Origin of the sequence: Streptomyces sp. NPDC001933, from assembly GCF_042890955.1 — a bacterium.
Lineage (GTDB): Bacteria > Actinomycetota > Actinomycetes > Streptomycetales > Streptomycetaceae > Streptomyces.
The window spans coordinates 205454-261622 of sequence record NZ_JBIASS010000014.1; the positions used below are offsets into that span (position 1 = coordinate 205454).

Annotated in this window: 53 protein-coding genes (1 of these 53 running past the window's edge); 33 read left to right on the forward strand and 20 right to left on the reverse strand. The window is 71.9% G+C overall.

Annotated features, from left to right (window positions below; genetic code table 11):
* Window positions 1-533, reverse strand: partial view of an ABC transporter ATP-binding protein gene (locus tag ACFYY7_RS30290; RefSeq protein WP_388666505.1) — the 5' portion only. The gene continues 670 nt to the left of window position 1, outside the view; only the first 533 of its 1203 coding nucleotides appear in the window; the start codon lies at window positions 531-533; its stop codon lies off the left edge, out of view.
* Window positions 534-663: 130 nt separating this feature from the next.
* Here ACFYY7_RS30290 and ACFYY7_RS30295 point away from each other — a divergent pair, with 130 nt between their 5' ends.
* From ACFYY7_RS30295 to ACFYY7_RS30310, 4 genes are all read left to right on the forward strand, one after another.
* Window positions 664-1374: an ABC transporter permease gene (locus ACFYY7_RS30295; protein WP_388666508.1), complete on the forward strand. Its 711-nt coding sequence runs from the start codon at window positions 664-666 to the stop codon at window positions 1372-1374.
* Between the two features lie 3 nt (window positions 1375-1377).
* Window positions 1378-2052, forward strand: coding sequence for an ABC transporter permease (locus tag ACFYY7_RS30300; protein ID WP_376628344.1), 675 nt, complete (start codon window positions 1378-1380; stop codon window positions 2050-2052).
* A gap of 94 nt (window positions 2053-2146) precedes the next feature.
* A complete protein-coding gene (locus tag ACFYY7_RS30305; protein ID WP_388666512.1) occupies window positions 2147-3136 on the forward strand; it encodes an ABC transporter substrate-binding protein in 990 nt (329 codons plus the stop codon).
* A 94-nt stretch (window positions 3137-3230) separates the two neighbouring features.
* Window positions 3231-4247 (forward strand): hypothetical protein, encoded by a 1017-nt coding sequence (locus tag ACFYY7_RS30310; RefSeq protein ID WP_388666515.1) that lies wholly within the window; start codon window positions 3231-3233, stop codon window positions 4245-4247.
* A gap of 37 nt (window positions 4248-4284) precedes the next feature.
* Here the strand turns inward: ACFYY7_RS30310 and ACFYY7_RS30315 are convergent, their stop codons facing one another.
* Both ACFYY7_RS30315 and ACFYY7_RS30320 read right to left on the reverse strand, forming a co-directional pair.
* Entirely contained in the window at window positions 4285-5427 is a 1143-nt protein-coding gene (locus ACFYY7_RS30315; protein ID WP_388666518.1) for an NADH-quinone oxidoreductase subunit D, read from the reverse strand.
* 104 nt (window positions 5428-5531) lie between these two features.
* Window positions 5532-6512 (reverse strand): SAM-dependent methyltransferase, encoded by a 981-nt coding sequence (locus ACFYY7_RS30320; RefSeq protein ID WP_388666521.1) that lies wholly within the window; start codon window positions 6510-6512, stop codon window positions 5532-5534.
* A 96-nt stretch (window positions 6513-6608) separates the two neighbouring features.
* On the opposite strand from ACFYY7_RS30320, the gene ACFYY7_RS30325 reads away from it, so the two are divergent.
* Window positions 6609-7811, forward strand: coding sequence for a sensor histidine kinase (locus tag ACFYY7_RS30325; RefSeq protein ID WP_388666524.1), 1203 nt, complete (start codon window positions 6609-6611; stop codon window positions 7809-7811).
* 150 nt (window positions 7812-7961) lie between these two features.
* Window positions 7962-8636 (forward strand): response regulator transcription factor, encoded by a 675-nt coding sequence (locus ACFYY7_RS30330; protein ID WP_351254564.1) that lies wholly within the window; start codon window positions 7962-7964, stop codon window positions 8634-8636.
* Between the two features lie 70 nt (window positions 8637-8706).
* On the opposite strand, the gene ACFYY7_RS30335 is transcribed toward ACFYY7_RS30330, so the two are convergent.
* Window positions 8707-9804, reverse strand: coding sequence for a DUF5937 family protein (locus tag ACFYY7_RS30335; protein ID WP_388666650.1), 1098 nt, complete (start codon window positions 9802-9804; stop codon window positions 8707-8709).
* A gap of 105 nt (window positions 9805-9909) precedes the next feature.
* Between ACFYY7_RS30335 and ACFYY7_RS30340 the strand changes: the two genes are divergently transcribed.
* The gene (locus ACFYY7_RS30340; RefSeq protein ID WP_388666527.1) at window positions 9910-10170 is read left to right on the forward strand and encodes a hypothetical protein; all 261 of its coding nucleotides are present in this window, start codon (window positions 9910-9912) and stop codon (window positions 10168-10170) included.
* On the opposite strand, the gene ACFYY7_RS30345 is transcribed toward ACFYY7_RS30340, so the two are convergent.
* On the reverse strand, window positions 10167-11393 hold the full coding sequence (locus tag ACFYY7_RS30345) for a threonine aldolase family protein (protein ID WP_388666530.1): 1227 nt from the start codon (window positions 11391-11393) through the stop codon (window positions 10167-10169). The two genes, ACFYY7_RS30340 and ACFYY7_RS30345, sit on opposite strands and share 4 nt — an antisense overlap.
* 189 nt (window positions 11394-11582) lie before the next feature.
* Between ACFYY7_RS30345 and ACFYY7_RS30350 the strand changes: the two genes are divergently transcribed.
* The 10 genes from ACFYY7_RS30350 to ACFYY7_RS30395 all read left to right on the forward strand — a co-directional run bounded on the left by ACFYY7_RS30350 (window position 11583) and on the right by ACFYY7_RS30395 (window position 19833).
* Window positions 11583-12539, forward strand: coding sequence for a Rossmann-like and DUF2520 domain-containing protein (locus ACFYY7_RS30350; RefSeq protein WP_388666533.1), 957 nt, complete (start codon window positions 11583-11585; stop codon window positions 12537-12539).
* A complete protein-coding gene (gene panC, locus ACFYY7_RS30355; protein WP_388666536.1) occupies window positions 12536-13642 on the forward strand; it encodes a pantoate--beta-alanine ligase in 1107 nt (368 codons plus the stop codon). Before ACFYY7_RS30350 ends, panC begins: the two co-directional genes overlap by 4 nt.
* Window positions 13639-15381, forward strand: a complete 1743-nt coding sequence (locus tag ACFYY7_RS30360; protein ID WP_388666539.1) for an L-aspartate oxidase — start codon at window positions 13639-13641, stop codon at window positions 15379-15381. Before panC ends, ACFYY7_RS30360 begins: the two co-directional genes overlap by 4 nt.
* Window positions 15382-15383: 2 nt before the next feature.
* Window positions 15384-16418 (forward strand): carboxylating nicotinate-nucleotide diphosphorylase, encoded by a 1035-nt coding sequence (gene nadC, locus ACFYY7_RS30365; RefSeq protein ID WP_388666541.1) that lies wholly within the window; start codon window positions 15384-15386, stop codon window positions 16416-16418.
* The gene (locus ACFYY7_RS30370; protein WP_388666543.1) at window positions 16418-17215 is read left to right on the forward strand and encodes a type III pantothenate kinase; all 798 of its coding nucleotides are present in this window, start codon (window positions 16418-16420) and stop codon (window positions 17213-17215) included. Before nadC ends, ACFYY7_RS30370 begins: the two co-directional genes overlap by 1 nt.
* 139 nt (window positions 17216-17354) lie before the next feature.
* Complete coding sequence (locus tag ACFYY7_RS30375; RefSeq protein ID WP_388666652.1) at window positions 17355-17939, forward strand: hypothetical protein; 585 nt, start codon at window positions 17355-17357, stop codon at window positions 17937-17939.
* 56 nt (window positions 17940-17995) lie between these two features.
* On the forward strand, window positions 17996-18175 hold the full coding sequence (locus tag ACFYY7_RS30380) for a hypothetical protein (RefSeq protein WP_388666546.1): 180 nt from the start codon (window positions 17996-17998) through the stop codon (window positions 18173-18175).
* Window positions 18176-18283: 108 nt separating this feature from the next.
* Complete coding sequence (locus tag ACFYY7_RS30385) at window positions 18284-18772, forward strand: BlaI/MecI/CopY family transcriptional regulator (protein ID WP_351254580.1); 489 nt, start codon at window positions 18284-18286, stop codon at window positions 18770-18772.
* A gap of 10 nt (window positions 18773-18782) precedes the next feature.
* Window positions 18783-19340, forward strand: coding sequence for an amino-acid N-acetyltransferase (locus ACFYY7_RS30390; RefSeq protein ID WP_388666549.1), 558 nt, complete (start codon window positions 18783-18785; stop codon window positions 19338-19340).
* 157 nt (window positions 19341-19497) lie between these two features.
* Window positions 19498-19833 carry an Lsr2 family protein gene (locus ACFYY7_RS30395; RefSeq protein ID WP_072487060.1) on the forward strand — a complete coding sequence of 112 codons (336 nt, stop codon included), beginning with the start codon at window positions 19498-19500 and terminating at the stop codon, window positions 19831-19833.
* Here the strand turns inward: ACFYY7_RS30395 and ACFYY7_RS30400 are convergent.
* Window positions 19812-20417, reverse strand: coding sequence for an SCO3374 family protein (locus tag ACFYY7_RS30400; protein ID WP_388666552.1), 606 nt, complete (start codon window positions 20415-20417; stop codon window positions 19812-19814). The two genes, ACFYY7_RS30395 and ACFYY7_RS30400, sit on opposite strands and share 22 nt — an antisense overlap.
* A gap of 429 nt (window positions 20418-20846) precedes the next feature.
* Here ACFYY7_RS30400 and ACFYY7_RS30405 point away from each other — a divergent pair, with 429 nt between their 5' ends.
* Window positions 20847-23375: an ATP-dependent Clp protease ATP-binding subunit gene (locus ACFYY7_RS30405; RefSeq protein WP_388666555.1), complete on the forward strand. Its 2529-nt coding sequence runs from the start codon at window positions 20847-20849 to the stop codon at window positions 23373-23375.
* Between the two features lie 89 nt (window positions 23376-23464).
* Here ACFYY7_RS30405 and ACFYY7_RS30410 read toward each other — a convergent pair whose 3' ends face one another.
* The gene (locus tag ACFYY7_RS30410; RefSeq protein WP_388666558.1) at window positions 23465-26680 is read right to left on the reverse strand and encodes an NACHT domain-containing protein; all 3216 of its coding nucleotides are present in this window, start codon (window positions 26678-26680) and stop codon (window positions 23465-23467) included.
* On the reverse strand, window positions 26677-27039 hold the full coding sequence (locus ACFYY7_RS30415; protein ID WP_388666561.1) for a trypco2 family protein: 363 nt from the start codon (window positions 27037-27039) through the stop codon (window positions 26677-26679). The genes ACFYY7_RS30410 and ACFYY7_RS30415 overlap by 4 nt, the downstream gene beginning before the upstream one ends.
* Window positions 27040-27498: 459 nt before the next feature.
* Between ACFYY7_RS30415 and ACFYY7_RS30420 the strand changes: the two genes are divergently transcribed.
* Window positions 27499-28209, forward strand: coding sequence for a M23 family metallopeptidase (locus ACFYY7_RS30420; protein ID WP_388666564.1), 711 nt, complete (start codon window positions 27499-27501; stop codon window positions 28207-28209).
* A gap of 95 nt (window positions 28210-28304) precedes the next feature.
* On the opposite strand, the gene ACFYY7_RS30425 is transcribed toward ACFYY7_RS30420, so the two are convergent.
* Entirely contained in the window at window positions 28305-28892 is a 588-nt protein-coding gene (locus ACFYY7_RS30425; RefSeq protein ID WP_383712148.1) for a TetR/AcrR family transcriptional regulator, read from the reverse strand.
* Between the two features lie 139 nt (window positions 28893-29031).
* Here ACFYY7_RS30425 and ACFYY7_RS30430 point away from each other — a divergent pair, with 139 nt between their 5' ends.
* Complete coding sequence (locus ACFYY7_RS30430; RefSeq protein ID WP_388666567.1) at window positions 29032-30603, forward strand: MDR family MFS transporter; 1572 nt, start codon at window positions 29032-29034, stop codon at window positions 30601-30603.
* Window positions 30604-30672: 69 nt separating this feature from the next.
* On the opposite strand, the gene cseC is transcribed toward ACFYY7_RS30430, so the two are convergent.
* The 6 genes from cseC to ACFYY7_RS30460 all read right to left on the reverse strand — a co-directional run bounded on the left by cseC (window position 30673) and on the right by ACFYY7_RS30460 (window position 35967).
* Complete coding sequence (cseC, locus tag ACFYY7_RS30435; RefSeq protein WP_388666570.1) at window positions 30673-32049, reverse strand: two-component system sensor histidine kinase CseC; 1377 nt, start codon at window positions 32047-32049, stop codon at window positions 30673-30675.
* Window positions 32046-32747, reverse strand: a complete 702-nt coding sequence (gene cseB / locus ACFYY7_RS30440; protein ID WP_388666573.1) for a two-component system response regulator CseB — start codon at window positions 32745-32747, stop codon at window positions 32046-32048. Before cseB ends, cseC begins: the two co-directional genes overlap by 4 nt.
* Before the next feature lie 10 nt (window positions 32748-32757).
* Window positions 32758-33495 carry a hypothetical protein gene (locus tag ACFYY7_RS30445; protein ID WP_388666576.1) on the reverse strand — a complete coding sequence of 246 codons (738 nt, stop codon included), beginning with the start codon at window positions 33493-33495 and terminating at the stop codon, window positions 32758-32760.
* A complete protein-coding gene (locus ACFYY7_RS30450) occupies window positions 33483-34085 on the reverse strand; it encodes a SigE family RNA polymerase sigma factor (RefSeq protein WP_388666579.1) in 603 nt (200 codons plus the stop codon). The genes ACFYY7_RS30445 and ACFYY7_RS30450 overlap by 13 nt, the downstream gene beginning before the upstream one ends.
* A 176-nt stretch (window positions 34086-34261) precedes the next feature.
* Window positions 34262-35164, reverse strand: a complete 903-nt coding sequence (locus ACFYY7_RS30455; RefSeq protein WP_266731933.1) for an A/G-specific adenine glycosylase — start codon at window positions 35162-35164, stop codon at window positions 34262-34264.
* A gap of 155 nt (window positions 35165-35319) precedes the next feature.
* Window positions 35320-35967 carry a phosphatase PAP2 family protein gene (locus ACFYY7_RS30460; RefSeq protein ID WP_388666584.1) on the reverse strand — a complete coding sequence of 216 codons (648 nt, stop codon included), beginning with the start codon at window positions 35965-35967 and terminating at the stop codon, window positions 35320-35322.
* 196 nt (window positions 35968-36163) lie between these two features.
* Between ACFYY7_RS30460 and ACFYY7_RS30465 the strand changes: the two genes are divergently transcribed.
* Complete coding sequence (locus ACFYY7_RS30465; RefSeq protein WP_388666587.1) at window positions 36164-36964, forward strand: hypothetical protein; 801 nt, start codon at window positions 36164-36166, stop codon at window positions 36962-36964.
* A gap of 101 nt (window positions 36965-37065) precedes the next feature.
* Here ACFYY7_RS30465 and disA read toward each other — a convergent pair whose 3' ends face one another.
* Window positions 37066-38190 (reverse strand): DNA integrity scanning diadenylate cyclase DisA, encoded by a 1125-nt coding sequence (gene disA, locus ACFYY7_RS30470; RefSeq protein ID WP_266731937.1) that lies wholly within the window; start codon window positions 38188-38190, stop codon window positions 37066-37068.
* An 80-nt stretch (window positions 38191-38270) separates the two neighbouring features.
* The gene (radA, locus tag ACFYY7_RS30475) at window positions 38271-39683 is read right to left on the reverse strand and encodes a DNA repair protein RadA (RefSeq protein ID WP_388666590.1); all 1413 of its coding nucleotides are present in this window, start codon (window positions 39681-39683) and stop codon (window positions 38271-38273) included.
* A 239-nt stretch (window positions 39684-39922) separates the two neighbouring features.
* Here radA and ACFYY7_RS30480 point away from each other — a divergent pair, with 239 nt between their 5' ends.
* The gene (locus tag ACFYY7_RS30480; protein ID WP_388666593.1) at window positions 39923-41791 is read left to right on the forward strand and encodes a hypothetical protein; all 1869 of its coding nucleotides are present in this window, start codon (window positions 39923-39925) and stop codon (window positions 41789-41791) included.
* A 141-nt stretch (window positions 41792-41932) separates the two neighbouring features.
* On the opposite strand, the gene ACFYY7_RS30485 is transcribed toward ACFYY7_RS30480, so the two are convergent.
* Window positions 41933-42793 (reverse strand): hypothetical protein, encoded by an 861-nt coding sequence (locus tag ACFYY7_RS30485; protein ID WP_388666596.1) that lies wholly within the window; start codon window positions 42791-42793, stop codon window positions 41933-41935.
* A gap of 40 nt (window positions 42794-42833) precedes the next feature.
* On the opposite strand from ACFYY7_RS30485, the gene ACFYY7_RS30490 reads away from it, so the two are divergent.
* The 4 genes from ACFYY7_RS30490 (at window position 42834) to ilvD (ending at window position 47421) form a co-directional block, all read left to right on the forward strand.
* Complete coding sequence (locus ACFYY7_RS30490; RefSeq protein WP_388666599.1) at window positions 42834-43787, forward strand: Ppx/GppA family phosphatase; 954 nt, start codon at window positions 42834-42836, stop codon at window positions 43785-43787.
* 157 nt (window positions 43788-43944) lie between these two features.
* A complete protein-coding gene (locus ACFYY7_RS30495) occupies window positions 43945-44760 on the forward strand; it encodes a sugar phosphate isomerase/epimerase family protein (RefSeq protein WP_388666655.1) in 816 nt (271 codons plus the stop codon).
* A 14-nt stretch (window positions 44761-44774) separates the two neighbouring features.
* Window positions 44775-45446: a TetR family transcriptional regulator gene (locus tag ACFYY7_RS30500; RefSeq protein WP_388666658.1), complete on the forward strand. Its 672-nt coding sequence runs from the start codon at window positions 44775-44777 to the stop codon at window positions 45444-45446.
* Between the two features lie 124 nt (window positions 45447-45570).
* On the forward strand, window positions 45571-47421 hold the full coding sequence (gene ilvD, locus ACFYY7_RS30505) for a dihydroxy-acid dehydratase (protein ID WP_388666601.1): 1851 nt from the start codon (window positions 45571-45573) through the stop codon (window positions 47419-47421).
* 40 nt (window positions 47422-47461) lie between these two features.
* On the opposite strand, the gene ACFYY7_RS30510 is transcribed toward ilvD, so the two are convergent.
* Entirely contained in the window at window positions 47462-49666 is a 2205-nt protein-coding gene (locus ACFYY7_RS30510; protein ID WP_388666603.1) for a serine/threonine-protein kinase, read from the reverse strand.
* Window positions 49667-49790: 124 nt separating this feature from the next.
* On the opposite strand from ACFYY7_RS30510, the gene ACFYY7_RS30515 reads away from it, so the two are divergent.
* From ACFYY7_RS30515 to proC, 6 genes are all read left to right on the forward strand, one after another.
* Window positions 49791-50138, forward strand: a complete 348-nt coding sequence (locus tag ACFYY7_RS30515; RefSeq protein ID WP_351254625.1) for an SH3 domain-containing protein — start codon at window positions 49791-49793, stop codon at window positions 50136-50138.
* A gap of 55 nt (window positions 50139-50193) precedes the next feature.
* Window positions 50194-50715, forward strand: a complete 522-nt coding sequence (locus tag ACFYY7_RS30520) for a hypothetical protein (protein WP_388666606.1) — start codon at window positions 50194-50196, stop codon at window positions 50713-50715.
* 129 nt (window positions 50716-50844) lie between these two features.
* Window positions 50845-51669 (forward strand): class I SAM-dependent methyltransferase, encoded by an 825-nt coding sequence (locus ACFYY7_RS30525; RefSeq protein ID WP_388666609.1) that lies wholly within the window; start codon window positions 50845-50847, stop codon window positions 51667-51669.
* 31 nt (window positions 51670-51700) lie between these two features.
* The gene (locus ACFYY7_RS30530; protein ID WP_388666611.1) at window positions 51701-52468 is read left to right on the forward strand and encodes an ABC transporter ATP-binding protein; all 768 of its coding nucleotides are present in this window, start codon (window positions 51701-51703) and stop codon (window positions 52466-52468) included.
* Window positions 52465-53259: an ABC transporter permease gene (locus ACFYY7_RS30535; RefSeq protein WP_388666614.1), complete on the forward strand. Its 795-nt coding sequence runs from the start codon at window positions 52465-52467 to the stop codon at window positions 53257-53259. The genes ACFYY7_RS30530 and ACFYY7_RS30535 overlap by 4 nt, the downstream gene beginning before the upstream one ends.
* Before the next feature lie 74 nt (window positions 53260-53333).
* Entirely contained in the window at window positions 53334-54143 is an 810-nt protein-coding gene (gene proC, locus ACFYY7_RS30540; protein ID WP_383712194.1) for a pyrroline-5-carboxylate reductase, read from the forward strand.
* 1 nt (window position 54144) lies between these two features.
* Here the strand turns inward: proC and ACFYY7_RS30545 are convergent, their stop codons facing one another.
* A complete protein-coding gene (locus ACFYY7_RS30545; protein WP_388666618.1) occupies window positions 54145-54729 on the reverse strand; it encodes a cysteine hydrolase family protein in 585 nt (194 codons plus the stop codon).
* A gap of 74 nt (window positions 54730-54803) precedes the next feature.
* On the opposite strand from ACFYY7_RS30545, the gene ACFYY7_RS30550 reads away from it, so the two are divergent.
* On the forward strand, window positions 54804-55793 hold the full coding sequence (locus ACFYY7_RS30550; protein WP_388666621.1) for a GlxA family transcriptional regulator: 990 nt from the start codon (window positions 54804-54806) through the stop codon (window positions 55791-55793).
* Window positions 55794-56169 lie beyond the last annotated feature (376 nt).

Consider the following 56169-nt stretch of genomic DNA (forward strand, 5'->3'; position numbering starts at 1 on the left):
TCGTTCTGCAGCCGTTCACGGACGACCGGGTCGACCGCGCCGAAAGGCTCGTCCATCAGCAGGACCGGCGGGTCCGCGGCAAGTGCCCTTGCCACCCCGACGCGTTGGCGCTGACCGCCGGAGAGCTGTTCCGGATAGCGGTCGCCATAAACGGAAGGATCAAGTCCGACAAGGTCGAGGAGTTCCGCCGCGCGTTCGCGTCCCTTTCCCCGTTTCCAGCCCAGGAGATGAGGAACGGTCGCGGTGTTCTCCAGGACCGTACGGTGCGGGAAGAGCCCCACCTGCTGGATCACATATCCGATACGGCGGCGCAGCCGGACGGGGTCGATGGCGGATATGTCGTCCCCGTCGAGGAATATCCGCCCCTCGGTCGGTTCGATCAGCCGGTTCACCATCTTCATGGTGGTCGTCTTGCCGCACCCCGACGGTCCGACGAGCGTGACCAGTTCACCCTCGGCGACCTCGAAGGAAAGGTCGTCGACGGCGGTGGTGCCGTCCGCGTACCGCTTGGTGACGTGCTCGAAACGGATCATGGTTCCCCATTGTGACGCGTGTTCTGTGAAGGACGTGTTGCTGAAATACAACGGCCCCCGCGATTGTCAGTGGTCGAGGATAGGGTCGCCCATACATACGTACGAGACGGTGACCGGGAGGTGGGGACGGATGGCCGCGGGACAGAACTGCCTGGTGACGAACGACTGGATCTGCGGGGCGTATCTGCGTTCCCGCAGCCAGGAGTTGACCGATGCGACGGTCCAGCACATCTGGATCACCGCGGTATCGGTGGTGATCGGACTTCTGGTGGCCTTTCCGCTGGCGCTGCTCGCGCGCCGCGGCCGCCGATTCGCCGGACCGGTGCTCGGGCTGACCACGGTGCTCTACACCGTGCCCTCGCTCGCCATGTTCTCGCTGCTGCTGCCGCTGTTCGGGCTCTCCGCCGCACTGGTGGTCACCGGCCTGGTGCTGTATTCGCTGACCATCCTCGTGCGGAACATCCTGGCGGGCCTCGAAGTCGTTCCCCAGGAGGCGAAGGAAGCCGCGAAGGGGATGGGGTACGGGCCGGTCCGGCTGCTGTGGGAGGTCGAACTGCCGCTGGCGATACCCGCGTTGATGGCGGGCGTGCGCATCGCCACGGTGTCGACGATCGCACTGACGACGGTCGGCTCGATCATCGGCAGGGGCGGCCTCGGCAACCTCATAGGCGACGCGCTCCCCAGCTTCTTCAAGGCCCAGGTGCTCACGGCCTCGGTCCTGTGCGTGCTGCTCGCGGTCGTCGCGGATCTGCTGCTGCTCGGTGTGCAGCGGCTGTTGACCCCCTGGACCCGAATACGTGCCGCGCACACGAGCGCGGACGCCGTGGCAAAGGCGGTCTGACCCATGGGAGTTCTCGGCGAGGCCTGGACCTGGCTCACCACCGGCGCGAACTGGTCGGGGGAGAGCGGGGCGGCCCACCGGCTCGGTGAGCATCTCTACGTCAGCGGCGTCGCGCTCGCCCTGGCGTGCGCGATCGCGCTGCCGGTCGCGCTCTGTCTCGGTCACATCGGGAAGGGCGGCGCGCTGGCGGTCAACCTCTCCAATGTGGGGCGGGCGGTCCCGGTCTTCGCGGTGCTGGCCCTCTTCATGGTCTCGCCGCTGCGCAACGCCGGATATGTGCCGACCGTCATCGCGCTGGTGCTGTTCGCCGTGCCGCCGCTGCTGACCAACGCCTACGTCGGGATGACGGAGGTCGACCGGTCGGTGACGGAGGCGGCGCGCGGCATGGGGATGTCCGGGCGGCAGCTCTTCGTACGGGTCGAACTGCCGCTGGCCTACCCGATGATCATGACCGGGCTGCGCTCCGCCGCGGTCCAGGTGGTCGCCACGGCGACGATCGCCGCGATGGTCGGTCAGGGCGGCCTCGGCCGGATCATCACCGCCGGGTTCAACACGTACAACACACCGCAGGTGGTCGCGGGGGCGGTGCTGGTCGCCGTGCTCGCGCTGCTCGTGGAGGCGGTGCTGGTGGGCCTGGACCGGCTGCTGTCACCGCTGCGCCGCCGCCGGACGGCCTGACGGCGCGTGACGGCCGGGCGGAGCCTCCGGCCCCCGATTCCCGGATCCCATCCCATTCGGATTTCAGACCTGTTGCTGTGGACGGAGAACAACAATGAGCAAGACCTCGCGCATGGCCGGCGCGGTCATAGGCATGGTGGCGCTGGCCGGCTCGCTCGCCGCCTGCGGCGGCGACAGCCTGGAGAAGGACAAGGACAAGGCGGGCTCGGCATCCGCCGGCGGCTCGGGCTCCGGCAAGAAGGGGTCGCTCGTCGTCGGCGCGGCCTCCTTCACCGAGTCCAAGGTGCTCGCGGAGCTGTACGCGCAGATCCTGGGCGACGCCGGATACAGCACCTCGATCACCACGGTGGCGAACCGGGAACTGTACGAGCCGTCCCTGGAGAAGGGCGAGATCGATGTCGTCCCCGAATACGCCGCGACGATCGCCGAATTCCTCAATGCCAAGGTGAACGGCGCGAAGAAGGCCGAGAAGGCGCCGGTCGCCTCCGGTGACACGGCGGCCACCGTCGCCGCGCTGGAGAAGCTCGCTGCCCCGCGCGGACTGAAGGTGCTCCCGGCCGGTGCGGCCGTCGACCAGAACGCCTTCGCGGTGACGAAGGAATTCGCCGCGAAGAACAAGCTCAAGACCCTTTCGGACCTCGGCAGGTCGAAGGTCGCGGTGAAGATCGCGGCGGGTGACGAGTGCGAGGTGCGGCCGTTCTGCGCACCCGGTCTGAAGAAGACGTACGGCATCGACGTCACCGGAATCGACCCCAAGGGAGTCGGTACGCCGCAGTCCAAGCAGGCGGTCGAGGACGGCAAGGACCAGCTGGTCCTCACCACCACCACGGACGCGGTGCTGGACAGCTACGGCCTGGTGTTCCTGGAGGACGACAAGAAGCTCCAGAACGCCGACAACGTGCTGCCGGTCCTCAATGCCGAGGACGCCGGTTCGCAGGACATTGCCGACGCGCTCGGCAAGCTCACCAAGGCGCTCACCACCGAAGATCTCGCGGAACTGAACCGCAAGGTCGACGCGGAGCGCGCAAAGCCCGCGGATGTGGCCAAGGAGTATCTGCGCTCGAAGAGCCTCATCGAGAAGTAGGAATCGGGGGGAATGGGGGCCGTCAGGTAACCGGGAGGGAACAGATTGCCGGGCGGCCCCCCAAGTGCCCCGTACACACGGTAAATTTCAGGCCATGCCACGTGGACGTCATCGCCATTCGCCACCTCTGCACAGAATCCTTCCGCCGTCGGCAGTCGTCGGAGTCTCGGTCCTCTGTGCCGGAAGCACCTGGCTGCTCGCCGAACCCCTGGTCCTGCGCGGTCTGGCGGCCGCCGCCGCAGCCGCCGCCGTGACCGGTGCGTATCTGATGCGCAGCTGGGACCGGGAGGCCGGCCGCCGGGTCGCTGAGCTGACGCGGGCTCGCGCCGGGGACGAGTGGCGGGCCGAGGAGCGGATCGCCGAGCTGGAGTCCGACCTGGAGGAGTCGCGGGAGCTGCGCACCAGGCTGGAGACGAAGCTGCGCCGCAAGCGCGTGGAGCTCGCCAACCTGCGCGGCGAGCACGCCGCGCTGCTGCGTCGGTACGCCACCGCCGAGACCGAGCGGGCCAGCGCGCTGGAGGGCCGCAGGCAGCTCGCGCTCGAAGCCGCCGCCACACCCCGGGAGCTGCCCGCCGCCCGCTCCACCCCGACGCCCGCCGCCTATCTGCGGGCCGCCCAGGCGCTGGAGGACCTCTCCCGCAACGGGGCGCTCCAGGAGGCGCGCCGCACCGCCGAGCAGGCCAGGAAGCGTGATCTCGCCGAGCGGTCCCGGGAGGCGGAGGACCAGCGGGGCAAGCACGCCGCGGCCGAGGACAGGACCGGCGCGCAGCACCTGCGCCCGCCGACGCCGCTGCCCGCGCCCCGCCCGCCCGCCGCGCTGCCCCCGGCACGCACCGCACCGGCCGCCACCGCCGTCGCCCCGTACACGGCCTCCCGCCGCCATCCGGTGCCGCAGGGCAGCTTCGACTTCTTCGGGACGCAGAAGGCGGCGCGCGCCGCGATCGAGTCCGTGCAGAACGAGGACCTCGCCGACGTGGTGGGCGAGGAGGCGCTGGCCGCGCACCGCACGGGCAAGGCCGATAAGCAGGCCGTCGGCGAGGTCATCGACCTGACCGCGCACGACGAGACCGAGCAGCTGGACGTGGTGGAGCTGCGCAGCGCGATCTCCTAGGCAGGTAGCCGACGACGGCCCCCGGGGCCGCCGTCGGCTACTTGTCGATGTCGCCGACGACGAAGAAGAGCGAGCCCAGGATCGCGACCATGTCGGCGACCAGCGTGCCCGGCAGCAGCTCGGTGAGCGCCTGGATGTTGTTGTACGAGGCGGAGCGGAGCTTCAGCCGGTACGGGGTCTTCTCGCCCTTGGACACCAGGTAGTAGCCGTTGACGCCGAGCGGGTTCTCGGTCCAGGCGTAGGTGTGGCCCTCGGGGGCCTTCAGCACCTTGGGCAGCCGCTGGTTGATCGGGCCGGGGGCCAGGCCGGCCATCCGGTCCAGGCAGGCGTCCGCGAGGTCCAGGGAGTTGTGCGTCTGCTCCAGCAGGCACTCGAAGCGGGCCAGGCAGTCGCCCTCGGTGCGGGTGACCACCTTCAGGGTGTCCTGGAGTTCGCCGTACGCGAGGTACGGCTCGTCGCGCCGCAGATCGAAGTCGACGCCCGAGGCGCGGGCGATCGGCCCGGACACCCCGTACGCGTGCACGGTCCCGGCGGACAGCACGCCCACGTCGCGGGTGCGGCCCCGGAAGATCTCGTTGCCGAGCACCAGGTCGTCGTAGACGTCCATCCGGGACCGGACCGAGGCGACGGCGTCCCGGGCCCGTCCGAGCCATCCGGCCGGGAGGTCCTCCTTGAGGCCGCCGACGCGGTTGAACATGTAGTGCATCCGGCCGCCGGAGACCTCCTCCATCACGGCCTGGAGCTCCTCGCGCTCGCGGAAGGCGTAGAACACCGGGGTGATCCCGCCGAGTTCGAGCGGGTACGAACCGAGGAACATCAGATGGTTCAGGACCCGGTTCAGCTCGGCGAGCAGGGTGCGGGTCCAGACCGCGCGCTCCGGGACCTCCATGCCGAGCATGCGCTCCACGGCCATCACGACGCCCAGCTCGTTGGAGAACGCCGAGAGCCAGTCGTGGCGGTTGGCGAGCATCACGATCTGCCGGTAGTCGCGGGCCTCGAACAGCTTCTCGGCGCCCCGGTGCATGTAGCCGATGACCGGCTCGGCGTGCTGGATGCGTTCGCCGTCCAGGACGATGCGCAGTCGGAGCACGCCGTGGGTGGAGGGGTGCTGCGGGCCGATGTTGAGCACCATGTCGGTGCTCTCCGCCGCGCCGCCGATGCCGACCGTCGTCTCCGTCATGCGGCCAGTATCGCGCGAACGCACCAGGGCCCCGCCCCGGACCCCGCCCCCGGCCGCCCGGTGGCCGTGCCCGGACCCCGTACCCGGTCGCCCGGCGGCCGGTCTCAGCCCCTTCGCTGCATCAGCCAGCCGAAGTCGCCGAGGCCGCCGCGGGCCGTCAGCTCCGCCGCCTCGCCCGCCGAGGCGAGCGCCCTCACGTAGCCGGCCGGGTCGGTCGACGCCAGGGCCAGGGGTGGGCGTTCGCCGCCGACGCCGAGGCGGTGCAGCGCCTCGCGCTGGCTCAGCAGCTCGGGCGGCGCACCGGCGAAGGACCCGGCCGCCGCGCAGGAGTCCAGCGCCACGTGCGAGGTGAGGTCGCAGCTGCCGTCCGGCACCGGCCGGACCTCGCGGCCTCCCCGGAAGCCGGTCAGGGTGCCGAACGGGGGCCGCGCTTCGCGCACATGGGCGTAGTCCACCGCCACGGCGAGCCCCCCGGCCAGCGTGGCCACCGCCCGCGCCCAGGCCTCGTCGCGGGGGCGGCCGATCTCCGCGCGGCCGCCAGGACCGGCCGACGGCCACCAGCGGCGCAGCCACTCGGCGTCCGCCCCGGTCACCGGCTCGCCCAGCCGTTCCGTACCGTCCCGGTCCCGGACCAGGACGTACCGGTCGACGCCGTCCGCGTCGGTCTCGGCGATATCGGTCGGGACGTTGTCCAGCCACTCGTTGGCGAACAGCAGGCCGTACGTGCGCGGCGGCGGTTCGGCGCACCACTCGATCCGGGCGTCCAGACCGGGCGGACGGGCGGCGAGCTCCACGGCGTACGCCCGTACGGCCAGGCCGTCGCCGCCCGCGGCCGGCAGCGCCGCCAGCACCCCCGTCAGCAGCTCGCCCCGGCCGGCGCCCACGTCCACCAGGTCGACCGATCCGGTGCCCAGCTCCCGGGCCGTTTCGACCAGCAGCCGGGCGACGGCGGCGGCGAAGAGCGGGGACGCGTGGACAGAGGTACGGAAGTGGCCCGCCGGCCCTTCGGGGCTCCGGTAGAACCCCCCGTCCCCGTACAAAGCGGTCTCTGCCGCCACCTGCCACCCACGCCACTCATCCGTCACCTGTCCAAGTCTCCACCTTGGGGAGTACGGTCCCTGGAGCCGGATCGGCCCTTCGGCTGACCCGGGCGACCCTCGCCTGTCCCTACGCTGGGTTACGTGCAGCGCCTCTACGACTTCATCCGCAGACACCCGACGGGCGTCGACTGCTTCTGGGCCGTCGTCCTCCTCGGGCTCTTCGGCATGTCCACGGTGGGTGCCCCGAGCGTCGGAGCGGGGCACGTCGCCGCCGTTCCGATCGCCCTCGGCCTCTGCGTCGTCGTCGCGCTGCGCCGGCGCGCACCGGAGAAGATGCTGCTGCTCGCCATCGCGATGGGCGTGGCGCAACTGGTCACCGGGGTCGGACCCAGTGTCGCGAACTTCGCCATGCTGGTGATCGTCTTCACCGTGGCCACCGTCGGGGAGCGCTGGGCGTCCCGGCTCGCGCTGGTCTGCAGCCTGGGCGCGGCGGGTCTGTCCACGCTGCGATGGCCGCAGGAGGCACCGCAGGGCGGCTGGGCCCAGCAGACCTTCGTCGTCATCGTGCTGACCGTGCCGTTCGTGCTGGCCTGGGTGCTCGGCGACTCGATGCGGACCAGGCGCGCCTACTTCAATCAGCTGGAGGAGCGCGCCGCCCGGCTGGAGCGGGAGCGCGAGGCGCAGTCGAAGGTGGCGGTGGCGGCCGAGCGGGCCCGGATCGCACGTGAACTCCACGACGTCGTCGCGCACAACGTGTCGGTGATGGTGGTGCAGGCCGACGGTGCGGCGTACGTCATGGACGCCGCCCCCGACCAGGCCAAGCAGGCCCTGGAGACCATCTCCAGCACCGGCAGGCAGGCGCTCGCCGAGATGCGGCGGCTGCTCGGGGTGCTGCGGACGGGCGACGCGCAGGAGAGCGGGGAGTACGTCCCGCAGCCGGACGTGGACCAGATCGAGGACCTGATCGACCAGGTCAGGCAGGCCGGCCTGGCCGTCGACTTCAAGATCGAGGGCACCCCGCGCCCGCTGCCCAGCGGGGTCGAGCTGACCGCGTACCGCATCGTGCAGGAGGCCCTGACCAACACCCGCAAGCACGGCGGCCCGGACGCGGGGGCCAGCGTGCGTCTGGTCTACTTCGACGACGGGCTCGGACTGCTGATCGAGGACGACGGGCGGGGCGCGGCGCACGAACTGTACGAGGACGGCGGCGCCGACGGCGCGGGCCACGGAATGATCGGGATGCGTGAGCGGGTCGGCATGGTCGGCGGCACGCTGGACGCCGGGCCGCGGCCCGGCGGCGGCTTCCGGATCAGCGCGCTGCTGCCGCTCAAGCCGGCCCACTAGGGTCTTTCGTTTGGATCAGGCCGGATCAGCCCGCGAGCCCGGCATGATCCAAACGAAAGACCCTGGGACCCCCGGGCGTCGGAGCCGACGCCGCACCGGACAGACGCCGTATCGGGCAGACGTCGTACCAGACAGGAGACAGGACACCTCATGGCCATCCGCGTGATGCTCGTCGACGACCAGATGCTGCTGCGCACCGGCTTCCGGATGGTGCTCGCCGCCCAGCCGGACATGGAGGTCGTGGCCGAGGCGGGCGACGGCGCGGAGGCGATCGAGAACCTCCGCTCCACCGCCGTCGACGTGGTGCTGATGGACGTACGGATGCCGAGGCTGGACGGGGTCGAGGCCACCCGGCGCATCTGCGCGCAGCCGGACGCGCCCAAGGTGCTGATCCTGACGACGTTCGACCTCGACGAGTACGCCTTCTCCGGGCTGAAGGCCGGGGCCAGCGGCTTCATGCTCAAGGACGTGCCGCCCGGCGAGCTGCTCGCCGCCATCCGCTCCGTGCACAGCGGTGACGCGGTCGTCGCCCCGTCCACCACCCGCCGGCTGCTCGACCGCTTCTCCCCGATGCTGCCGAGCGGCAACAGTGAACCGCAGCACAAGGACATCGCCCGGCTCACCGAACGCGAACGCGAGGTGATGCTGCTGGTCGCCCAGGGCCTGTCGAACGGTGAGATCGCGGCGCGCCTGGTGCTCTCCGAGGCGACCGTGAAGACGCACGTGGGCCGCATCCTCACCAAGCTGAGCCTGCGCGACCGGGTGCAGGTCGTGGTCCTCGCGTACGAGACGGGGCTGGTCCGGGCCGGCGGCGGGTCGGTCTGACCCGGGCCGCGCCCGGGGCGGCCCGGCGGCGGGTCGGTCCAACCCCTGGCCGGGGCGGCCCGGCGGCGGGTCAGCGCAGGATGCCTTCCAGGAAGTCGCTGCCGAGCCGTGCCACCGAGGTCAGGTCCAGCTGGTGCAGCACGTACCGGCCGCGCCGCCGGGTGATGACCAGGCCCGCCTTCTTCAGCACCGCGAGATGCCGGGAGACCTCGGGCGCGGTGATGCCGTGCGTGTCGGCGAGCTGGCCCGTGGTGTGCGCGGAGCGGGCGAGATGGCGGCAGAGCCGCATCCGCATCGGGTGGGCCAGCGCCTCCATGCGCAGCTGGAGCAGTTCCACGGAGGCGGGGGAGGGCAGCTCGGGCTGGTGCACCGGGTAGTGGATCACCGGGCGCCAGCCCGGCGCGTGCAGCAGGTTGAGGTGGGGCCAGCCGAAGGTGGACGGGATGAGCGTCAGCCCGCCGACGGCGCTGGTGCGGCCCTCGCTGAGCTTGTCGGCGCTGATCCTGGTCCCGGCCTCGTCGACGCTCAGCGCCGTGGACACCGCGGCCATCGCCTCGCCGAGCCCCTTGCGCCGCAGCACGTCGTTCTTGTGCCGGGCGTCGGCGGCCAGCTGGACCTGGACCCGGCGCCAGGTGTCCGCGAAGAACGCCCGGTCGCAGTCCTCGAACAGGCGCCGCACCCAGGCCCGCACCGGGGCCGGATCGGCCAGCAGCCGCTGGGCGAACTCCACCTGCCGGGGGCCGCGCGCCGCCGCCATGTCCAGGGTGCGGGCGCGCATCGTCGGATCGGTGAGCGGGGAGGGCGCGCCGCGTCCGTACAGGCTGGTGCAGGTGAACTCCAGGGCGGCGGCGGCGAACCGCTCGTCGTCGAGCCGGTCGAGGATGTCGAGGTCCTCGGCGAGGTTCGCGCCCGTCCTGCCGTCGCCGCCGCGGACTCCGGCGAAGGCCATGAAGACGTCGGAGAACGTGTGGCGCCACAGGAAGTCGGCCTCGTGCAGCCGGTCGGCGAGGTCCGGCTCCAGTGCGCTGGCGGTCGCCGTCGCCCAGCCGTGCAGGCCCGGGTGGTGCCCCGGCTCGGAGAGGGCGTGCAGGGCCAGCCCCAGCTCGGCGAGGGGGGAGGTCTCGAAGACGATGCGGTCGGGCGCCAGCCCGGCGATGTCGATGTGCACGCTCACCCCTCCATAGTGCGGGGTGCCCGCGGGAGGCATCGCGTCATTTGACGGTGGCAGTCAATCGGCGGGCGGGCGGCGCCGGGACCGGCCCACTCTGAGGCCATGGACGCCATTCAGCAGCACATGATCGACAGCTATCGCGCGGCCCAGCAGGGAGAAGTGCCGCCGCCGCTGCCGGGCCGGCACGACTGGGGAGTGGTGCGCGAGGCCCGCGACCGGCGCCGCTTCGAAGCGGTGATCGCGGGCCGCCCGGCGCGCGGCCGCCGGCGGGCCGCGCTGCGGGCGCTGCTCGCCCGGAGCCGGGGAACCGGCGGTTGCGGCGCTTCCGGCCGTTCCTCCGCCGGCCCGGCGGGATCCCGCTAGACCAGCCGCTCCACGAACTCCCGCACAGCCTCCCGTACGTCGTCAGCGGTCCACTCCAGCCCCTCGCGGCCCACCGTCACCTCGGTGAACGACAGTCCGGGCGGTCCGGCGGCCGCCGGGTACCACTTGCGGAAGAGGGACACGCCCGTCTCCTCCGCCTGCCGCACCGCCGCCTCGGTCAGCGCGTCGGCCCCGTACGGCAGCCACACTTGGAACTGGTGCGTGTGCGGCGGTTCCGGATGCACCCGGAACCACGGGGTGCCGGCCGCCGAGAAGCCCTCGGCCAGCGCCCCCGCCACCACCTTCGCCTGCGCCACGTACGAAGCCAGCTCCGGCAGCTCCTGATCGAGGCCGATCAGGGCCGCGAGCGCCGCCGGGAACTGCTGGAAGACCTGCCCGCCGTACCGGTGGCGCCAGGTGCGGGCCTCCTCGATCAGCGAGGCCGGACCGGCCAGCGCGGCCCCGGAGATTCCGCCCAGGGTCTTGTAGAACGACACGTACACGCTGTCCGCGAGCGCCGCGATCTCCGGCAGCTCCCGCCCGAAGTGGGGGGCGCACTCCCAGAGCCGCGCGCCGTCGATGTGCACCACCGCGTCGCGTTCCCGCGCGGCCGCCACCACGTCCTCCAGCTCCTCCCACGTCGGCAGGACGAAACCGGCGTCGCGCAACGGCAGCTCCAGCATCAACGTGCCGAACGGCTCGTCGAAGTCGCGGATCTCCTGCGCCGTGGGCAGCCTGGGTGCGGACGTCGGGTGGACGGTACGCAGCCCGCTCACCGCCTCCAGCGCGCCGCGCTCGTGCACCTCGGGATGGGCGAGCGGGTGCAGCGCCACCGTGGGGTTGCCGGTCCGCCCGGCCCAGCACCGCAGCGCGACCTGCTGCGCCATCGTCCCGGTCGGGAAGAACGCCGCGGCCTCCGTGCCCAGCAGGTCCGCGATCCGTTCCTCCAGCTCGGCGACGACGCCGTCGCCGTAGATGTCCGCGGGGCGGTCGAGATCGGTGACGGACCCGGCCCCGGACGCCAGCGCGGCCAGCCGCTCCCCGAGCGAGAGGTTCATGGGCGGCCGGATCAGGACCCGTTCGGCCGCGGCCCAGGCGTTGATCCTGCGCAGCCGCTGCGCGTCCTCCCGGGATTCCTCTCGCGGGTCCTCCTGCGCCTCCGGTCGCGACCGCGTGCCCGTGTCCGCCATGCGCAGCTCGTCCGTGTCTGCTGTCTCTGTCATGGGACGATCATCACGCAGCGCGCGGCCCGGACCCGCACGATTTACGGGTGCCCCCGGCCCGGGGTCGCACACCCCGCCCGGACTTTCCCACAGGCTGTGGACAGCCCGGAGCCCGGACGAAACGCTGGCGTAGCATGCAGAGAAATCGTCCGGTACCCCCCGCGGACTGGAACGGAAGGCCATCGCCGCGTGAATGCAACAGCCCCCAATGACCCCCTCGAAGCCAGGGACCGCCCCGCCCGCCTCACGGTCGGCGTCGTGGGCGCGGGCCGTGTCGGCCCCGCTCTGGCCGCGTCGCTCCAGCTCGCCGGGCACCGGCCGGTCGCCGTGTCCGGCGTCTCCGACGCCTCCGTGCGCAGGGCGGCCGCACTGCTGCCCGACGTACCGCTGGTGCCGCCCGCCGAGGTCCTCGCGCGCGCCGAGCTGGTGCTGCTGACCGTCCCCGACGACGCCCTGCCCGGCCTGGTCGAGGGCCTCGCCGAGACCGGCGCGGTGCGGCCGGGACAGCTGATCGTCCACACCTCGGGGCGGTACGGGACCGCCGTCCTGGACCCGGCGCTGCGGGCCGGCGCCCTGCCGCTCGCGCTGCACCCGGCGATGACGTTCACCGGCACCACCGTCGACGTCCAGCGGCTGGCCGGCTGCTCCTTCGGCGTGACCGCCCCCGAGGAGCTGCGGCTCGCGGCCGAGGCACTGGTCATCGAGATGGGCGGCGAGCCCGAATGGATCGCGGAGGAGTCCCGCCCGCTCTACCACGCGGCGCTCGCCCTCGGCGCGAACCACCTGGTCACCCTGGTCGCCCAGTCGATGGAGCTGCTGCGCACGGCCGGGGTCACCGCCCCCGCCCGGATGCTCGGCCCCCTCCTCGGCGCCGCACTCGACAACGCCCTGCGCTCCGGCGACGCCGCGCTGACCGGCCCGGTGGCCCGCGGCGACGCCGGTACGGTCGCCGCGCACATCGGCGAGCTGCGCAGGCACGCCCCGCAGGCCGTGGCCGGATACGTGGCGATGGCCCGCGCCACCGCCGACCGCGCGCTCGCCCACGGCATGCTCAAGCCGGAGCTGGCCGAGGACCTCCTCGGGGTCCTGGCCGACGGCACCGGGCCCGGCACCACGGACGGCACCGGATCACAGGAGCCCCGATGACCGACACGACCGGCACGCCCGGCACCCCCCGCCCCACCGCGCCGAGGACGCCCACCGCGCCCAGGAAGCCCGCCGAGCCGCAGACACCCGCCGCAGCCCAGCCCGCGGCCACCCTGCTCCGTACCGCGGCCGAGCTCGGCGCGTTCGCCCCGCTCAAGGGCGTGCGGGCCGTCGTCATGACCATGGGCGCCCTGCACGAGGGCCACGCCACCCTGGTCCGCGCCGCACGCGCGGCGGCGGGCCCCGACGGCCAGGTGGTCGTCACCGTCTTCGTCAACCCGCTCCAGTTCGGCGAGGCCGCCGACCTGGACCGCTACCCCCGCACCCTCGACGCCGACCTCGCCGTGGCGGGCGCCGCCGGGGCGGACGCGGTCTTCGCGCCGTCCGTCGAGGAGGTCTATCCCGGCGGCGAGCCGCAGGTCCGGATCTCCGCGGGGCCGATGGGCGAGCGGCTCGAAGGGGCCTCGCGCCCCGGACACTTCGACGGCATGCTCACCGTCGTCGCCAAACTCCTCCACCTCACCCGCCCCGATGTCGCGTTCTTCGGGCAGAAGGACGCCCAGCAGCTGGCGCTGATCCGCCGCATGGTGCGCGATCTGAACTTCCCCGTGGAGATCGCCGGCGTGGAGACGGTCCGCGAGCCGGACGGCCTCGCGCTCTCCAGCCGCAACCGCTTCCTGGACGCGGAGGAACGGCACACCGCCCTCGCCCTGTCCCGGGCCCTGTTCGCCGCCCGCGACCGGCTCGCCGCCCAGCAGGCGCTGCACGCCCGCGCCCAGACCACCTCGGCCACCACCGGCCGGGCCGCCGCGCTCACCGCGCTCGGCGAGGCCCGCGCCGCCGCCGACACCCAGGCGGTGGCCCTGGCCCGCCCGGTCGACGGCCCCTCCGCGGTACGGGCGGCCGCACTCCTGATCCTCGACGACGCGGCGGCCGCGCAGCCCCCGCTCGCCCTGGACTACCTGGCGCTCGTGGACCCGGCCGACTTCACCGAGATCCCCGACGACCGCACCACCGGTGAGGCGATCCTCGCCGTCGCCGCTCGGGTCGGCAGGACCCGGCTCATCGACAACATCCCGCTGACCTTCGGAGCCACCACGTGACCGGAATACGGCTGACCGCCCCCGCCCCCGGCTGGTCCCTCGACGCCGACGTCGTGGTGGTCGGCTCCGGCGTGGCCGGTCTCACCACCGCGCTGCGCTGCGCGGCCGCGGGCCTCGCCACCGTCGTCGTCACCAAGGCCCGCCTGGACGACGGCTCCACCCGCTGGGCGCAGGGCGGCATCGCGGCCGCCCTCGGCGAGGGCGACACCCCCGAGCAGCACCTGGACGACACCCTGGTCGCGGGCGTCGGCCTGTGCGACGAGGCGGCGGTCCGGATGCTGGTCACCGAGGGCCCGGACGCGGTGCGCCGGCTGATCGGGACCGGCGCCCACTTCGACACCACGGAGAGCGGCGACATCGCGCTGACCCGTGAGGGCGGCCACCACCGCCGCCGCATCGCCCACGCGGGCGGCGACGCCACGGGCGCCGAGATCTCCCGCACCCTGGTCGAGGCGGTCCGCGAGGCCGCCCTGCACACCGTGGAGAACGCGCTCGTACTGGACCTCCTCACCGACGCCGAAGGCCGTACCGCGGGCGTCACGCTGCACGTCATGGGCGAGGGCCAGCACGACGGCGTCGGAGCGGTCCGCGCCCCCGCGGTGGTCCTCGCCACCGGCGGCATGGGCCAGGTCTTCTCCGCCACCACCAACCCTGCGGTCTCCACCGCCGACGGCGTGGCGCTGGCGCTGCGGGCCGGCGCCGAGGTCTCCGACCTGGAGTTCGTCCAGTTCCACCCGACGGTCCTTTTTCTCGGCGCCGGCTCCGAGGGCCAGCAGCCGCTGGTCTCGGAGGCGGTACGGGGCGAGGGCGCCCATCTCGTCGACGCGTCCGGCACCCGCTTCATGCTCGGACAGCACGAGCTGGCGGAGCTGGCCCCGCGCGACATCGTCGCCAAGGCCATCACCCGCCGGATGGAGCTGCTCGGCGCCGAGCACATGTATCTCGACGCCCGCCACTTCGGCGCCGAGATGTGGGAGCAGCGCTTCCCGACGATCCTGGCGGCCTGCCGCGCCCACGGCATCGACCCGGTCACCGAACCGATCCCGGTCGCCCCCGCCGCGCACTACGCCTCCGGCGGCATCCGCACCGACCTGCGGGGACGTACCACGGTGCCCGGCCTGTACGCCTGCGGCGAGGTCGCCTGCACCGGCGTGCACGGCGCGAACCGGCTGGCGTCCAACTCCCTCCTGGAGGGCCTCGTCTTCGCCGAGCGCATCGCGGCGGACATCGTCGAGGAGAGGCCCGGCGCGGGCGCCCCGGAGACCGGCGAAGGCCATGCGCCCTCCCCGCTGATCGCCCCGGAGGCCCGGTCCACGATCCAGCGCATCATGACCCGGGGCGCCGGAGTGCTGCGCTCCGCCGAGAGCCTGGCTGCCGCCGCCGACGAGCTGGAGGCCCTCCACGACAGCGCCGCCCTGGCCGTGGAGGCGGACGAGCCCAAGGTCGCGGTGCCCGGCGTCGAGGCGTGGGAGGTCACCAACCTGCTGCTCGTCTCGCGCGTCCTGGTCGCCGCCGCCCGGCAGCGCGAGGAGACCCGCGGCTGCCACTGGCGCGAGGACCGGCCCGATCGCGACGACGAGAACTGGCGCCGCCACCTCGTCGTCCGGCTCACGCCGGAGCGCGTCCCGGTCCTCCGTCGGACGGAGACCGAGGCATTCGGGCCCGTACGCCCCGCGCAGGGACCAGACTGCGCAGCAGCATCCCCCACCCACCCCGCCGATGTCACCGAGGAGCCGTAACCGTGAGCACGCCCGAAGAGAATCCGCGCCCCACACCCGTGGACGTACCGCTGGTCCGGATCGGGGCGCCCGCACCGTCCGCGGGCGGCTGCGGGGACGGCTGCGGCTGCGGAGGTGACGAGTTCGACGCGCTGGAGTGCGGCCTCGACCCCGCCCTCGCCCAGCTCCTCGCCGACGCGGGCCTGGACCCGGTCCAGGTCGAGGATGTCGCGCACGTCGCCATCGAGGAGGACCTGGACGGCGGGGTGGACGTCACCACCGTCGCGACCGTCGCCGAGGACGCCGTGGCCACCGGTGACTTCACCGCCCGTGAGGCGGGCGTAGTGGCCGGTCTGCGCATCGCCGAGGCCGTCCTGTCCATCGTCTGCACGGAAGAGTTCGCGGTCGAGCGCCACGTCGAGGACGGCGACCGGGTCGCCCCCGGCCAGAAGCTGCTGACCGTCACCACCCGCACCCGCGACCTGCTCACCGGCGAGCGCAGCGCGCTCAACCTGCTGTGCCGGCTCTCCGGCATCGCGACCGCCACCCGCGCCTGGGCCGATGTCCTCGAAGGCACCAAGGCCAAGGTCCGCGACACCCGCAAGACCACCCCGGGCCTGCGCGCCATGGAGAAGTACGCGGTGCGCTGCGGCGGCGGCGTCAACCACCGGATGTCGCTGTCGGACGCGGCGCTGGTCAAGGACAACCACGTCATCGCGGCGGGCGGCGTGGCCGAGGCATTCAAGCGGGTACGGGACGAGTTCCCGGACGTACCGATCGAGGTCGAGGTCGACACCCTCCAGCAGGTCCGCGAGGTGCTCGACGCGGGCGCCGACCTGATCCTGCTGGACAACTTCACCCCGCTCCAGACGGCCGAGGCGGTCGCCCTGACCGGCGGCCGCGCGGTCCTGGAGTCCTCCGGCCGGCTCACCCTGGACACCGCCCGCGCCTACGCCGAGGCGGGAGTCGACTACCTGGCCGTCGGCGCGCTCACCCACTCCTCGCCGATCCTCGACATCGGCCTGGACTTCCGCGACACCGACGGGGCCGACGTCTGATGCTGCTCACCATCGACGTCGGCAACACCCACACCGTCCTCGGCCTGTTCGACGGCGATGAGATCGTCGAGCACTGGCGGATCTCCACCGACTCCCGCCGCACCGCCGACGAGCTCGCCGTGCTGCTCCAGGGCCTGATGGGCATGCACCCGCTGCTCGGCATGGAACTGGGCGACGGCATCGAGGGCATCGCGATCTGCTCCACGGTCCCGGCCGTCCTGCACGAGCTGCGCGAGGTGACCCGCCGCTACTACGGCGACGTCCCCGCCGTACTCGTCGAGCCGGGCATCAAGACCGGCGTGCCGATCCTGATGGACAACCCGAAGGAGGTCGGCACGGACCGCATCATCAACGCGGCCGCCGCCGCCGAGCTGTACGGCGGTCCGGCGATCGTCGTCGACTTCGGCACGGCCACCACCTTCGACGCGGTCTCAGCCCGGGGCGAGTACACCGGCGGTGTCATTTCCCCCGGCATCGAGATCTCCGTCGAGGCGCTCGGCGTCAAGGGCGCCCAGCTCCGCAAGATCGAGCTGGCCAGGCCGCGCAGCGTGATCGGCAAGAACACGGTCGAGGCGATGCAGTCGGGCATCATCTACGGCTTCGCCGGCCAGGTCGACGGCGTCGTGGCGCGGATGAAGAAGGAGCTGGCGGCCGACCCGGAGGACGTCACCGTCATCGCGACGGGTGGCCTTGCGCCGATGGTGTTGGGCGAGTCCTCCGTCATCGACGAGCACGAGCCCTGGCTCACCCTCATCGGCCTGCGCCTGGTGTACGAGCGGAACGTGTCCCGGATGTAGCGGATACCGGCCGTACCTGCGGGAACGGCTCGCGGTGGCGGTGCGCCGCCGCCGCGCCGCCGACGGCCAGCTAAGCCGATATTGTCCATTTAGCACGTATTGTCGCGTTATGCCCACGCCATACGGATCACGCGGCGGCATGGCGTTCAGCGCGGACGAGCTGCGGGTGCTCCGACGTGCCCTCGCCATCGCCCTCCACCCCATGCCCCTGCCGGACGAGGACGTCCAGGACTGTCTGCGGCTGGCCGGTGCCGTGGACGAGGCGGTCGGCGAGGCGGGACGGCTGCGCACGTTCCTCCTCGCCGATCTCGTCCGCTACCGCAACGCCCTCCCCGGCTCCGTCAGCGGCTACCTGGAGCTGCTCCAGGACGCCCTGGCGGGCGGATACGACCCCGGCCCCGACGACCTCGCCGCGCTGCGCGCCCTGCGCCACAGGCCGGTGGCCGCGGCGCTCCTGGAGCGCTGCCAGGTGCTCGCGGAGCGGTCGGTACGGGCCCGCCTCGCTGGACGCGCCGTGTCGGCGAAGGCCCCCGCGCCGCGCAGCCGGCTCCTCGCCCTGCCCGGCGGCCGGGCCGCCGCCGACGCGGAACCCGAACGGCCCAAGGCCCCGGCGGAACCCGCCCGGCCCACCCGGCCGGCCGGGCGCCCCGCGCCGAAGCCCTCGGAGGTCTTCCCGCCCCGCCGCCGTCCGGTCCCGCCGCCGCAGCAACGCGCCGCGGGATAGGGCCTCTCGGGAGGGGCGGCGCGGAAGCCCGTACCGGCCTCGTTACTCTGGACGGCATGGACTACGTATCCGCGCTCCTGCCCCCCGTGGTGATGGCCGCCTTCTTCATCGGCCTCGTCGTGACGATCGTCAAGAGTCAGGGCGGTCCCAACAAGACCAAGGAGGACGCGGCCGTGGACCTGGCGATCGGCCGCGCCGAGTCCGTCCAGCAGGCTCCGCGGGCCGACGGCGTCTGACCCCGCCACCCCGCAGCACACGAAGGGCGCACGACTCCGCTGGAGTCGTGCGCCCTTTGTCGCGCCAATAAACCGGTCATTTCAGGCATCTGGCACTAAAGTGACATTGTGCCCCGCCAATTGGGAGATCTGGAAGACGCCGTGATGACACGGGTCTGGCAATGGAACCGTCCGGTAACCGTGCGGGAAGTCCTTGAGGACCTTCAGCGGGAACGCTCCATCGCCTACACCACCGTCATGACGGTAATGGACAATCTCCATCAGAAGGGCTGGGTGCGCAGGGAAGTCGACGGCCGCGCATATAGATATACGGCGGTCTCCACCCGCGCCGCCTACTCGGCCGCACTGATGAACGAAGCATGGTCTCGCAGCGACAACCCCGCGGCCGCTCTTGTCGCCTTCTTCGGCATGATGTCCGCCGAGCAGCGCGAAGCGCTCAAGGATGCGATGCGGATCGTACAGCCCACCCTCTCCGGAACCCCCGAGCCGCAGTCCGGCGAACCCGCCGGCGAACGGGCCGAAGCGGCGGCCGGTGAAGAGGCCGGCGAAGCGGCAGGAGATCCGGCCGATGGGGCGGGCCCGGAGGCCGGGCGATAGCGTCGGGGGTATGTCCTCAGAGCTTCCGCAAGCCGATTCCCGTACCGAACCGCCAGCCATAAATACGGCCATCACAGTCCGACGCGCCAGGACCAGCGATGTGGCATCGGTCCGCCGTCTCCTCGACGGGTACGTACGTGAAGGCATCCTGCTCGACAAAGCGACCGTCACGCTTTACGAGGACATCCAGGAGTTCTGGATCGCGGAACGCGACGAGGACGCCCGGGTCATCGGCTGCGGCGCACTGCACGTGATGTGGGAAGACCTCGCCGAAGTGCGTACTCTCGCCGTCGACCACAGCATCAGGGGCGGCGGAGTCGGCCATCAAGTGCTGGACAAGTTGCTGCAGACCGCCCGATGGCTGGGTGTGCGACGGGTTTTCTGCCTCACCTTCGAAGTCGACTTCTTCGCGAAGCACGGCTTCGTGGAGATCGGAGAGACACCGGTCGACGGAGATGTCTACAGCGAGCTGCTGCGTTCCTATGACGAGGGTGTGGCAGAGTTCCTGGGTCTCGAACGAGTGAAGCCGAACACCTTGGGCAACAGCCGGATGCTTCTGCATCTGTGAGCGCCATCTGCTACCGCCACAAGAAGCCGGAACCCTATGTCCGAATCGCGCACGTTTCCCGTCTTCCCGCGATCCTGAACCTCTCCCGGGGGTTTGTGTTTTCCGGGGAAAAGCGGTTTCCTTTCCGCGTACTGCATTTTCGATGAAAGGGAATCCAGTGGCACAGAAGGTTCAGGTCCTTCTTGTCGATGACCTCGACGGCGGCGAGGCGGACGAGACGGTCACGTTCGCTCTCGATGGCAAGACGTACGAGATTGACCTCACGACGAGCAACGCGGACAAGCTCCGTGGTCTTCTTGAGCCGTACACCAAGGGTGGCCGGCGTACGGGTGGCCGCGCGGCGTCCGGCCGTGGCAAGGGCCGCGCCGTTACGGGCGGCAACAAGGACACCGCCGAGATCCGTAAGTGGGCCCGCGAGAACGGCCACAATGTGAATGACCGTGGCCGTGTGCCCGCGGAGATCCGCGAAGCCTACGAGAAGGCCAACGGCTGAGCTGTCGACCCACCCGTCGACGGCCCCGTTCGGGCACGCATCAACCGGGCCCGGTGGCATTCCGTCGCCACCGCGTCCACCAGCCGTACGAGATCGGGAGCACCCCCACCCCTGCTCCCGAGGCCGGTGAGGGCCGGGAGATCCGACCCTTCCTCGTGCCGTAGCCCGGGGGGCCGCAGCCATGCAGCGGTCCCCGGCCGGCCCGCCATCCGCCCCGGCGGTACCGGCGCGGTGATCCGGCCGCCCGCGCCGATGGCGGTCAGTGAGAGGGCGACGCCTCCCCACTCCAGCCAGTCGAGCAGTCCGGGCAGCTCGTCCGCGCTCCCCACCGCGACCAGCAGGCTCATCCGCGCACCCGACAGCGCCACGGGCCCGGTGCGGTCCAGCCGCCGCAGCGCCGCGTGACCGGCGGCCGCGGGAACCTGGAGCACGTCGAACCGCAGCCCGGTCAGCAGCCGCACCGGTGCGGTGCCCGCCGTCGCCCAGCCGAGCTCGCGTTCGTACCACTGCGCCCAGCGGGCGCAGTCGCCGCTCTTCCGCTTGCCGGTGACCGATGGCGCGGGAGGCGGGACGGTGATGGCCATGCCCGGAAGAACGGCCCGGACGCCCCCGGGGTTACGCAGAGTCCGCGAGCGGATGCGCAATGTGTCCAGGATGGGGGCGTAGGGGCGTATTCGCGAGCGCCAATATGTTCGCCCGTAGCGGAGGGAACCGGCGCGCGCCGCATGGACTGTCTGTAATTGCGGGTAAGACATCCCTAGTGGGGAGGGGCGACACGCAGGTTCGGGCGTCTCACGTTCGCCGTCGGCGTACTGGCGAAAGGGGTATCTGCCTGGCCTGCGGGAACATCGTCTCGCACCATCGGGTTGGAGAAGTTGTCAGCGTTCGGGGCAGGAGGCCAAGGACGGTGTCGGCAGTTGGAATGAGCGGTCCCCGCTTGCGGGACTAAGCTGCGGAAGGACAGGGAGGGGACCGACCCCTTACTGCCTGACCGCTCTGAGGAGCGATTAACGATGTTCGAGAGGTTCACCGACCGCGCGCGGCGGGTTGTCGTCCTGGCTCAGGAAGAAGCCCGGATGCTCAACCACAACTACATCGGCACCGAGCACATCCTCCTGGGCCTTATCCACGAGGGTGAGGGTGTCGCCGCTAAGGCCCTGGAGAGCCTCGGGATTTCGCTCGAGGCGGTCCGCCAGCAGGTGGAGGAGATCATCGGCCAGGGCCAGCAGGCCCCGTCCGGGCACATCCCCTTCACGCCCCGGGCCAAGAAGGTCCTGGAGCTGTCGCTCCGCGAGGCCCTTCAGCTCGGCCACAACTACATCGGCACCGAGCACATCCTGCTCGGCCTGATCCGCGAGGGCGAGGGCGTCGCCGCCCAGGTCCTCGTGAAGCTCGGCGCCGACCTGAACCGGGTGCGGCAGCAGGTCATCCAGCTGCTCTCCGGTTACTCGGGCAGCAAGGAGGCGGCGACGGCGGGTGGCCCCGCGGAAGGCACGCCCTCCACGTCCCTGGTGCTCGACCAGTTCGGCCGGAATCTCACCCAGGCCGCTCGCGAATCCAAGCTCGACCCGGTCATCGGGCGCGAGAAGGAGATCGAGCGGGTCATGCAGGTGCTTTCCCGCCGTACCAAGAACAACCCGGTTCTCATCGGCGAGCCCGGCGTCGGCAAGACGGCGGTCGTCGAGGGACTGGCGCAGGCCATCGTCAAGGGCGAGGTGCCCGAGACCCTCAAGGACAAGCACCTCTACACCCTGGACCTCGGCGCGCTCGTCGCCGGCTCCCGCTACCGCGGTGACTTCGAGGAGCGCCTGAAGAAGGTCCTCAAGGAGATCCGCACCCGCGGCGACATCATCCTGTTCATCGACGAGCTCCACACCCTCGTGGGTGCGGGTGCCGCCGAGGGCGCGATCGACGCCGCCAGCATCCTCAAGCCGATGCTGGCCCGCGGTGAGCTCCAGACCATCGGTGCCACGACGCTCGACGAGTACCGCAAGCACCTGGAGAAGGACGCCGCGCTGGAGCGCCGCTTCCAGCCCATCCAGGTCGCGGAGCCGTCGCTGCCGCACACCATCGAGATCCTCAAGGGTCTGCGCGACCGCTACGAGGCCCACCACCGCGTCTCCATCACGGACGAGGCGCTGGTCCAGGCCGCGACGCTGGCCGACCGGTACATCTCGGACCGCTTCCTGCCGGACAAGGCGATCGACCTGATCGACGAGGCCGGATCCCGGATGCGCATCCGCCGGATGACCGCGCCGCCGGACCTCCGCGAGTTCGACGAGAAGATCGCGGGCGTCCGCCGCGACAAGGAGTCCGCGATCGACTCGCAGGACTTCGAGAAGGCCGCGTCCCTGCGCGACAAGGAGAAGCAGCTCCTCGCCGCGAAGACCAAGCGCGAGAAGGAGTGGAAGGCCGGCGACATGGACGTCGTGGCCGAGGTCGACGGCGAGCTCATCGCCGAGGTCCTGGCCACCGCGACCGGCATCCCGGTCTTCAAGCTGACGGAGGAGGAGTCCTCCCGCCTGCTGCGCATGGAGGACGAGCTCCACAAGCGCGTCATCGGGCAGAAGGACGCCATCAAGGCCCTCTCGCAGGCGATCCGCCGTACGCGAGCCGGTCTGAAGGACCCGAAGCGCCCCGGTGGCTCGTTCATCTTCGCCGGCCCGTCCGGTGTCGGTAAGACGGAGCTCTCCAAGACGCTCGCCGAATTCCTCTTCGGCGACGAGGACGCGCTGATTTCCCTCGACATGTCGGAGTTCAGCGAGAAGCACACGGTTTCCCGTCTCTTCGGTTCTCCCCCCGGTTACGTGGGTTACGAAGAGGGCGGTCAGCTCACCGAGAAGGTGCGCCGCAAGCCGTTCTCCGTCGTCCTCTTCGACGAGGTCGAGAAGGCCCACCCCGATATCTTCAATTCCCTGCTCCAGATTCTGGAAGACGGTCGCCTGACCGACTCCCAGGGCCGGGTCGTGGACTTCAAGAACACGGTCATCATCATGACGACCAACCTCGGGACGCGGGACATCTCGAAGGGCTTCAACCTGGGCTTCGCCGCCCAGGGCGACGTCAAGACCGGCTACGAGCGGATGAAGAACAAGGTCAACGAGGAGCTCAAGCAGCACTTCCGGCCCGAGTTCCTCAACCGTGTCGACGACACGGTCGTCTTCCACCAGCTCACCGAGGAAGACATCATCCAGATCGTCGACCTCATGATCGCCAAGGTGGACGAGCGCCTGAAGGACCGCGACATGGGCATCGAGCTCAGCTCGGAAGCCAAGTCGCTCCTGGCGAAGAAGGGCTACGACCCCGTGATGGGCGCCCGGCCGCTGCGCCGGACGATCCAGCGCGAGATCGAGGACATCCTCTCCGAGAAGATCCTCTTCGGTGAGCTGCGCCCCGGTCACATCGTGGTCGTCGGCACCGAGGGCGAGGGTGAGGAGAAGGCCTTCACCTTCCGCGGCGAGGAGAAGTCGGCACTGCCCGACGTCCCCCCGATCGAGCAGGCGGCAGGCGGCGCGGGCCCGAACATGTCGAAGGACGTGTGAGGACGCCCCCGAGCGCCTGAGCAGAGAAGTAGAAGGGGCTGCCCCGGAACCGTGCGAAACGGTCCGGGGCAGCCCCTTTCGGCGTGCGGTCAGCGGCTTACGTCGAGGCCCTCGCCGCCCCTGATCGCCGCGTGACCCGTGACGGTCACCCGGCACTCGGGCATCGCCTGCAACGGGGACAGGTCGACGTGCCTGGCATGCAGGGGCGGAGTGAGCACCAGCCACTCCAGCGCGGGGAAGACCCGGGGGATCGTTTCGAGCCCGAGCGCGTCGGCGCCGGGGCGGAGTAGCAGATCCCTGACGGAAGGAACGGGCTGTTCGTCGCCGAACTCCGTCAGGGACGCCAGGATCAGGGCGACATGGGTTACCTGTGGCGCCCTCCGGAGAGCGGCGAGCAGTGGCCGGACCGGGGTGAGGGTTTCCAGTTCGAGCTGCTGCAGGCGCGTCCAGCCGTCGAGCGAGTCGATCTCCAGCGAGCCCGTCCCGTCGATGGCCAGTGAGCGCAGTTCGGGGTGGGTGGGCAACAGGGTCAGCCGCTCGGCCGTCACGTGGCTGAGCCGCAGGCGGCTCAGTTCCCTCGAAGCCGTGGCGGCCAGCGCGTTGTGGGGGATGTGGTTCATGTCCAGCGCGACCATCTTCAGCGCATGGAGTCCGGTGAGCGGGCCGAGGTCCCGTACGGCCGGACAGATGGTCAGGGACAGGGTCTTGAGTCGCTCGGCGCAGTCCGCCAGGAACGACAGGTCCGTCATGCAGGGGTTCTGCCGGAAGATCAGATCGTTCCAGGGCCTGTCGCGCAGAGCGGCGTGGAGTTCGGCCGAGCCGAAGCACCCGATGATCTGCAGGTCCGCGGCGGCCGGCAGGTGGCGCAGCGCTGCCAGCTTCTCCGGGGAGTCGATGTTCAGTGTGTGGTGATCCAGCTGGGCGAGGACCTGCCGGGCGTACTTCTCCACCGGGTACCTGTCCCAGTCCACCCTGAACAGGTAGCTGAGCTCAGGGTGTGCGAGTGCCCAGCGGCGGGCGTGCGGTACGGCCTCCGCCCCGCCGATCTCGTTGATCAGATCGACGCAGGGGCGGGCCTGCTCCTTGGTGGGCGCGTGGGCCGGGTCGGGCAGGAACTCCAGAGCGGCCGGACCGAGGTGGGCGAGCAGCCGTACGTCCTTGTCGTTCCTCGGCGGGAACAGCGCCCCGACGGCCGAGCGGACCCTGTCCCGTGTCGTCTCGTCCAGCCAGGTCGCGTGCTGTGCGCAGAGCGCGGCCAGGACGACGATCTCGTTGCGGGTGACGGTGTCGCCGGGGCCGGGCTGTGCGTCCAGCAGTCCATTGACCAGTACGGGGTGTTCGCGGCGCCCGCAGTGGCCGGCCGACAGCCGGATGACGTCGTACCAGTTCTGTGTGCCCGCCCGGCCGAGCAGTTCGTTCAGCTGGTCGCCCTCGACGAACTCCTTCGCGGCGAGGAAGTCCTGGAAGGTGCGGTGGGCGAACTGGTAGACGTCGTCGGTACGTTCCTGGAGGACGCCGCTGCGGTTCAGCAGATGGGTCAGGATCTCCTCGGCCGAGCCTTGGGCGCGCAGCCGTTCCATGCCCGGCAGGGCGCGTTCCAGCTGGTGCAGTGCCGCTGAGCGGTGGAGCTCCGACTGGCCGCCCCGCACCAGCCAGATCGCGATGCGCTGGAGCAGCTGGGCCTGCTCCTCCACGCTCATCGTGATGCCCTCGGGGGCCTCGATCCTGCGCTGCTTGTCGCGGTCGCCGAGCAGCATGGTGAGGGCCGAGTCGTACAGGCTCCAGCGGGTCTCCGGCAGGATGCCCTGGCGGCGGCGGTGCAGGGCGCAGATCACCGCGCAGAGCAGCGGCGTACGGGCCAGGTTGCGCAGGGTCCGGTTCTGGGCGAACTGCTGGATCAGGTCCCTTTCCAGCATGCCGAGCGTCTCGTGGTCGTCGTCGTCCAGCCGGGCGGCCCGGTGCCAGGCGGCGACGAAGGCCTCGATGTCCCCGTCCCGCATCGGCAGCAGCCACAGCTCCTCGAAGTCCTGGGACCTCAGCCAGCCCGGCTCGACGGCCAGCGGGCGCACCGTGGCCACGCAGCGGATGTCCGGGTACCGGTCCAGGAGGCGGGACAGCCACTCGTGGGCCTGCTCGCGGTCGTCGCGCGGGACCTCGTCCAGGCCGTCGACCAGCAGCAGCGCACGGCCGGACTCCAGGACCCGGCCGACCCAGCCCTCGGGGGCCGCGTCGATCACTAGCCGGGCCGCGTCCGGCAGCTGGGCGGGGGCGGGGAACGTACCGCCCTGGGCGCGCAGGGTGCGCAGCGGCACGACGAACGGGACCAGGCCGTTGAGCGGGGCCAGCTGCGGGCCCAGCGTGCCGGCCGAGGCGTGGGCGGCCAGCCACCACAGCAGCGTGGTCTTGCCGGCGCCCGCGTCGCCGCGCAGCAGGACCCGGGGGCGGTCGGGGAGCAGTGCGTCGATCCGCTGCGGCGGTGGACCCGCTTCCCCGGCGTTCTGCTGGGCCTCCAGGCTCAGGTACGCGGTGTCCAGGTCCCATTCGGAGTCGCGCCGGCCCAGCTCGTCGAGGCCGAAGATCTTCGTGCGGCGGTACGCGGCCCCGAGCGCCGCCGCGTACTCCTCCTCGTACCGCGCGTCCCTGGGGAAGCGGCCATGGACCCGCTCGTGGCGCAGCGCCGTGGCGGTCTGCCGGTAGACCAGTTCGAACGGGTGCGAGCGGATGAGCGGGGCGAGCGGTACGCACTCCACGCGCCGGCCGCCGCGCTGCCGGGGGATCTGCCGGGCGATGCCGATGAGGACGTTCCCGGCGAAGACCGGGCCGCCTGACATGCCGCGCAGTGACGGGGGCCCCGAGTCGTCGCCGGGAGGCGGTGGGCCGTCCAGCTCGCAGACCAGCAGCCCGCGCAGCTGTCCGGCCACCGGCAGGGCGGTGGCCGTGTACTGGTCGGTCTCCAGATGCCCCTCGGGGCCGTACCGCTGGATGTCGGGGAAGCCGGTGATCTCGCATCCGGGGACCGCGTGCTCGGAGTGGAGGATGCCGAGCCGCACGGGAGCGACGGGGACGATCGGGGTGTGGGCCAGCAGGAGGGCGGCGTCGAGGTCGTGGTCGATCCAGGCGATCGTCGCGGTGGCGTGGTCCGCCCGCTCCGGGTGGGCGATGGTGGCCTGGCTGCCGCCCTTGACCACATGGGCGCAGGTCAGCACGAGCCGGTGGGTGAGCAGGACGCCGCTGCCCTGGACGGATCCGGCGCCGAGGACGACGACCGTGCGTGCCGCGGGTGCGGTGGGCGGCGCAGTGCTCACGGCTGTGCCGTTCCGCCGCCGAAGTGTGCCGTGCTGCCCCGGTCGTCGTTGCCGATCTGCCAGGGCCCGCCGGTCGTGGCGTCGCGCGGTTTCAGGGTGAACGCGACCTTGTGGGTGCGGCCGGTCGCACGGGAGGCGTCGGCGCCCGCCTCGACCACCCAGGCCTTGACCTTGCTCCCGCCCTTGATCTCCTTGCGGAGTTCGAGGGCGAACTCCATCTGGATGTCGCCGACCTCGAAGGCCACGGGGCGGCCGGTGGCGCGGCCCGCGGCGTCGATGAGCTGGTTGCGGATCGACTCGACGGCATCGGCGAGCTCGATGCCGTCCATGTCGCTGGTGTCTGCGGCGTCGCTGGCCATGGCATGTCCCCCGGAGTCGGCCCATCGTCGTCGTATCAGCCTAGTCAGCGCGCAGGCCGAAGGTCCCGAAACGGACAGCCTTCGGGCCCACCGGCGGTGACAAGGCGCACAGCCCGTTCCGGGCCTACTAGGGGCGGTAGGAGGGGGCGCCGTGATCGCTGCGGGGACCTTCGGCCCTGTGGTGGAGGGGGCGTTCGGGGCCGGATGAACGGAGGCCCGAATCGCTGCGATCTGTCCGTTTAGGGCGGTTTGGAACTGGGGTTAAACCTGTCCGGAACCAGAGTTTTGGCGGGTTCGGGTGCGTCTCGTTTCAAACCTGCGGCGGTGAATTCCCGGGGCGTCGGCTACGGCTTTTGTTCGTAGATGGGGTGTTTGAGCAATTGCCGGGGTGCGGGTTACCAAGGAATGGCCAGCCCGGCCGGAGCGCCGGGTCCAGTCATCTCCGGAGGTTCTCCGCTTATGTCGAAGCGCGTTTCGTTCCAGCACTCCCGCCGCCCGTCCGTGTCCCGTGTCCGTGGCGCCGTGGTGGCAGCCGGCCTGGGGACGTCGATGGTTCTCGGTGTGGGCGCTGCGTTCGCGGCCGGCTCGGCGGGTGCCCCGGACTCCGTGAAGCTGATCGACAGCGGCACGGCCGAATCGGTCGCCGAGCAGGCTGCCGTACAGGGCAAGGTCGCCGAGCAGGTCGCTGCCAAGAAGGCGGCGGCGGTCAAGAAGGCCGCCGCGGCGAAGAAGGCCGCGCTGAAGAAGGCGCACGGCTGGGAGACCCCGGTCGGCCGCTACGAGCTGAGCGCGAGCTTCGGCAACGACGGCAGCCGCTGGGCCCACAAGCACTCCGGCCAGGACTTCGCCGTGCCGATCGGCACCAAGGTCGAGGCCGCGCACAGCGGCACCGTCGTGAAGGCCGGCCCCAACGGCGGCGGCGACGGTCCCGCGTACGGCAACGCCGTCGTGATCAAGCACGCCAACGGTACGTACTCGCAGTACGCCCACCTGTCGCAGATCCAGGTGCGGATCGGCGAGGCCGTGAAGACGGGCGAGACCATCGCGCTCTCCGGCAACACCGGCAACTCCAGCGGCCCGCACCTGCACTTCGAGATCCGGCACACCGCCGACTACGGCTCCGCGGTCAACCCGGTCGGCTTCCTGCACAAGCAGGGCGTCACGGTCTGACCCGACCGCGACGGTTACGACCGGGGCAACAGGGACCGGGTCGGCGGCGACCCGGACGGGTTGCGACCGGGACGGTTACGACCGCGACGGTACCGCTACTCCGCGGTCTCCCCCTGGCCGTGTGCCCGGGTGATCAGTTCGAAGGCGACTTCGAGGACGGCCTTGCGCTTCTCCTCGGGGTCGCCTTCGAGGTCCTTGAGGGCGAACATGCCCGCGTGCGTCGCGAAGAGCGCGGTGAAGCAGCGCACCTGGTCGGTCAGCGGGGCGCCGGGTTCCTGGAGCAGATCGACCAGGGCGACGACGCGCTCCTTGATGGTCACCCCGATGCTCAGGTCCCTCACGGCCGCCTGGTTCTCCTGCATGAAGCGGAACAGCGGGGCGGCGGCGGTCAGGGCCTCGCTGTAGCGGCGCAGGAGCTCCTTCTTCGTCTCCAGCGTGCGCGGCTGCTCCTTGCCCCAGGCGAGCAGCTCCTCGACCGGGCGGTTGAGGTCCTCGAAGATGCTGACCAGGATGTCTTCCTTGGTCTTGAAGTGGTAGTACAGCGCGGCCTTGGTGACGTCCAGGCGCTCGGAGATCTCGCGGAGTGAGGTCTTCTCGTAGCCCTGTTCGGCGAAGAGCTCCAGAGCGACGTCCTGAATGCGCTGGCGCGTGTTGCCACGGCGCTGCTGCGGCGTGCTCCCCATGAAGCTCTCCTTTGCTGGAAACTTACTTGACGCCCGGCTAGTTGGGGGTCTACTTTCCCCAGTGTAGTTACTAGCCGGGCGGCAAGTAAGTGCCTGGCTCGCGCAAGGGACCAACAGGGGATCAGGGGAGTGGGGACCAATGTCCGATCTGAAGAAGGCGGCCGGCGGGAAGGCGGCCGTCGCCGACCGTCCGGCCGGGATACCGCAGACGCAGCAGCGCAGCGTCCGGGTGGTGATGCTCGCCCTGATGATCACGATGCTGCTGGCCATGCTGGACAACCTGATCGTCGGTACGGCCATGCCGACCATCGTCGGTGACCTCGGCGGTCTGGAGCATCTGTCCTGGGTCGTCACCGCGTACACCCTGGCCACCGCGGCCTCCACCCCCATCTGGGGCAAGCTCGGCGACATGTACGGGCGCAAGGGCATCTTCCTCACGTCCATCGTGATCTTCCTGATCGGCTCGGTGCTGAGCGGAATGGCCCAGGACATGGGCCAGCTGATCGGCTTCCGGGCGGTCCAGGGGCTCGGCGCGGGCGGCCTGATGGTCGGCGTCATGGCGATCATCGGCGACCTGGTCCCGCCCCGCGAGCGCGGCAAGTACCAGGGGATGATGGCCGGTGTCATGGCCATCGCCATGATCGGCGGACCGCTGGTCGGCGGCACCATCACCGACCACCTCGGCTGGCGCTGGAGCTTCTACATCAACCTGCCGCTGGGTGCGGTCGCCCTCGCCATGGTTACCGTCGTGCTGCACCTGCCGAAGAAGGAGGGCGCACGGGCCAGGGTCGACTACCTCGGCGCGGGGCTGCTGACCCTCGGCATCACCGCGATCGTGCTGGTGACCACCTGGGGCGGTACGGAGTACGACTGGGACTCCGCCGTAATCATGGAGCTCTCCGCGATCGGTGTCGCCTCGCTCGTCGGCTTCCTCTTCGTCGAGACGAAGGCAGCAGAACCGATCATTCCGCTGCATATCTTCCGCAACCGCAACTTCACCCTGATGTCCGTGGTCGGCTTCATGTCGGGCTTCGTGATGTTCGGCGCGGTGCTCTTCCTGCCCCTGTACCAGCAGTCCGTCCAGGGCGCCTCGGCGACCAACTCGGGTCTGCTGCTCCTGCCGATGCTGCTGTCGATGATGGTCGTCTCGCTGGTCGCGGGCCGGGTCACCACCAGCACCGGCAAGTACAAGGTCTTCCCCGTGGTGGGCTCCGTACTGATGGTGACCGGTCTGTTCCTGCTCTCGCAGATGGACGTCGACACCACGCGGTTCACCTCCGGCCTCTACATGGCGGTGCTCGGCGCGGGCATGGGCTTCCTGATGCAGATCACGATGCTCGTCGCGCAGAACAGCGTCGAGATGAAGGACATGGGCGTCGCCTCCTCCGCGACGACCCTCTTCCGTACGCTCGGCAGCTCCTTCGGCGTCGCGATCATGGGCGCGCTGTTCACCGGCCGGGTGCAGGACGAGATGGTCGCCCGCGGCGGCGGGGCGGCCACATCGAAGTCCGCGCAGCTGGACGCGGCGAGCCTGGCGAAGCTGCCGGAGGCGGCGCGCGAGGCGTACCAGTTCGCGGTGTCGTCCGGTACGCACATCGCGTTCCTGGTGGGCGCCGTGGTCGCGCTGGCCGCCCTGTTCGCCTCGGTCTTCGTCAAGGAGGTGCCGCTGCGCGGGGCGGGCCCGGCCACCAAGCAGGCCGAGGCCGTCTGATCCTGAGCGGTGCACGAAGGAGGCTCCCGGGGCGCGCCCCGGGAGCCTCCTTCGTATCCGGAACAGAGCTCAGCCGCCGGACTCCGCGCCCCGCGCGGTCCGCGCCGCCCCGCCGTCCGGGCCGCGCTGCTCGGACAGCGGGAGGAGCGGGAAGCTGCCGGTGTCGGTCGGCGCGTGCTCGGGCAGCCACAGCACCGCGATCGCCCCGCCCGTGCCCTGCGCCGCCCCTTCCGGCGCCGCGTTGCGGAAGGTCAGCCGGGCACCGAGGACCCGCGCCTGACCGGCGGCGATGGTCAGCCCCAGCCCGTGCCCGCGTCCTGCCCGGTCACTGCTTCCGGTACGGAACCGGCTCGGCCCCTCCCGCAACAGCGCCGCAGGGAAGCCGGAACCGTGGTCGCGGATCCGCACCACCCGGCCCTCGACCGTGACCTCCACCGGAGTGGAGCCGTGCTTGGCGGCGTTGCCCAGCAGATTGCCGAGGATGCGCTCCAGCCGGCGCGGATCGGTGTTGACCCGGGACTCGTGGACGACCCGCACCCGCACATCCGGGTCCAGCAACGCGATCCGCCGGCTGACGAACTCGCCCAGCGCGATCTCCTGGAGCTCGGCCCGCTCCGAGGCACTGTCCAGCCGGGCCACCTCCAGCACGTCCTCGACGAGCGTGCGCATCGCCTGCGCCCGGTCCCGTACCAGCTCGGTGGGGCGGCCCGGCGGCAGCAGCTCGGCCGCCGTCAGCAGACCGGTCACCGGCGTACGCAGCTCGTGCGCGATGTCCGCGGTGACCCGGCGCTCCGCCTCGATCCGCGCGTTCAACGCGTCCGTCAGCGCGTCCACCGCACCGGCCAGCTCATCGGTCTCGTCCCGGACGACACCGCCCACGGCCTCCCTGACCCGCACCTCCGTATTGCCCTGCGCCACCCGGCCCGCCGCGGCCGCCGCCTTGCGCAGCCGGCGCGACAGCTGGCCGCCGATCAGCACGCCCAGCGCACAGCCGCCGAACACCACCGAGACCGAGCCGATGATCAGCGCCCGGTCGAGATCGCGCATGATCGTGGAGTTGCGGCCCGCGAACCGGGTGTGCAGCGAGAGCACGTCGCCCTTGCCGACCGGCACCGCCGCCCACACATCGGGTACCCCCTTCGCGGACACCTCGACATGGGTGGCGCGCCGGTTCCGGCCGGTCTCCGCGCGCAGGCTGCGCGGCATCGTCGGGTCGTTGAGCTTGGCGCCGAACCGGGGGTCGGCCTTCTTCGTCTTCGTCGCCTCGTACAGCAGCTGCGCGTACGTCAGCCGCTCCAGCTGGACCTCGCGGGCGTTCTCCAGCATCGAGACCTGGGCGGCGTTGTGGACGACGAAGCTGAGCGCGACCGCGGTCAGCGCGCCGACCGCCGCGATCGCGATGCTGATCTTCCAGCGGACTCCCGTCCGCAGGGCGGGCCGCTTCATGGCCTGAGTTTGTAGCCGAAGCCGCGGACCGTCTCGATCCGGTCCTGGCCGATCTTGGTGCGCAGTCGCTGCACATGGACATCCACGACCCGGGTGTCACCGCCCCATCCGTAGTCCCAGACCCGCTCCAGGAGCTTGTCGCGGGAGAGCACCGTGCCGGGCGCCGCGGAGAACTCCAGCAGCAGCCGCATCTCGGTCGGGGTCAGTGCCACCTGCTCGCCGGCGCGGTGGACCGCCATGCCCTCCGTGTCGACCTCCAGATCGCCGAAGACCAGCACCCCGCCGACGGCCTGTGGCTCCGGCTCCCCGATCGTCTGCCCGCCCGTGGCATGGCCGAAGCGGCGCAGCACGGCACGGATCCGGGCGACCAGGACCGCCCCGTCGAAGGGCTTGGTGACGTAGTCGTCCGCGCCGGCCTCCAGGCCGAGCACCACGTCGATCGAGTCCGCACGGGCCGACAGCATGATCACGGGCACCGTCGACTCGTCGCGGATCCGGCGGCAGAGGCTGACCCCGTCGAGCCCCGGCACCATCACGTCGAGCAGGGCGATGTCGGGGCGGTCGGCCCGGAACGCCTCCAGGCCCGACAGGCCGTCGGGCATGGCGGTGACCGCGAAGCCGTCGCGCTCCAGCGCCAGCTGGGTGGCTTCGCGGATGACGTCGTCGTCCTCGACGAACAGGACGTGGGTCTCGGCCATCGGAATGCTCTCAGTTCCCCGGCGGCTCGGCGTCCGGAGCCGGAAGGACCGCCCCGCCGCTGCCGACGGCTCGGTTGAAGTCGTTGTGCACCCGGTCGTGCTCGCTGAACCGGTTGCCCGCCCAGCGGTAGGTGATCACTTCCTCGCCGGAGGGGTACGCGACCGAGTCCCTCTTCTCGTACACCTGGGTCGTCACCACCAGGTCCCCGCGGTCGATCGTGCCGTAAACGGCGGGCTGCTCGATGGCGAACACGTTCTCGTACGAGCCGTTGCCCTGCCGGCGGTACACATAGGTGCCGACGCCCACCGAATCGGCGCAGGTCATCACGTTCACCACGACATCGGCGGCCGGGCCGCCGGTCATGGTGCCGTACGAGGTGTCCACCGGGTACTCGGAGCCGGTGCAGGGCTTCAGGTCCGTCCGGACCCGCTCGCTGACCTCGGGGTCGTGCTTGAGTAGCGACACCGGGTCGATCCGCGTGGCGGGCCTCGCGGAGGATGACGGCTCGCCGCTGGGCGTGACCTGGGCGACGGGCTGGGTGCCGGCCGGTCCCTCGTCCCGGGTGCCGGTACCGCCGGTCGAGCAGCTGACGGTGAGCAGCCCGAAGGCGGCGAGGCCGACCAGGGTCGTGGCGCTCGCCGCCCAGCCGGTCAGGATCCGGCCACGCCGGACAGTGGCCTCGCGGCCACCGCCGTCTCTTCCACCGTCACGGTCGTCGCCGTCGCCGCTGGCTGTCAGGCCGCGCAACGCTCCCGCCCCCGTTCGTCCATATGCCTGCCTGCACGCGCCCGAGCACGGCCGGCCGCCGGGCGCCGCTGCTCGGCGAGCACGGTCTCCCGGCCCGCCGCCTCACGGCTCTCCAGCTCCTGGCGCAGCCGTGCCAGCGCACGGTGCAGCGTGCTCTTCACCGTACCGGCCGACATACCGAGCGCGGCGGCCGTCTCCTCCGTACTCATCTGCTCCCAGTGTCGCAGCACGACGACGCTGCGCTGCTTGGGAGCCAGCACGCCCAGCACGTCCATCAGCAGGGCGCGGTCGGCGCGCTGCTCGGTGCCGTCCTCGACACTCGCGTCGGGCAGCTGCTCGGTGGGAACCTCGTCCAGCTTGCGCGCCCGCCACCACTCGGTACGGGTGTTGATCATGACGCGGCGCAGGTAGGCGTCGGCCAGCGACTTGTCAGCGATGCCGTCCCAGCGGCCGTACGTACGGGCCAGGGCGGTCTGGAGCAGGTCCTGCGCATCCACAGGGTCGGGTACCAGCCGTCGCGCGCTGCGCAGCAGCGCGTCGTGCCGAGTGCGTACGTAGTCCTCGAATTCGAGCACCTCGCCGTGCGCCATTCCAACCGCCTCCGTCCCCGTGGATCCCCGTGGTTCCGCCGTCAGCCATCGTTCGGTCGGGCTGACGGAGAAGACGCTACGGAGCGGTTGTCACGGGGTTGTGCGGAGCAGCCATACACCGACGCACGGCTGTCCATCGGTTGTGTAACAGCGGGGGAGCGGGGCGGGTACGGAACTCAGCTCAGCGGCAGCCGGTACTGCCCGCCGGCCAGCGGTTCGACCAGGCCGTCGGCGACCAGGCCGTCCAGTGCGCGGGCGCGCTGCACCGGTTCGTCCCACACCGCGTCCAGCGCAGACTGCGGCACCGGTGTCATGGCGTCGCGCAACACGGCGAGCAGCCGTCCGCGCACCTGCCGGTCGGTGCCGGCATAGGTCTGGCCGCGGCGCGGGGGCCCCTGGTGGGCGGGCTTTCCGGCCAGCAGCCAGGCGCACTGCCCGGAGATCGGGCACCGGTTGCAGTCCTCGTTCTTGGCGGTGCAGACGAGGGCGCCGAGTTCCATCGTCGCGGCGGCCCAGCGGGCCGCCCGCTCGTCCTCGTCGGGCAGGAGCGCGCGGGCGAGCTTGCGCTCGGCGGCGGTGGTCGCGTTCGGCGGGTACTGGATCCCGGTCGCGGCGCGGGCGAACACCCGGCGGACGTTGGTGTCGAGCACGGCGTGACGCTGCCCGTACGCGAACGAGGCCACGGCCGCCGCGGTGTACTCGCCGATGCCGGGCAGGGCGAGCAGCTGACCGTGCTCGCTCGGTACGTCGCCGCCGTGCCGTTCCGTTATGGCCTGCGCGGCGCCGTGCAGGCGGAGCGCCCGGCGGGGGTAGCCGAGCCGGCCCCAGGCGCGGACCGCCTCGCCGGGCGGTTCGGCGGCCAGGTCGGCGGGGCGGGGCCAGCGGGCCAGCCACTGCTCGTAGACCGGGAGGACCCGGCTCACGGGGGTCTGCTGCAGCATGAACTCGCTCACCATCACACCCCAGGCGCCCGCTTCGGGGCGGCGCCAGGGCAGATCGCGGGCGTGCTGGTCGAACCACCCGATGACGGGAGAGTGGAGGGAGGCGGGGGGCGTCTGTGTCGCAGTCATGGCAGTCATCGCACCGTCGATCCTGGCACGGAAGGACGGACGACGGTTCAGCGCACGGTGGTGTCGCGCCTCGTGAGGGCCCTTGGGGTGATAATGCCACCCGTCCGCGCGCCGGGGGTCCGGCAACCGGCCCAAGGGGGCCCGGCCGGGTCCCGCCAGGTCCGTCAGTGCCGCTTGGCCCGGTGCCGGGAGCGGCCGGCCGGCACTGCTCCGGGCCCCGAGGCCCAGGCCGCCATCGGCGCCCCGCTGCTCCGTACCGTCCCGGCGAGCGACTGCACCGGGCGGCGCAGCACGGCGACCACCAGGGCCGAGACGGCGGCGCCCAGCAGCAGCCCGACCGCCACGTCATGCGGGTAGTGCACGCCGACGAAGACCCGGGAGAAGGCCATCAGCAGGGCCATCGGCACGGTGAGCCAGGCCAGCCGGGGGCGGGCGATCGCCAGGGCGATCGCCGCCGCGCCGGCGATCGCGGAGTGGTTGCTGGGGAAGGACCAGTCGCCCGGCGGCGGGCAGCTCACCAGCGAGGCCGCCGCACCGGCGACCGCCCTGCACGGGCGCTCCTCGTCCACCACCGACTTGAGTACCTCGCTGACCACATAGCCGAAGGCGGTCGCGACGGGCGCGAGCACCGCCAGTGCCAGGGCGCCGTCGTCCCGGCGCCGGGCACGCCACCACCCGGTGATGAACAGGACACCGAAGAGCAGGAGCCCGAGCTCCGTCCATATCTCGGCCAGATGCTGCACCCATGACGGCATGTCATGTGCGAAGTCGGTGATGTCCCGGTAGAGCGGCGCGGTGACTGAACTATCCATGTGACAGAGGGTAGTCAATGAAACCGGGTGTTCATCCGGGCGTTCCCCGGAAGTCGACTCGGCGGCCAACTCGGCGGCCAACTCGGCGGCACTGCGGGGCCTGAACGGGCCGTCCGTGATGATGATCCGTAAAACTTGCGGACCGGGGCGGCGGGTGGGGCGGGAGTCGGCGCCGATCTCTCGTACAGTTTGCGCCGTGGGATCTTTGCGTAATCCGATCGGTCCGCTTCCCTCCACCATCTACTGGCGACGGAGGGCCGTAGCGGCGACGCTCGTTGCGCTGCTCGCGCTGCTGATCGTGTGGGTCGTCACCTCGGGCGGGGACGAGAAGACCAAGGACGACTCCCGGCCCGCCGGTTCGGGCCCCGCGCAGGAGATCACGCCGGGACCCGACGGCTCGGGCCCGGCCATCAGCCAACAGCCCGGCGGGCGCGACGAGTCGGACGACTCGGGCGGATCCGGCTCGGACGACGGCGGTACGGACACGGGCTCCGGCGGCGGTTCGGGCGACGCCGGTACGGAGGCGGGCGCCGGGACCGGTGGCGCGAGCGGCAGCGGTACGACGGGTCAGCAGGTCCCGGCCTCCTCCTCGCTCCCCGACTGCACCCCCGCGGCACTCCGGTTGAGCCTGAGCACCGAACTCAGCTACAGCCCCGGCGAGAAGCCGAAGTTCAAACTGGTCGTCACGAACAACTCGGCCACCACCTGCAAGGCCGACCTCGGACCGAAGAGCGCGGTGCTCACCATCACCGAGGCGGGCGGCGACGACAACCAGGTGTGGTCGTCCAAAGACTGCCCGCGCGACGCGGCCGTGCTGCTGCTGAAGGTCCCGGCGGGCGAGACCGTCGTCCACACCGTGGAGTGGGACCGCGGGAAGAGCTCCCCGCAGTGCGCGACGCCGCCAGCGGGGACGGCCGGGCCCGGTACGTATCTGGTCGAGGCGAAGTCGCCGGGCGAGCCGGTGCAGCGCGCCTCGTTCGTCCTCGCGAAGGACTGAGACCGACAGGGGCGCACCGACCCGGAGAACGCGGCGGGGCCCGGTTTCCCGGGCCCCGATCGTCCTGCGCCTGCTGCTGTGCCGGGTCTGCGCTACCGGCTCTACACGTACCGTTCGAGGATCGACGACTCGGCCAGCCGGGACAGGCCCTCGCGCACGCTGCGCGCCCGCGCCTCGCCGACGCCGTCCACCGTCTGGAGATCGTCCACGCTGGCGGCGAGCAGCTTCTGCAGACCGCCGAAGTGCTCCACCAGCCGGTCGATGATCGCCCCGGGCAGCCGGGGAACCTTCGCCAGCAGCCGGAAGCCGCGCGGCGAGACCGCCGAATCCAGCGTCTCGGGTGAGCCGCTGTAGCCCAGGGCCCGCGCCACGACCGCGAGTTCGAGCAGCTCGGTGTGGGAGAGCGCGTCGAGCTCCGTCAGCGCCTCGGCGACCGTGCGGGACCGCTTCGCGGTCGGCTCCGGCACATAGTCGCGCACGACCAGCTCGCGCTCCGGCTCGACGCCCGCGATCAACTCGTCGAGCTGGAGCGAGAGGAGCCGGCCGTCGGTGCCGAGCTCGACCACGTACTCCGCGATCTCGGTCGCGATCCGGCGGACCATCTCCAGCCGCTGCGCGACGGCCGTCACGTCCCGGACCGTCACCAGGTCCTCGATCTCCAGCGCGGAGAGCGTGCCCGCGACCTCGTCGAGCCGGAGCTTGTACCGCTCCAGGGTGGCGAGGGCCTGATTGGCGCGGGAGAGGATCGCGGCGGACTCCTCCAGGACCCGGCGCTCCCCGTCCACGTAGAGCGCGATCAGGCGCATCGACTGCGAGACCGAGACGACCGGGAAATTGCACTGCTTGGAGACCCGGTCCGCCGTGCGGTGGCGGGTGCCGGTCTCCTCGGTGGGGATGGAGGCGTCCGGCACCAGCTGCACGCCGGCACGCAGGATCTTGGTCATGTCCTTGTCGAGGATCAGCGCGCCGTCGAGCTTGGCCAGCTCGCGCAGGCGCGTCGCGGTGAACTCCACGTCCAGCACGAATCCGCCGGTGCACATCGACTCGACGGTCTTGTCCATGCCGAGCACGATCAGTCCGCCGGTGTTGCCGCGGAGGATGCGCTCCAGTCCGTCCCGCAGCGCCATTCCGGGCGCCACGGCGCTCAGCGAGGCGCGCATGAGCGCCTCATTACCGGTGCCTTGGCCGGACTTTCCGGGCGATGCTGCCCGGTCGTTGGCTGCCACTGCACTCCTCCGGTCACAGGTTTGCGGTGCCCTTACGTCCCTCGTACCGTTCGTACGGACGGGCGAGACCAGGGCAAAGTCTACCGGCGTGCGCTCTCCTCCTGGGGGGCCTGTGCGCGAGACCGGCGCGGGAGGACTCTCAGCGCGTCGCCCATGTTGGCGACTTCTGTGACCTTCATACCGGCCGGGACCTTGCCCGGGTCGGTCGGGACCAGCGCGTGCGTGAAGCCCAGCCGGTACGCCTCGGCCAGCCTGCGCTGGACCCCGGTGACCCTTCTGACCTCGCCCGCGAGGCCCACCTCGCCGATCGCCACCAGGTTCTTCGGCAGCGGGGTGTCGCTCGCGGCACTGGCCAGCGCCAGCGCGACCGCGAGGTCCGCGGCGGGCTCGGAGAGCTTCACACCGCCGACCGTCGCGCTGTAGATGTCCCGCTTGCCCAGCGAGCTGATCCGGCCGCGCTGCTCCAGGACCGCGAGCATCATCGACACCCGGGACGTCTCCAGGCCGGAGGTGGTGCGCCGGGGCGAAGGGATCTGGGAATCGACCGTCAGCGCCTGCACTTCGGCGACGAGCGGCCGCTTGCCCTCCAGGGTGACGGTCAGGCAGGTGCCTGGCACGGGCTCGTCGCGCCGGGTGAGGAACAGGCCGGAGGGGTCGGCGAGGCCGGTGATGCCCTCGTCGTGCAGCTCGAAGCAGCCCACCTCGTCGGTCGCGCCGTACCTGTTCTTGACGCCCCGTACGAGCCGCAGGCGGGCGTGGCGGTCGCCCTCGAAGGACAGCACCACGTCGACGAGGTGCTCCAGCAGCCTGGGCCCCGCGATCGCCCCCTCCTTGGTGACATGGCCGACCAGGAGCGTCGACATGCCGCGCTCCTTGGAGGCCCGGATGAGGGCCCCGGCGACCTCCCGGACCTGCGCCATGCCTCCCGGCGCCCCGTCGATCTCCGGCGAGGCGACGGTCTGCACGGAGTCGAGGATGAGGAGCGAGGGCTTGACGGCGTCGAGATGGCCGAGGACCGCGGACAGGTCGGTCTCGGCGGCCAGGTACAGATGGTCGTTGATCGCCCGGATCCGGTCGGCGCGCAGCCGCACCTGGCTCGCGGACTCCTCGGCGGTGACGTAGAGCGTGCGGTGCTCGTCGCTCGCGGCCTTGGCGGCGACGTCCAGCAGCAGCGTCGACTTGCCGACGCCCGGCTCGCCCGCGACGAGCACCACGGCACCCGGCACGAGACCGCCGCCGAGCACCCGGTCCAGCTCGCCGACGCCGGTGGACCGGGCGGTGGCCTGCCGGCTGTCGACCTGGCCGATGGGGAGCGCGGCGGTGCTGACCCGGCCGGCCGCGGTGGTCCGCACGGCGGGGGCGCCGCCGAACTCCTCGACCGTCCCCCACGCCTGGCATTCGGGGCAGCGGCCGAGCCACTTGGCGGTCGTCCAGCCGCATTCGGAGCAGCGGTAGGACGGCCGGTCCTTCGCGGTTTTCGTACGGGCAGCCATGGCGCAACCGTATAGGTGGGGTACGACAATGCCGCCCGGCACGGTCCGGAGGCCGACGCGCGCCCGCTCCCGGGGCGCGGTGGCTCCGGCGGAATGCCGTGGTGCTTCCGGCGGAATGTCGCGGTGCTTCCGGCGAATTAGGTAATTCCTGTCCCCTTTTGAGGGATACGTTCACCCGTAAGGATTAAAAGTGCTGAAGGGGAGCGAAAGGTGTGCGCTGTGCTGCCTACGGTCGCAAGGTGACGAGCAGCGGTCTGGAGCCCCCCACGCACACCACCGGCGCACACCGGGCGCGACGCGGTGCGCCCCGCCTCCCGGCGCACACTTCGCCGCGCCGGCCGCCCGCCCGGTACGAACCGCATCTCGACGGCCTGTTCACCTACTGCCTCTCCGTGCTCTGCGACCACGACGCCGCCACCGAGGCGCTCGGCGGTGTGCTCGCGATCGCGGAACGGCAGGACGGCCGGTGCCCGGCGGGCGAGGAGGAACGTAAATCCTGGCTGTACGCGCTGGCCAGATGGATGTGCCTGCGCAAGCTCGCCGAGCAGAAACAGGGCCGCCAGGCGCACGGCCACAAGGCGGGGAAGCAGCCGCGCAGGCTCTCCTCGAAGCAGGAGACGAAGCGGGCGGGCGGCCCTCCGGGCAAGCAGCCGTCGGGCGGATCGGTGCCCCAGGGGGCGCGCGCCGGACGCCGCACGCCCCCGACCGTCGCCGCGAAGGCTCCGGCCACCGCCGCGTCCACGCCGGGCGGCGCCCCCGCAGGCCCCGCCCGCGCCCCCGAGACCGAGGCCGCCGCCGAGGCGCACCGCCGCGAGCTCGCCCAGCTGGCCTGGCCCGAGGCCGCGGGCACCACCCCCGAGCAGCGCGAGGCGCTCGAACTCGCGGTGCGCCACCACCTCCCCCCACGCGCCGTCGCCTCCGTCCTGGGTCTCGAACCGGCGACCGCCCGTGAGCTGCTGGCCGCCGCAGCCTGCGAGGTGGAGCGCACCCGCGCCGCCCTCGCCGTCGTCGAGACCGCCAACTGCCCCACCGTCGCCCGGCTCACCGGCGAACACCGCGTCCTGCTCTCCGCCGCCCTGCGCCGCGAACTCGTCCGCCACGTCGACGACTGCCCCCGCTGCCGCAGGGCCGCCGAACGGGCCGGCGCGAAAGGCCCCTGGCCCGGCGCCGCGGTCACCGCGGCCGCCGCGCTGCCGGTCGTCGAGGCGCCCCGGCCATCGGCGTACGTCGCGATGGTCCACGCCCAGCGCAACCGCTCCGGCGGCCCGCGCTTCGACCGGACGGGCTTCCCCATGGACCCGAAGGACCACGCCGCGCGCCGCGACCGGCTGCGGGCCAGGGTCGTGACGACGACGGTGGTGGCGACGGTCGTCGCCGCCCCCGTGATCGCGCTCTGGACCGCCTACCGGGGCGCGCCGCAGACCGGCGAGGGCCACGAGGGCTCCTCGGTCACCGCCACCGAGAGCGATGTCCGGCCGGAGCTCGACGGCACCGCGGACGGCCACTACGAGAACGCGGGCAACGCCCGCCCCCAGCCCGGCGCCCGCTTCGCCGACGGCCGTGCCCCGGACGTCTCGGCGGAGGTGATCAGCACGGGTCCGGGCCGGGGCGGCGCCGGCGGGCTCACCGTCGAGGCCCGCTCGTCCGGCGGCACGACCCTGATCCGGCTGACCGCGTCGGGCGGCGCGCCGGTCGCCTGGTCGGCCCGCCCGGACGCGTCCTGGGTGCGGCTGAGCCGCTACTCGGGCACCCTCGCCGCGGGCGAGAGCATCACGCTCCACGTCCTGGTGGACCACCGGCGGGAACCGGCCGGCCCGTGGAGCGTGCGCATCGCCCTCGCCCCGTCGGGCTCGGCGGTGGTGATCCGGGGGCGCGGGGTACCGCCGCTCACGCCCGGCGGCCCGGGGCGCCCGGTCCCCGCCGATCCGTCCGCCACCACCGGGCCGTCGGCTCCGCCCACGTCCTCGCCGGATCCCACGCCGTCGACCGACCCGACGCCCGGCCCGAGCGATCCCACGCCCACCCCGACGGACCCGGGCCCGCCCGACCCGTCACCGGACCCGACGCCCACCGACGGGCCGGGACCGAGCACGACTCCGACGGGCTGAGGGGGCAGGCCGACTCGAAGGGCCGATCCGACGGGCTGAGGGGGCAGGCCGACTCGACAGGCCGATCCGGCGGACCGATCCGGCCGGACCGATCCGGCGGGCCGAGGGGCAGACCGTACGGGCCCACCCACCCCCGTGCGGTCACGCAGGATCGGCCGGAGGGACCGGATCCGCGGGGTGCGGTGCCATCGGCAGCAGCGCGGACAGCCGCTCCTCGCACAGTTCGACGAGCCGCTCGTACGCCTTCTCGCCCATCATCTCGGTGAGCTCGGGCCGGTACGAGACGTACACCGGCTCCCCGGCCCCGTGCGCCGAGGTCGCCGAGGTGCACCACCAGTGCAGATCGTGGCCGCCGGGACCCCAGCCCCTGCGGTCGTACTCGCCGATCGACACCTGGAGCACCCGGGTGTCGTCGGGCCGGTCGATCCAGTCGTACGTGCGCCGGACGGGCAGCTGCCAGCAGACGTCCGGCTTGGTCTCCAGGGGCTCCTTGCCCTCCCGCAGCGCCAGGATGTGCAGGGCGCAGCCCGCACCCGCCGCGAATCCGGGCCGGTTCTGGAAGATGCACGAGCCCTTCCAGCGCCGGGTCTGGCGTTCCCCGTCGTCGTCGAGCTGGACCCAGCCCGTCTCCGTACCGACGTCGTGGAACTGCCACAGCTCGGGGGTCAGCCGCTCCACGTGGCCCGCCACCCGCTTCTCGTCGTCCTCGTCCGAGAAGTGCGCGCCCAGCGTGCAGCACCCGTCGTCCGCACGGCCCGCCTGGATGCCCTGGCAGCCGCTGCCGAAGATGCACGTCCACCTGGAGGTCAGCCAGGTCAGGTCGCAGCGGAAGATCTGTTCGTCGTCCCCCGGGTCCGGGAATTCGACCCAGGCGCGCGCGAAATCGATCCCCGTCTCGTCGTCGGACCGGACCGGTCCGTTCACTTCCTGCTGCTGCGCCTCCTGCTCGGTTCTCTGCTTCTTCGTGTTTTTGCCCGGCTTCGCCTTTTTCGTCTTTGGCACGCGCCAAGAGTAAGTCTGTCGCCCCGGTAGCGTTCCTGCCATGAGACTCGGAGTCCTCGACGTGGGTTCGAACACGGTGCATCTGCTGGTGGTGGACGCGCACCCCGGCGCACGCCCGCTGCCCGCGCATTCGCACAAGGCGGAGCTGCGCCTGGCCGAACTGCTCGACGAGGACGGGGCGATCGGCCCCGAAGGTGTGGACCGGCTCGTGGCGACGGTCTCCGACGCGCTCCAGGCCGCCGAGGACAAGGGGTGCGAGGACGTCCTGCCGTTCGCCACGTCCGCGGTGCGGGAGGCGAGCAACGCCGATCAGGTGCTGGCCCGGGTGCGCGAGGAGACCGGCGTCGACCTCGCCGTCCTCAGCGGCGCGGAGGAGGCCCGGCTCACCTTTCTCGCCGCGCGCCGCTGGTACGGCTGGTCGGCCGGGCGGCTGCTGGTCCTGGACATCGGGGGAGGTTCGCTGGAGATCGCGTACGGCATCGACGAGGAGCCGGACGCCGCGGTCTCGCTGCCGCTCGGGGCCGGCCGGCTCACCGCCGGGTGGCTGCCGGGCGATCCGCCGGACCCGGCTGAGGTGAAGACGCTGCGCCGCCATGTCCGGGCCAGGATCGCCCGGAGCGTCGGGGAGTTCACCCGCCTCGGCCGCCCGGACCATGTCGTGGCCACGTCCAAGACCTTCAAGCAGCTCGCCAGGATCGCCGGCGCCGCACGCTCCACCGAAGGCCTGTACGTGCAGCGCACCCTCACCCGCAAATCTCTGGAGGAGTGGGTGCCGAAGCTGGCGGCGATGACGGCCGAGCAGCGCGTCGGCCTGCCCGGCGTCTCCGAGGGCCGGGCCGCGCAGCTGCTCGCCGGGGCGCTGGTCGCGGAGGGCGCCATGGACCTGTTCGGGGTCGAGGAGCTGGAGATCTGCCCCTGGGCGCTGCGCGAGGGCGTCATCCTGCGCCGCCTGGACCACCTGCCGACGGAGGAGCCGGACGCCCTGGGCGGCTGAGCGCGCCCTGCTGGGCTTGCCGGTGTCGCGGGCGGCTGAGCGCGCCCGGCCGGGCGTCGCCGGGCGGCCGGAAACCGGCCATGGCCCTGCTCACTTTCCGCCGGGAACTCTCGGCGGGGCGTACCACTGCCCGTACGCTGTCCCAGTGGCAGAACCAGTGGTGCGCATCCCGGATGCGAAGGTCGCCCTGTCGACGGCTTCCGTCTACCCGGAGTCGACGGCGACGGCCTTCGAGATCGCCGCGCGCCTCGGTTACGACGGTGTCGAGGTCATGGTGTGGACCGACCCCGTCAGCCAGGACATCGAGGCCCTGCGGCGGCTCTCCGACTACCACCAGGTGCCGATCCTCGCCGTCCACGCGCCCTGTCTGCTGATCACCCAGCGCGTCTGGTCCACCGATCCGTGGGTGAAGCTCCAGCGGGCCCGCGCCGCGGCGGAGAAGCTCGGGGCGACGACCGTGGTCGTCCATCCGCCGTTCCGTTGGCAGCGCAATTACGCGCGTGACTTCGTCACCGGGATCTGGCGCATGGCGGACGAGACCGATGTGCGGTTCGCCGTGGAGAACATGTACCCCTGGCGGTACCGGGACCGCGAGATGCTCGCGTACGCCCCCGACTGGGACGTCACCAACGACGACTACCGCCACTTCACAGTGGACCTCTCGCACACTGCGACGGCCCGCACGGACGGCATGGCGATGGTCGACCGGATGGGCGACCGGCTCGCCCACATCCACCTCGCCGACGGCAAGGGCTCCAACAAGGACGAGCACCTGGTGCCCGGCCGCGGCGACCAGCCCTGTGCCGAACTCCTGGAGCACCTGGCCCGCACCGGCTTCGACGGCCATGTCGTCATCGAGGTCAACACCCGCCGGGCCATGTCCACCGCCGAACGCGAGGCCGATCTGGCGGAGGCGCTGGCCTTCACCCGGCTCCACCTGGCGTCGTCCCCGACCCGGGCACCGCGCCAGTGACGGGCGACACCCCCGTGGACCCCGCCGACTCCACCGACTCCACGGACGGCGCCGACGACGGCCCCACGGACCCCACCGGCCCCACACCCCCCAAGCGCCGCGGCCGCCCCTCCCGTACCGCCGAGACCACCGGCCCCGACGCGCGCACCCGCATCCTGGAGGCGGCCCGCAACGAATTCGCGGAGCGCGGCTACGACAAGACGTCGGTCCGGGGCATCGCCAAGGCGGCGGGCGTCGACTCCGCCCTGGTCCACCACTACTTCGGCACGAAGGACGAGGTCTTCGCGGCCGCCATCGAGCTGTCCTTCGAGCCGGCCCTGGAGATCCCGGCCGTCCTCGGCGAAGGCACGGACGGGCTGGGGGAGCGGCTGGCCCGCTACTTCATCGCCGTGTGGGAGAACCCGGCGTCCAGGGCCCCGCTGCTGGCCATCATGCGATCCGCCCTGACCCATGAGGCGGCCGCGAAGGTCCTGCGGGGATTCGTGCTGCGCCGGCTCCTGGAACGGGTCGCGGAGGCACTGGACGTACCGGACGCCACGTTCCGCGCGGAGCTGGCGGCCTCGCAGATGCTCGGGATCGTGATGCTCCGCTATGTGATCCGGGCGGAACCGCTGGCTTCGGCCGACCCCGAGGAGATCATCGCGATGGTCGCCCCGACGCTCCAGCGCTATCTGACGGAGTCCTGAACCCGCACGGGCACCCCGCCCACTCACCGAGCACTTCGTCCCGCATTTCGGACACTGTGTCCAGATCTTGGAGCCGGAGGCGTACGCTCGTAGGCAGTCTTAAACGTCGAAGGAGCGAGAGACGATGCCCCAGCTGAGGTCCCGCACTGTCACCCACGGCCGCAACATGGCGGGCGCCCGCGCCCTTATGCGGGCCTCGGGCGTAGCGAGCGAGGACATCGGCAAGCCGATCATCGCGGTCGCCAACTCCTTCACCGAGTTCGTCCCCGGCCACACCCACCTGGCCCCGGTCGGCCGGATCGTCTCCGACGCCATCAAGGCCGCGGGCGCCGTGCCCCGCGAGTTCAACACCATCGCCGTCGACGACGGCATCGCGATGGGCCACGGCGGGATGCTCTACAGCCTCCCCTCCCGCGACCTGATCGCCGACTCCGTCGAGTACATGGCCGAGGCGCACTGCGCGGACGCGCTGATCTGCATCTCCAACTGCGACAAGATCACCCCCGGCATGCTGATGGCCGCGATGCGCCTCAACATCCCGACGGTCTTCGTCTCCGGCGGCCCGATGGAGGCCGGCAAGGCCACCCTGGTCGACGGCACGGTCCGCAAGCTCGACCTGGTCAACGCGATCAGTGACGCCGTCGACGAGAGCATCTCGGACGAGGACATCCTCCGTATCGAGGAGAACGCCTGTCCCACCTGCGGCAGCTGTTCCGGCATGTTCACCGCCAACTCGATGAACTGCCTGACCGAGGCCCTCGGCCTCTCCCTCCCCGGCAACGGCTCCGTCCTCGCCACGCACACCGCCCGCAAGGCGCTGTACGAGGAGGCTGGCCGCACGGTCGTCGAGATCACCAGGCGCTACTACGAGCAGGACGACGCGACGGTCCTGCCCCGCTCCATCGGCACCCGCGCCGCGTTCGACAACGCGATGGCGCTGGACATCGCGATGGGCGGCTCCACCAACACGATCCTGCACCTGCTCGCCGCGGCGCAGGAGGCCGAGCTGTCCTACGACCTCGCCGACATCGACGCGGTCTCGCGCCGCGTCCCCTGCCTGTCGAAGGTCGCCCCCAACGTGGCCCCCGGCGGCACGTACTACATGGAGGACGTCCACCGGGCCGGCGGCATCCCCGCCCTCCTCGGCGAGCTGCACCGCGCCGGCCTGCTCGACGAGGACGTGCACTCGGTCCACTCCGACTCCCTCGCCCAGTGGCTGAAGGACTGGGACATCCGCGGCGGCTCCCCGTCCCCGGAGGCCGTCGAGCTCTGGCACGCGGCCCCCGGATGCGTCCGTTCCGCGACCGCCTTCTCGCAGTCGGAGCGCTGGGAGACCCTCGACCTGGACGCGGCCGGCGGCTGCATCCGCGACCTGGCGCACGCCTACTCCAAGGACGGCGGCCTCGCGGTCCTCAAGGGGAACCTCGCCGAGGACGGCTGTGTCGTGAAGACGGCGGGCGTCGACGAGTCGATCTGGACCTTCGAGGGCCCGGCGGTCGTCTGCGAGTCGCAGGACGAGGCCGTCGACAAGATCCTCCGCAAGGAGATCAAGGAGGGCGACGTCGTCGTCATCCGTTACGAGGGTCCGCGCGGCGGCCCCGGCATGCAGGAGATGCTCTACCCGACCTCCTTCCTCAAGGGCCGCGGCCTCGGCAAGAGCTGCGCCCTGGTGACCGACGGCCGCTTCTCCGGCGGTACGTCGGGCCTGTCCATCGGCCACGCGTCGCCGGAGGCCGCGTCGGGCGGCACGATCGCGCTGGTCGAGGACGGCGACCGGATCAGGATCGACATCCCGAACCGTTCGATCGAGCTCCTCGTCCCCGAGGCCGAGCTGGCCACCCGCCGCGAGGCGCTGAACGGCGTGTACGCGCCGAAGAACCGCGAGCGCAAGGTCTCGGCCGCGCTGCGCGCCTACGCGGCGATGGCGACGAGCGCGGACCGGGGCGCGGTGCGCGACGTGTCCAAGCTGGGCTGACCGGCCCGCCGGCCGACGGACCACCGGACCCCGCCCGCTCTCACCAGCGGGCGGGGTCCTGCCCGTCCACGGCGAACACGGACCCGTCGGGCGCGGTCCCGAAGACGGTCCGCCCGGCGGCGACCGGGGCGGGCAGCGCCGAGGAGTACGTGAGCCTGCCGTTCCGCAGCCGTGGGCCCGTCTGGCCCAGCAGCTTCCCGTGCTCGGTGTCCACGGCCAGCAGCCGTCCGTCCGCCGCCGAGAAGTACAGCCGGTCCCCGGCTGCGAGGACGGGAGCGGAGGTCCGCCCGGCACCGGTCTCCAGCTGCCAGCGCACCGTCTTTCCGCCCTCGGCCGGGCGGGTGTCGACGGCGACCAGCGTCCCGCCGTGCGCCAGCAGGTAGGCGGTGTCCCCGCCCAGTACGACCTCCGGCTCGTTCATCCGGAACGGCAGCGCCATCCGTACGGCGTTGTGCGCCCCCGGTTCGTAGCGGACGAGCCCGACGGTCTGGGCGTCCCCGTTCATGGCCGTCATGACGAGAGCACCGTCCGAGGTCCCCACCGGGGTCAGCATCCCGTCCAGCCGCCGCTGCCACGACGTGCGCCCCGTCGCGGCGTGGACGGCGGAGACCAGCGTGGTCGATCCGTAGGCCGAGTGCTCGAACGCGTAGGCCAGCCCGGTGCGGGCGTCGTACAGCGCGTAGTCCGGGCGCTGGTGCCCGGCGAGCCGATGCCGCCAGAGGGACACCCCGGTCGCGGAGTCGAGCGCCTCGGTGGTGCCGTCCTCGGCGACCAGCAGCAGCGCGTCACCCGCGTCGAAGGGGGTGCCCAGGTACGGGGAGAGCTCCGCGGCCCAGACCTGTTCGCCCTTGGCGGGGTCGTACGCCCGGAGCTTCCCGCCCGGTACCGCCGTGTGCACCAGACCGCCGGAGACCGACACCACGCCGACCGCCGGCGCGTCGGCCTCGGCGCCGCGCGACCACAGCACCCGGCCGTCCGCGGGATCCAGCCGGGAGACACCGATGCCGTCCGCCGCGCAGTACAGCGCGGGCGGACCGGACGCCTCCGCCCCGGCGCCGTCCGCCGGGGAACAGGCTGGGGTCGCCTTGCCGGTGGTCCGCAGGGCCGTCCGCCACGGGGCGAGCTCCTGCGCCGAGTCCTTCGTCCCGCCCGTACCGCCCGACTCACCGGCCCCGCCGGAATCGACGCCCGTGCCGACGGCCCACACCCCGCCGGCCCCCATGACCAGCAGCGCCGCGGTGGCCGCCAGCCACCGCCGCTTGCCGCTTCCGGCAGCCGCCTTACTGCCCCGCGCCGCCGAGCCCTCGCCCACGTGCGTGTCCGCTTCCGCGCCGGAAGAGGCGTCGGCCCCGGTCTGCGGTACGGGCGCCGGACCGGTGACCGGCCGCCGCTGCGACGGTATGAACGCGGCGGCCTCGTACGAGGGCGGACGCAGCGTCGTCATGATCTCGTCCGGGGTGGGCCGCCCGGCGGGGTCCTTCGTCAGGCACTGCCCGATCAGCGGGGCCAGGTCCGCCGGCACCCCCGCCAGATCGGCCTCGTCGTGCACCACCTGGTAGGCCACGATGTACGGGCTGTCCGAGTCGAAGGGCCCCCGGCCGGTCGCCGCGTGGACGAGCACGGCCCCCAGGGCGAACACATCGGCGGCGGGCCCGACCTCACGCGGTCGCTGGAACTGCTCGGGCGCCATGTAGGGCGGCGAGCCGATCAGCTTGCCCGTCTCGGTGCGCAGATCGCTGTCGTACGGGCGGGAGATCCCGAAGTCGATGACCTTGGGCCCGGAGTCGGAGAGCAGTACGTTGCTCGGCTTCAGGTCACGGTGGATGACACCGGCCCGGTGGATGTCCCGCAGCGCCTCGGCGAGCCCGGCCGTCAGTCTGCGCAGCCCGGCCGGGGCCATCGGCCCGTTCCGCTTCACCTGGTCGGCGAGCGTGGGGCCGGGCACGTACAGGGTGGCCATCCAGGGCCGTGCGGCGTCCGGATCGGCATCGACGACCGGCGCGGTGAAGGCGCCGCTGACCCGCCGGGCCGCCCCGACCTCCTGCCGGAAACGCGCCCTGAACTCCGGGTTCGCCGCGTACTGCTCGTGCACCACCTTGACGGCGAGCTGCAGTCCGGAGGCGGAGCGGGCCAGGTGCACGACCCCCATGCCGCCCGCGCCGAGACGTGCCTCAAGACGGTACTGCCCGGCGTACTCCGGATGCTCCGCTTCCGGATTGGCGCCGGTACCTCGCAGCGGCGGCATCGCCCACCCCCGTGTGTTCGTCCGCAAGCGCGACGCACGGAGCCTAGTCGATGGTGCGTGCGATCCGGACGGGGCTTAGTAGCCTGCGCGTCGTACACACCGACTCTCAACGGGGGAGGGCCTCATGGCCATGGACGAGCACACCGACATCACGACCGCCGCCACCACCGACGCCGCGGCCGACGTCACCGAGGACGTGGCGGCGCTCGCCGGTTCCGACGACGTCACCAGGTACCCGATCGCGCCCGGCTACCGCGTCAACGTCCGCACCGGACCGGGCACCCAGTACGGGATCGTCAGGACCCTCCCGTACGGGATGAAGGTCCCGGTCTACTGCCAGAAGCCGGGGGAGCGGGTCACCGGCCCGTACGGCACCTCGAACCTCTGGGACAACATCGCCAACGGCCAGTTCGTGGCGGACGCCTACGTCCACACGGGCAGCGACGGCTACATCGCACCGCGCTGCGACTGAACGGGGCGGTGCCCGGCGCGTCCGGGGCCGCGACCGCCCGGGGATAATCGGCTTCGTGAGCGAGAACAGCGAAGCCCCCGGCTCCAGCACGCCCGGCCCGCAGCCCGAGCCCCTGCGCTTCTTCGGTACGACCTGGGTCGACCACGGCGGGGGCTACGGGCTGCGACGCGTCGGGGCGGCGGTCGGCTCGCTGGCCGCCGCGGTCGCCGCCTGCTTCGTGCTCCGGTTCGCCTACCAGGGGCTCGAGATCGCCGACGTCGGCAGCTTCGTCGGCATCCTGGTCGTGCTGATGTTCGCCATCTGCAGCGCCATCGCCTTCCGCAAGACCTGGGAAGGGTTCAGCCGCCGCCCCGCCGACCCGGCGCGCGAGGCCAATCTGCGCGGTCTCAAGACGATCGGCTTCGTCGGCTCGCTGATCGCGTACTTCCTCCGTACCTTCCGCGAGGCGCCGGGCGAGCAGCTGCACCGCACGGAGTACGAGACGGCCCTGGCCCGTTATGAGAAGCGCCGCACGGCCCGCACCGGGAACCCGGCGGCCCGCAAGAACACCAAGGGCAAGCGCCCCAAGCGCAAGTAGGCACCCCGGCTCCGCCCCGATGGCGCGTGAGCCCGCGCCCGCTCGCCGGCCCGGTGCGTGAGCCCGCGCCCGCTCGCCGGCCCGGTGAAAAAACCGGCGCACGCCCCCGGTGCGAGCCACGATGAACCCATGGTTCCCGCCGATTCCCACCGCCCCGCACCCGCATCCGCCCCCACCTCCTCACCGCCGGCCACCCCGGCCCCGCCCCGCGCGCTCTCCTTCGACCGGGCCGCCGCCCAGTACGCCGCGGCCCGCCCCGGCTACCCGCCCACGCTCTTCGACGCGGTCGAGGAACTGGCCCACCGCCCCCTGCAGGGCGCCCGCACCGTCGACATCGGCGCCGGCACGGGCATCTCCACCCGGCTCCTCCACGAACGCGGCGCCCGGGTCACCGCCGTCGAACCGGGCGCCGGCATGGCGGCGGAGCTCCACCGCTCGCTCCCGCACCTGCCGGTCGTACGCGGCGACGGCAACCGCCTCCCCCTCGCCACCGCATCGGCCGACCTGATCACGTACGCCCAGTCCTGGCACTGGACGGACCCGGCCCTCGCCGCCCCCGAGGCGTTGCGCGTCCTTCGCCCCGGCGGCGCCCTCGCCCTCTGGTGGAACGTCTCCGACCACTCCGTCCCGTGGATCGCCGAGCAGGACGCCCGGCTGCGCCGCTTCTTCGGCGCCGGCGACTCCGCCCACGGTTCGGCCGTCCGCTCCCGCGACCTGCCGTCCGGGCTCGACTTCGCGCACCGCCGGCTGCCCTGGACCCGGCGGGTGCCCCTCGACACCCACCTCGCCAACCTCGGCAGCCACTCCGCCTTCCTCGTCCTCGGCGCGGACCCCACGCGACGCTTCCTCACCGAGGAGGGCGCCCGGCTCGCGGAACTCTTCCCGGACGGCACGGTCGAGGAGAGCTACGCGGTCGACCTGAGCGTGGCCGTCGTCCCCGGCACCACCTCTTGACGGGCAGACACCCCGGGACCATATTCATCACATGATGAATAACCGGGGTGCCGCCATCGAGGCCCACGGCCTCACGGTCGTACGAGGCGACCGCACGGTCCTGCGCTCCATCGACTTCACCGTCGAACCCGGCAGGATCACCGGCCTCCTCGGCCCCTCCGGCTGCGGGAAATCGACCCTGATGCGGTCCGTCGTGGGCACCCAGGCCAAGGTCACCGGCACTCTCGACGTGCTCGGCAGCCCCGCGGGCCACCCCGCGCTCCGCCCGCGCATCGGATACGTCACCCAGGACCCGTCCGTCTACACCGACCTGACCGTCCGGCAGAACCTGGACTACTTCGCGGCGATCCTCCTGCCAGGCCGCCGACAGCGCGACGCCCGCCGCGCCGCCGTCACCCGCGCCATCACCGAGGTCGACCTGACCAGCCACGCCGACGCCCTCGCCGGCACCCTCTCCGGCGGCCAGCTCGCCCGCGCCTCCCTCGCCGTGGCCCTGCTCGGCACCCCGGAACTCCTGGTCCTCGACGAACCCACCGTGGGCCTGGACCCCGTACTCCGCCGCGACCTGTGGAACCTCTTCCACCGCCTCGCCGCCGACCGCGGCACCACGCTCCTCGTCTCCTCGCACGTCATGGACGAGGCCGAACGCTGCCACCGCCTGCTCCTCATGCGCGAGGGCGAGATCCTCGCCGACGGCACCCCCGAGGCGCTGCGCACCGCCGCCCGCGCGGACACCGTCGAAGCGGCGTTCCTCCACCTGGTCGACCAGGCCGCCACCCGTCAGGAGCCCGCCCGATGAGCACGACACCGACACCGCCCCCGGCACCGCCCCCGGCGACCGGCACCCCGCTCCTGAGCCCGGCCCGCACCCTGGCCACCGCCGCCCGGGTCCTGCGCCAGCTGAGCCACGACGCCCGCACCGTCGCCCTGCTGCTCCTGGTTCCGGTCGTGCTGATCAGCCTGCTCCGGTACGTGTTCGACGGCAGCCCCCGCACCTTCGACGCCATCGGCGCCTCGCTCCTCGGCATCTTCCCGCTGATCACGATGTTCCTGGTGACCTCGATCGCCACCCTGCGCGAACGCACCTCGGGCACCCTCGAACGCCTCCTCGCGATGCCGCTCGGCAAGGGCGACCTGATCGCCGGCTACGCCCTCGCGTTCGGCGCCGTGGCGATCGTCCAGTCGCTCCTGGCCACCGCGGTCTCGGTCTGGGCGCTGGGCCTGGACGTCACCGGCTCGCCGTGGCTGCTGCTCCTGGTCGCCCTGCTCGACGCGCTGCTCGGCACGGCACTGGGCCTGTTCGTCTCCGCCTTCGCCGCTTCCGAGTTCCAGGCCGTCCAGTTCATGCCCGCCGTGATCTTCCCGCAGCTCCTGCTCTGCGGACTGTTCATCGCCCGCGACCGGATGGCCCCCTTCCTCGAAGCGATCTCGAACGTGCTGCCCATGTCGTACGCGGTCGACGGCATGAACCAGGTCCTCGGCCACACCGACATCACCGGCGACTTCGTCCGCGACGTACTGGTCGTGGCGGGCTGCGCCCTCCTCGTCCTCGCCCTCGGCGCCGCCACCCTCCGTCGCCGCACCGCCTGACGGGCCGGTGCGAGGATGACGGACACGAGCACCGAGCACCGAGATCCGTCAGCACAGCCCGGAGGGTGAACCACATGACCCAGACAGTCGCAGTACTCGGCACCGGCAAGATCGGCGAGGCCCTGCTCAGCGGCATGATCCGGGCGGGCTGGCGCCCGGCGAACCTGCTGGTCACCACGCGCCGCTCCGAGCGCGCCGAGGAACTCCACAACCGCTACGGCGTCGACTCCGTCAGCAACGCCGAGGCCGCCAAGCGCGCCGACATCCTCATCCTCGCGGTCAAGCCCCAGGACATGGGCCGGCTCCTCGACGAGCTCTCCGGGCACATCACCCCCGACCGCCTGGTCATCAGCGCCGCCGCGGGCATCACGACCGCCTTCATCGAGGACCGCCTCGCCGCGGGCACCCCGGTCGTGCGCGTCATGCCGAACACCCCCGTCCTCGTCGACGAGGGCATGTCCGTCATCTCGGCCGGCAGCCACGCCACCACCGACCACCTCGCCGCAGCGGAGGCGATCTTCGGCGGCGTCGGCAAGACCCTCCGCGTCCCCGAGTCCCAGCAGGACGCGGCAACCGCCCTGTCCGGATCGGGCCCCGCGTACTTCTACTTCCTCGTCGAGGCGATGACCGACGCCGGCATCCTGCTCGGCCTGCCCCGCGCCCAGGCCCACGACCTGATCGTCCAGGCCGCCATCGGCGCCGCCGTGATGCTCCGCGACAGCGGCGAACACCCCGTCAAGCTGCGCGAAGCCGTCACCAGCCCGGCCGGCACCACCATCAGCGCCATCCGCGAACTGGAGAACCACGGCGTGCGGGCCGCCCTCATCGCCGCCCTCGAAGCCGCCCGCGACCGCAGCCGCGAACTCGCCTCCGGCAACGGCTGACCTACACCGCGGCAGCGATCAGCTCCGCGCTGCGCACCACCTTCGCGAAGCCACCGCCGTGCAACGACACGGCGGTGGCCCGCGCCAGCTGGTCCGCGCTCTGCGTCCACCCCCACGGCCCGGTCAGATCGAAGGTGTGCGTCGCGTCCAGCGGTACGAACACCTCGTACCCGAGGTTCCCGCCCATCCGCGCCGTGGTCTCGACGCACATGTTGGTCTGGATCCCGACCACCACGAGCTGCCGGATCCCGCTCCGCTCCAGCCACTCGGCGAGATCGGGCGTCCCGTAGAAGGCGGAGTTCACGCTCTTCGTCAGCAACAGCTCGGGCCCACCGCCCTTCCCGCGCCGCTCCTCCACGTACCCCTTGAAGTCGTTCCCCGGCTGCCCCACCCGCAACGGCGAGTCCGGCTTGGGCGAGTCATGCCGTACGAACACCACCGGCCGCCCGCTCGACTGCCAGGCATCGATCAGCCCCGCGATGTTCCGGTCCGCCTCCGGGTTGTTCCGAGGCCCCCAGTACGACTCCTCCTCGAAGCCGTTCTGTACGTCAATCACGATCAGTGCCGCGTTCTCTGCGATCTCCATGCGAACGATCCTGCCGCCCGGCACCGCCCTGCCCCAGAGGGCAGAAAGCCATCGACCGATGGTTTACTGCCACGATGGCGCCCCCCTCCGAACCCACCCGCATCGCGCTCGTCTCCTTCCCCGGCGTACGCGCCTTCGACGTCTCGGTCATCACGGAGGTCTGGGGCGTCGACCGCACCGACCGCGGCGTCCCGCCCTTCGAGCTGCGCCGCACCGCCGCCGAACCGGCCCCCATCGCTCTGCGCGGCGGTCTCTCCCTCACCCCGGACCGCACCCTCGCCTGGCTCGCCCGCGCCGACCTGATCGTCGTCCCCGGCCTCGACGACCACCTGATCCCGGCCCCCGCCCCGGTCCTGGAGGCCCTCCGCCGCGCCCACGCCCGGGCCACCCCGATCGCGTCCCTGTGCGGCGGCGCCTTCCCGCTCGCCCAGGCCGGCCTCCTGGACGGCCGCCGAGTGGTCACCCACTGGCACCTCACCGACAACCTCCGCGCCACCTACCCCCATGTGAAGGTGACCCAGGACGCCCTCTTCCTCCACGACGACAACATCTGGACGTCAGCGGGCACCGCGGCCGGCATCGACCTCTGCCTCCAACTCGTACGCACGATGCACGGGGCCGAGATCGCGGCCACGATCGCCCGTTCGATGGTCACGGCCCCGTTCCGCACCGGCACCCAGGCCCAGTTCATCGAGCACCCCACCCCCCGCGCCGACCGCGACGCCGACACCCTCGCCGCAGTACGCGCCTTCGCCCTGGCCCATCTGGCGGAACCGCACACGGTCGCTTCCCTCGCCACCCGCGCCGGAATGTCCCCCCGCTCCTTCGCCCGCCGCTTCCAGGCCACCACCGGCACGACCCCGCTGCGCTGGCTGATCACCCAGCGCATCGCCGCAGCCCAGAAGCTCCTGGAACGCACCGACCTCCCCCTCCCCGAGGTGGCCCGCCGCACCGGCTTCGGCAGCGAGATCACCATGCGCCAGCACTTCGCCACCCACGTATCCACCAGCCCCCGCGACTACCGCCTGGCCTTCCACCGGCAACCGGACCCAGCCCGGGGTTGACACGCCCTGCCCGCATCCGTAGTGTGCTCCGAGTTGTCCGACGTGAGCGCCGACTCCGGTCGGTCCCCGGACAGCCATCCCGCAGTAACCACATCTGACCAGCGACATCCGTCGCCGGACTTTCTGTGCGCATTTGCGGAATGAGGAATCCACGTTCGAAGGAGCGTGACCCCCGATTAGCGTCGGGGCCCAGGATTCCGCTAAAGTCTCACTCGTCGGAACGGCCCAACGGCCGGGAAGACAAACCCCGCTGACTGGGAATCAGGCCCGAAAGGATCTGGTAGAGTCGGACTCGCCGGAAAGGGAAACGCGAAAGCGAAGAACTGGAAAGCGAAAAGCAGGATCCCGCTTCGACCGGGAATCGGACACGAAAGAG

Bases quoted from the DNA above. Each gene is read 5' to 3' on its own strand.
- ACFYY7_RS30295 (WP_388666508.1), top strand. From the start codon at position 664: ATGGCCGCGGGACAGAACTGCCTGGTGACGAACGACTGGATCTGCGGG.
- ACFYY7_RS30300 (WP_376628344.1), top strand. From the start codon at position 1,378: ATGGGAGTTCTCGGCGAGGCCTGGACCTGGCTCACCACCGGCGCGAAC.
- ACFYY7_RS30305 (WP_388666512.1), top strand. From the start codon at position 2,147: ATGAGCAAGACCTCGCGCATGGCCGGCGCGGTCATAGGCATGGTGGCG.
- ACFYY7_RS30310 (WP_388666515.1), top strand. From the start codon at position 3,231: ATGCCACGTGGACGTCATCGCCATTCGCCACCTCTGCACAGAATCCTT.
- ACFYY7_RS30315 (WP_388666518.1), bottom strand. From the start codon at position 5,427: ATGACGGAGACGACGGTCGGCATCGGCGGCGCGGCGGAGAGCACCGAC.
- ACFYY7_RS30330 (WP_351254564.1), top strand. From the start codon at position 7,962: ATGGCCATCCGCGTGATGCTCGTCGACGACCAGATGCTGCTGCGCACC.
- ACFYY7_RS30340 (WP_388666527.1), top strand. From the start codon at position 9,910: ATGGACGCCATTCAGCAGCACATGATCGACAGCTATCGCGCGGCCCAG.
- ACFYY7_RS30345 (WP_388666530.1), bottom strand. From the start codon at position 11,393: ATGACAGAGACAGCAGACACGGACGAGCTGCGCATGGCGGACACGGGC.
- panC (WP_388666536.1), top strand. From the start codon at position 12,536: ATGACCGACACGACCGGCACGCCCGGCACCCCCCGCCCCACCGCGCCG.
- ACFYY7_RS30370 (WP_388666543.1), top strand. From the start codon at position 16,418: ATGCTGCTCACCATCGACGTCGGCAACACCCACACCGTCCTCGGCCTG.
- ACFYY7_RS30375 (WP_388666652.1), top strand. From the start codon at position 17,355: ATGGCGTTCAGCGCGGACGAGCTGCGGGTGCTCCGACGTGCCCTCGCC.
- ACFYY7_RS30380 (WP_388666546.1), top strand. From the start codon at position 17,996: ATGGACTACGTATCCGCGCTCCTGCCCCCCGTGGTGATGGCCGCCTTC.
- ACFYY7_RS30390 (WP_388666549.1), top strand. From the start codon at position 18,783: ATGTCCTCAGAGCTTCCGCAAGCCGATTCCCGTACCGAACCGCCAGCC.
- ACFYY7_RS30400 (WP_388666552.1), bottom strand. From the start codon at position 20,417: ATGGCCATCACCGTCCCGCCTCCCGCGCCATCGGTCACCGGCAAGCGG.
- ACFYY7_RS30405 (WP_388666555.1), top strand. From the start codon at position 20,847: ATGTTCGAGAGGTTCACCGACCGCGCGCGGCGGGTTGTCGTCCTGGCT.
- ACFYY7_RS30415 (WP_388666561.1), bottom strand. From the start codon at position 27,039: ATGGCCAGCGACGCCGCAGACACCAGCGACATGGACGGCATCGAGCTC.
- ACFYY7_RS30420 (WP_388666564.1), top strand. From the start codon at position 27,499: ATGTCGAAGCGCGTTTCGTTCCAGCACTCCCGCCGCCCGTCCGTGTCC.
- ACFYY7_RS30425 (WP_383712148.1), bottom strand. From the start codon at position 28,892: ATGGGGAGCACGCCGCAGCAGCGCCGTGGCAACACGCGCCAGCGCATT.
- ACFYY7_RS30430 (WP_388666567.1), top strand. From the start codon at position 29,032: ATGTCCGATCTGAAGAAGGCGGCCGGCGGGAAGGCGGCCGTCGCCGAC.
- cseC (WP_388666570.1), bottom strand. From the start codon at position 32,049: ATGAAGCGGCCCGCCCTGCGGACGGGAGTCCGCTGGAAGATCAGCATC.
- cseB (WP_388666573.1), bottom strand. From the start codon at position 32,747: ATGGCCGAGACCCACGTCCTGTTCGTCGAGGACGACGACGTCATCCGC.
- ACFYY7_RS30450 (WP_388666579.1), bottom strand. From the start codon at position 34,085: ATGGCGCACGGCGAGGTGCTCGAATTCGAGGACTACGTACGCACTCGG.
- ACFYY7_RS30455 (WP_266731933.1), bottom strand. From the start codon at position 35,164: ATGACTGCCATGACTGCGACACAGACGCCCCCCGCCTCCCTCCACTCT.
- ACFYY7_RS30460 (WP_388666584.1), bottom strand. From the start codon at position 35,967: ATGGATAGTTCAGTCACCGCGCCGCTCTACCGGGACATCACCGACTTC.
- radA (WP_388666590.1), bottom strand. From the start codon at position 39,683: ATGGCTGCCCGTACGAAAACCGCGAAGGACCGGCCGTCCTACCGCTGC.
- ACFYY7_RS30490 (WP_388666599.1), top strand. From the start codon at position 42,834: ATGAGACTCGGAGTCCTCGACGTGGGTTCGAACACGGTGCATCTGCTG.
- ilvD (WP_388666601.1), top strand. From the start codon at position 45,571: ATGCCCCAGCTGAGGTCCCGCACTGTCACCCACGGCCGCAACATGGCG.
- ACFYY7_RS30510 (WP_388666603.1), bottom strand. From the start codon at position 49,666: ATGCCGCCGCTGCGAGGTACCGGCGCCAATCCGGAAGCGGAGCATCCG.
- ACFYY7_RS30515 (WP_351254625.1), top strand. From the start codon at position 49,791: ATGGCCATGGACGAGCACACCGACATCACGACCGCCGCCACCACCGAC.
- ACFYY7_RS30525 (WP_388666609.1), top strand. From the start codon at position 50,845: ATGGTTCCCGCCGATTCCCACCGCCCCGCACCCGCATCCGCCCCCACC.
- ACFYY7_RS30530 (WP_388666611.1), top strand. From the start codon at position 51,701: ATGATGAATAACCGGGGTGCCGCCATCGAGGCCCACGGCCTCACGGTC.
- ACFYY7_RS30535 (WP_388666614.1), top strand. From the start codon at position 52,465: ATGAGCACGACACCGACACCGCCCCCGGCACCGCCCCCGGCGACCGGC.
- proC (WP_383712194.1), top strand. From the start codon at position 53,334: ATGACCCAGACAGTCGCAGTACTCGGCACCGGCAAGATCGGCGAGGCC.
- ACFYY7_RS30545 (WP_388666618.1), bottom strand. From the start codon at position 54,729: ATGGAGATCGCAGAGAACGCGGCACTGATCGTGATTGACGTACAGAAC.
- ACFYY7_RS30550 (WP_388666621.1), top strand. From the start codon at position 54,804: ATGGCGCCCCCCTCCGAACCCACCCGCATCGCGCTCGTCTCCTTCCCC.